Raw genomic sequence first — 55969 nt, 5'->3', positions numbered from 1 at the left:
TCGGGACGGATGATCACGTAGGGATCGACGCCGATCCCGATCGCCTCCGGATGCGGCTCCGCCTCCAGCAGCATCTCGACATAGTCGAAATCCGAGAACACGAGTTCCTGGGCGCCCTCGAAGACCCGGAAGCCGAACCGGCTCCAGAACCCGACGAGGCGCTTCTGCGCATGGCCGTAGAGCCGGCGGTAACCCTTGACCCGGGCCAGCTCGATCCCGGCCCGGACCAGAGCGAAAGCCATGCGGGTGTTGCGGTATTCCGCCCGGACGGCCAGCCGCTCGATCTTGGCGAAGTCGGCGAAGAACCGGATCCGCAGGCAGCCGGCCGGCTCGTCGCCGACATAGCCGATCAGGTGGGTGGCCGAGAGGTCGTTGCCGTCGAACTCCTCCTCGTACGGGCAGGCCTGCTCGGCCATGTAGACGGCGGCCCGCAGGGCGATGACCCGGGCGAGATCCTCGAAGCTGCGCGCCACGGCGACGCTGACGCCGCTGAGGCCGGGCCTGTGGCTGTCGTAGGGGGGCGAGATCTCGGGAACCGGCGTCCGCGGGAAATGATAGAGGAGCCCGTTCGCCCCCCCGCCCTTGGCGAAGCCCAGGGTCGTGAGCAGGTCGGCGCCTTCGGGCGTCGCCGCGCGGGCGTAGAAGTCGACGCCCCGGTACAGGGGGCTCGACAGGCGGTCGAACACGAGGCCGACGCCGCCGGCGAGCCGCCGACGCGCATACACGGCCCAGACGTAGATCGCGGCCGGACGCTCGTGCTGCCCGGCCAGCAGGGCGGCGGGCGGCTCGGCCGCATCGAAGGTTCCCGCCTTCAGGGCCGCGAGGCCGGCGCGGTTCAGCATCAGGCAGGCCACGAAGCCCTCGCCGCGTGGGTCGGCGGCATCGAACCGGTGCCGCTGGGCGATCGCGACGACGCTGTCGGGATTGATCGACAGCACCCGCTGCACCGTGGCGAGCGGTGCCAGGTCGGGCAGGTCCACCCGCGCCGCCGCGATGAGCCGTCCGAGGTCGTCCGGCGTCGGCAGGAAGGCGACGAGGTGCCGGGCAACCCGATCGACCCGCATCGCACCGAGTTCATGCCGCGGCTCCGGAAGCAGCGGCGGAATGCTCAGCCGCGCCGGGTTCTGTGCCGCGAAACGGGAGTGGGCGACGTGCACCGTCATCGGATGACCTGTCATTCGGGAACGGATTGACGCTGCAGCACTTCGCATCTAGCGCAGCCGCTGTATGTGCATGATTTGAAACAGGGGTGTTCCGCGGATGGAACGGGTCGAGGTCGACCACGGCTCGATGCCCGATTGGCAGAGTGTCCGGGTGTTCCTCACCCTGCATCGGTGCGGCAGCTTCCGGTCCGCGGCGGCCAGCCTCGGCCTCTCGATCAATTCGATCCGGCGGCGGGTCAGCGACCTCGAAGCGCGGATCGGCGCGCCGCTGATCACCCGGCACATCGATGGGGTGCGGCTGACCGCCGAGGGACGCGCGATCCTGGAGGCTGCCAGCCGCATGGAGGCGGCGGCGTTCGGGTTGATGCTGGCGGGCGACGCAGCCCCGTTCGCCGAGACCGGCGAGGTGCGAATCGCGGTCACGGAAGGCCTCGGCGCGTTCTGGCTGGCACCGCGGCTGGTTGAGTTTCAGCGTGCCAACCCGCGCCTGACCGTCGACTTGCGCTGCGCCATGGAATCCGCCGACGTGCTGCGGCTGGAGGCGGATGTCTCGATCCAGCTCACGCGGCCGACGAGCCCCGACCTGCGGATGGTCAAGCTCGGGCGCATGCACGTCATGCCCTACGCCGCGCGCAGCTACGAGCAGATCTACGGGTTGCCCGAGAAGCCGGCGGACCTCGCCCGGCACCGGATCGTGGTCCAGGCCGCGAGCCAGACGATTCGCCTGGAAGACTATGCGAAAGGCCTGGAGGGATTTCCCGCGGAGATTCCGGTGACGCTGAAGATCAACGTCAGCAGCGCCTATTACTGGGCCATCGCGAAAGGCGCGGGGATCGGCCTGTTGCCGACCTATGCGACCGCCATCGGCGCCCAGGTCGTCCCGGTGGACAATCTCGGCCGCACCAGTCTCGACATCTGGTTGACCTACCACCCCGATGCGGAGCGGATCGGCCGCGTCCGCCGGGTGATCGACTGGTTGCGCAGTTCTTTCGACGGGAGCCGCTACCCGTGGTTCCGGGACGAGTTCATCCATCCCCGCGATCTGCCGAGCCGGATCCGGGGCGAGACGCTGCCGGATCTGTTCGCCGGGTTCACCGGGATGTCGGAGTGAGACGCGCCGAGCCTTGACCCCGCGGCGCGCATGTTTCTTGCTCGCACGGCCGCAACGACGAGGTTCTCACGTGCTGCTGACGCCCCGCGAGAAGGACAAGCTGCTGATCGCCATGGCGGCGCAGGTGGCGCGCAACCGCCTGGCGCGCGGCGTCAAGCTCAACCACCCCGAGGCCGTGGCGCTGATCAGCGACTTCGTGGTCGAGGGCGCCCGCGACGGGCACACCGTGGCCGAGCTGATGCAGGCGGGGGCGAACGTCCTGACGGCCGACCAGGTGATGCCCGGCATCGCCGAGATGATCCCCGACATCCAGGTCGAGGCGACCTTCCCGGACGGGACGAAGCTCGTGACGGTGCATCACCCGATCCGCGGGGCGCTCTCGGCCGACGTGCCGGGCCGGGTGACCACGTTGCCCGGCGAGATCGTGTTCAACGTCGGCGCCGACCGCGCGGTGATCGAGGTCGCCAACACCGGCGACCGGCCGATCCAGGTCGGCTCGCACTACCATTTCTTCGAGGTGAACCCAGGCCTCGTCTTCGAGCGCGAGAAGGCCCGCGGCCGGCGCCTCGACATCGCGCCGGGCACGGCGGTGCGGTTCGAGCCGGGCTCCACCCGGGAGGTCGTGCTGGTGCCGCTCTCGGGCGGACGCACCGTGTACGGTTTCCGGGGCGACGTGATGGGCAAGCTGTGACCATGGCCAAGCGCCACGCCTGCACGCCGATCGGTCTTGTCCGGCGTTCAGGAACCTCCTTACTGTCCGGGCATACGGTAAGGAGGCCGAGATGAAGGCGACGGAGGCCACGCTGACGTCGAAGGGGCAGGTGACGGTGCCGGCGTCGCTCCGCCGGGCGCTGGGCGTGAAGGCCGGCGACAAGCTTGTCTTCACGCAGGATGCGCACGGACGCTTCCTCGTCGAGGCACGCACGGACGCGCTGGCTGCGCTTCGCGGTATCGTCGGCCGTGACACCTGCGATCCGATCGCGCCGGTCGACGGCGCGCGCGTGGCCGACTGGATCGAGGCGAGCCGCGGCGCCCGCTGGGAACGGACGCACGACGATTCCCAGGACGACGAGGCGTGATCGGGCTGGACACGAACGTGCTGCTGCGGTGGCTCGTGGACGAGACGGTGTGGCCGGACGACGCGCCGGAGCAGACTGCGCTCGCGACGGAAGCTCTGAGCCGGCGCGACGCTCAGTTCTTCGTCAACGCGGTCGTGCTTGCCGAGACCGTCTGGATCCTGGCGCGGCCCCTGCGCCAGAAGAAAGCCGCCCTCGTCTCGGTGATCCGCCGCTTGCTCAACGCGTCGAATGTCGTCGTCGATCACCGCGAGGCGGCCGAAGCCGCCCTGTCAGCCTGGGCTGGCGGAAAGGGCGACTTCGCCGATCACCTCATCGGCGCCATCAACCGCTCCGCCGGCTGCCTCACGACGCTGACCTTCGATCGGAAGGCCGAACCCGCGGACGCCTTCACGCGCTTGCGCCGGGAGCCCTGATATTCATGGCCAACACGCCCAAACCCGCCGCCCTCCCCCGGGCCGCCTACGCCGACATGTTCGGGCCGACCACGGGCGACCGCATACGCCTGGCCGATACCGCCCTCGAGATCACGGTCGAGCGTGATTTCACCACCTACGGCGAGGAGGTGAAGTTCGGCGGCGGCAAGGTGATCCGCGACGGGATGGGCCAGAGCCAGGTCACCAACGCGGCGGGGGCCGTCGATACGGTGATCACCAACGCGGTGGTGCTCGACCATTGGGGCATCGTGAAATGCGATGTCGGCATCGTGCGGGGCCGGATCTTCAAGCTCGGCAAGGCCGGCAACCCCGACGTGCAGCCCGGGATCGACATCGTCGTCGGGCCCGGCACGGAGGTGATCGCCGGCGAGGGCAAGATCCTCACGGCGGGCGGGTTCGACAGCCACATCCACTTCATCTGCCCGCAGCAGATCGAGGAAGCTTTGTGCTCGGGGGTGACCACGATGCTGGGCGGGGGCACCGGGCCGGCGCACGGCACCTTCGCCACCACCTGCACGCCGGGCCCCTGGCACATCGCCCGGATGATCGAGGCGGCCGACAGCTTCCCCATGAACCTGGCGTTCGCCGGCAAGGGCAACGCCTCTCGGCCGGAGAGCCTGGTCGAGATGGTCCGGGCGGGGGCCTGCGCGCTGAAGCTCCACGAGGATTGGGGCACGACTCCGGCAGCGATCGACACCTGCCTGTCGGTGGCGGACGCTCACGACATCCAGGTCATGATCCACACCGACACGCTCAACGAGTCGGGCTTCGTGGAGGACACGATCGCGGCGTTCAAGGGCCGCACGATCCACGCGTTCCACACCGAGGGCGCGGGCGGCGGCCACGCACCCGACATCATCAAGGTCGCTGGGCTGCCGAACGTCCTCCCGTCGTCCACGAACCCAACACGCCCATACACAAGAAACACCATCGACGAGCATCTCGACATGCTCATGGTCTGCCACCACCTCGACCCGTCGATCCCCGAGGACCTGGCCTTCGCCGAGAGCCGGATCCGGCGCGAGACGATCGCGGCCGAGGACATCCTGCACGATATCGGCGCGCTCTCGATGATGTCGTCGGACAGCCAGGCCATGGGGCGCGTCGGCGAGGTCGTGATCCGCACCTGGCAGACCGCCGACAAGATGAAGCGGCAGCGCGGCGCGCTCGCGGGGGACGCCTCCGGCACCGACAACCTGCGCGCCCGGCGCTACGTCGCGAAATACACGATCAACCCGGCCATCGCGCACGGCGTCTCGAAGCATATCGGCTCGGTGGAGCCCGGCAAGCTCGCCGACCTCGTGCTCTGGACACCCGCCTTCTTCGGCGTGAAACCCGATCTCGTGCTGAAGGGCGGCAGCATCGCGGCCGCCCCGATGGGCGACCCGAACGCCTCGATCCCGACGCCCCAGCCGGTGCATTACCGCCCGATGTTCGGCGCCTACGGCCGCGTGCCCTATGCGACGGCCCTGACCTTCGTGTCCCGGGCGGCGGTGGAGGACGGGTTGCGGGAGCGGCTCGGGGTGCAGAAGCAGCTGGTCGCCGTGGAGAATGTCCGCGGCGGCATCTCCAAGAAGAGCATGGTGCTCAACGATGCCACGCCGGTGATCGAGGTCGATCCCGAGACCTACGACGTGCGGGCCGACGGCGAACTCCTGGTCTGCGAGCCGGCCGAGGTGCTGCCGATGGCGCAGCGCTATTTCCTGTTCTGAGCTATCGTGGCGCGAACGAACAGGAGGCCGGACATGGCGAAGGCCGCGCTGAAACCACCACCGAGGGCCGACCTCTACGAGACCGACTTCTTCCTCTGGACGCAGGCCCAGGCCGATCTGCTGCGCGCCCGCCGTTTCGACGAGCTCGACCTGGACCATTTGATCGACGAGGTGGCGAGCGTGGGCGCCAGCGACAAGCGCGAGATCCGCAACCGTCTGACCGTTCTGCTCACGCACCTGCTGAAGTGGAAATACCAGCCCGGCCTTCGCTGCAGCAGCTGGAAGGGAACGATCGCGGAGCAACGCAACGGGCTGGCCGAACTTCTCGATGCCAGCCCGAGCCTGCGCCGCTATCCCGGCGACGTCTTCGCGGTGTGTTACATGTCCGGCCGCCGCAAGGCATCCGAGCAGACGGGGATCGATTTCACCCTGTTCCCGGAGCAGCCGCCGTTCACCCTTGAGAACGCGCTGGCCGATGGCTTCCTGCCGAAGGAGCCCGATCTCATTGACCAATCCTGAGTTCATGATCCGCGCCACCCGAATCCTCCGCCGCGAGCACCTGTCCGGGGGCGAGATCGTCGACCGGGTGGTCCTCGATTCCGGCGAGCGTCATCGCCGCCGCGTCGGCATGCGGGGGCAAGGGGGCCTGCGGTTTCTGCTCGATCTGCCGGAGGCGGTCGTGCTGGACGACGGCGATGCCCTGGTGCTGGAGGATGGCCGCCTGGTCTGGGTCGAGGCCGCGCCGGAGCGCCTGCTGGAGATCCGCGCCGCCAGCGAGCACGCCTTGAGGCGGTTGATCTGGCACATCGGCAACCGGCATATCCCGGCCGAGATCGGCGCGGAGGCGGTGTGGATCGCCGACGACCACGTGCTCGCCGACATGGTCCGGGGGCTCGGCGGGACGGCAGAACCCGTGGAGCGCCCGTTCCGGCCGGAGGGGGGAGCCTATTCCGGCGGGCACGCGCACGGCCATGGGCATGGGCACGGGGATGCGCACGGGCATGGGCACGGGGATGCGCAGGGGGATGCGCACGGGGATGCGCACGGGGATGCGCACGGCCCGCATCATCACCACCATGCCGATGGCTGAGACGCTGGCGGCACTCCGGCTGATGGCGTGGCTGTCGCCCGGGTATCCGGTCGGAGCCTACGCGTATTCGCACGGCCTGGAATGGGCCGCCGAGACCGGCGACGTGCAGGACGAGCCGAGCCTCGCCGCGTGGTTGGCGGACGTGTGCGAGCACGGCGCCCTGCGCAACGACCTGATCCTGGCAGCCCACGCCCATCGGGCGGCCGGCGCCGCCGAACCGGACGGAATCGCCGCGATCAACGATCTCGCCCTGGCCCTGGCGCCGTCGCGCGAATTGCATCTGGAGACGAGCCAGCAGGGTCGCAGCTTCCTCGACGCAACCCTGGGCGCCTGGCCCTGCGAACGGCTCTCGGCGCTGGCCGGCCGGCTTCCGGGACCGGTCGCCTATCCGGTCGCGGTCGGCGCGGCCGCGGGCGCGCACGGCATGGCACTGCCGCCGACGCTTGCGGCCTACGCCCTCGCCTTCGTCCAGAACCTCGTCTCGGCGGCCTTGCGTGCGGCCCCGGTCGGTCAGGCCGCCGGCACGCGGGTGGTCGCGGCGCTCGCACCCCTCCTGGTCCGGCTCGCGGAGGCGGCGCACGACGCGGATCTCGACGCGATCGGGTCTGCCACCATCCGGCTCGATCTCGGCTCGTTCCGGCACGAGACCCAGTATTCCCGCATCTTCCGATCCTGAGAACGCAGCATGACCTCCTCGAACGGCCCGCTCCGCGTCGGCATCGGCGGCCCCGTGGGCTCCGGCAAGACCGCCCTGATGGAGCAGCTCTGCAAGCGCTTCCGCGACCGCTACGAGATCTGCGCGATCACCAACGACATCTACACCAAGGAGGATGCCCGGATCCTGACGGTGGCGGGCGCGCTGCCGGAGGAGCGGATCCTGGGCGTCGAGACCGGCGGATGCCCGCATACGGCGATCCGCGAGGATGCCTCGATCAACCTCGCCGCGGTCGCCGAGATGAGCCGGCGCTTCCCGAAGCTCGACCTGGTGCTGATCGAATCCGGCGGCGACAACCTTGCGGCAACGTTCTCACCGGAACTCGCCGACATCACCCTCTACGTGATCGACGTGGCCGGCGGGGAGAAGATTCCCCGCAAGGGCGGTCCCGGCATCACCCGGTCGGACCTGCTGATCGTCAACAAGATCGATCTCGCGCCGCTGGTCGGCGCCGACCTGTCGGTGATGGAGGCCGACACGAAGCGGATGCGCGGCGCCCGGCCCTACGTCTTCGCATCCCTGCGCGGCGGCGATGGTGCGGACGCGGTCGCGCGGTTCATCGAGGAGGCCGGCGGCCTCGGCCGTTAGCCCTTCCGACGTTGCGCGTACTAGCGCCCGGCCTCCGCCGAGCGGGACCGGGGGGCCGCCCGGGGCGACAGGCCCATCAGGGAATCGAGGCGGCTCATCCGGGCGTCGAAATCCTTCAGCGCAGCTTGGCGCGCCTTGACGGCGGGGCTGGGCGATGGCTGCGCCTGCGCGCGGGTCGGGCGGGCCTGCGCCGCCGGGGCCAGGAGGAGTGCTGCCAGGGAGATCGTTGTCAGGGCACGGATCATGACGGTGGTCCCTCGGGGAACGGCCGCTTCAGCAGCCGAATCCCGGCAAGCCTATGATCCACCGGCGTGGGGCTGCGTGCGCGGGCGCACCTGGCGCGCGGCTGGGACCGTCTCCCGCGGGATGAATCGGCGCTCAGGCGTTCGCGCGTCGGACGGTCAGCCAGGAGGCCAGCAGGACGAACGTGCTGACCAGTACGACGAGGATCGTCGAGGCGGCATTGATCTCGGGATTCACCCCGAGCCGAACCTGGCCGTAGAGCCGCATCGGCAGCGTGGTCGAGCCCGGGCCCGAGACGAAACTCGCGATCACGAGGTCGTCGAGCGAGAGCGTGAAGGCGAGCAGCGCGCCGGCCAGCACGGCGGGCGCGAGCAGCGGCAGCGTGATCGTGAGGAACACCCGCAACGGACCGGCACCGAGATCGGCGGCCGCCTCCTCAAGCCCACGGTCGAGGCCGCGCAGGCGCGCCGCCACCACGACGGCGACGAAGCCGGTGCAGAAGGTCGCGTGCGCGATCACGATGGTGGCGATGCCCCGGTCGATGCCGATCCCGATGAACATCAGCAGGAGTGACAGGCCGATCATCACCTCCGGCATCACCATCGGCCCGAAGATCAGTCCGGTGAACAGCGCCCGCCCGCGGAAGCGGCCGTGGCGTTCGAGGGCCAGAGCCGCCAGGGTTCCCAGGATGGTCGCGATCAGGCTCGTGAACAGCGCGACCCGCAGGGAGACCCACGCCGCCGCCATCAGCGGCGCGTCGGCCAACAGGGCGCCGTACCACTTCATGGAAAATCCGCCCCAGACGGTGACCAGTTGCGAGGCGTTGAACGAGTAGACGACCAGAACCAGGATCGGCGCGTACAGGAACATCAGCCCGATCGTCAGCGCCGTACGGGTCACCCAGGTCACGGACGGCCCTCCCCGCCGGTGCGCAGGCTGTCGCGGAACAGCACCACGGGCCCGATGACGATGGCGAGGATCAGCACCGCCACGGCCGATGCGAGCGGCCAGTCGCGGTTCGAGAAGAACTCGCTCCACAGCACCCGGCCGAGCATCAGGGTCTCCGAGCCGCCCAGGAGATCCGGGATCACGAACTCGCCGACCATCGGAATGAAGCAGAGCCCGGCCCCGGCCGCGATCCCGGGCAGGCTAAGCGGAAGGGTCACCGACCAGAACACCCGCGTCGGCGAGGCGCCGAGATCCGCCGCCGCCTCGCGCAGCGCGGGATCGAGCCGGTTCATCACCGCGTAGAGCGGCAGCACCATGAACGGCAAGTAGGCGTAGACGAGACCGATGAGAATCGCGGCATCGGTGTTCAGGATGATCAGCGGCTCGGAGACCAGGCCGAGGCGCAGCAGGATCAAGTTCAGCAGTCCCTCGGGTTTCAGGATCGCGATCCAGGCGTAGATCCGGATCAGAAAACTCGTCCAGAACGGCACCACCACCAGGGCGACGAGGAGCGGCTGCCATCGCGACGGCGCCCGGGCCAGCGCGTAGGCGAGCGGCGTGCCGAGGGCGACGAGGATCAGGCTGGACGCCGCGGCGTAGGCGAGCGAGCCGAGGGCGGCATCGCGGTAGAGCGTGTCGGCGGCGAGCGTCGCGTAATTGTCGAGGTTCAGGGCTTCGAGGAAGGACGACCAGCCCTCGATACCGCCCTGCCAGTCGAAGACCGGCAGGTAGGGCGGGATCGCGGTGGCCGGCTCCGACAGACTGATCTTGAGGGTGATGGCGACGGGCAGCAGGAAGAAGGCCGACAGCCAGAGCAGCGGCGGCAGGCGCACGAGCCGGTCGAACAGCCGCTTTCCGGGCGCCTTCACCCTCATGGCTGCCGCTCCAGGGTCCCGGCCGGGCGGGCCCGGGTCATTGCAGCGCGCATCATGCCGGCAGGATCACGGCGTCGCTCGGGGCGAAGCCGGCGCGGGTGTCCGAACCCGCGGATTCCCGCTCGCCGCCCGGCCTGGCACTCGACCGCAGCAGAGTGCCATCGGGCAGGCGCAGCGTGCGGCGCAGGCGGTCGCCGAGAAAGGTCGCGTCGGCGATCGTCACCGGCAGGCCCTCGGCGCCGAGGACGAGGTCTTCCGGGCGCACGGCGACCACGACCGAGGCGCCCTGGGGCAACGAGTTCGCGGCGGCGCGGACCGGCCCGTGGGCGGTCTGCACCGTGCGGGTGTCGCCGGGCTCGGCGGGTCCCAGCCGGCCCGGGATGAGATTCACGTCGCCGAGCAGGCCTGCCACGAAGCGGCTGGCCGGGCGGCGGTACAACTCGGCCGGGGTCCCGACCTGGGCGAGCCGGCCATGCTCCATGACGCCGACGCGGTCGGAGAGCATCATCGCTTCCTCGGGATCGTGCGTCACCACCACGAAGGCGGTGCCGAGGCGGCGCTGCACGGCGCGCAGCTCGGCCTGGGTCTCCTCGCGCAGGCCCCGGTCGAGGGCGCCCAGCGGCTCGTCCAGGAGCAGCAGCTTCGGCTCGCGGGCGAGCGCCCGGGCGAGCGCGACCCGCTGGCGCTGCCCGCCCGACAGGGTGTCGGGGCGGCGATCCCCGAAACCGTCGAGGCGGACTAGGCGCAGCAGCTCCGTGACGCGGGCCGTGGCGGCAGCCCGGCCCAGTCCCTTGAGGCCGTAGCCGACATTGCCGGCCACGCTCATGTGCGGGAACAGCGCGTAGGACTGGAACATCATGTTCACGGGCCGCCGGTGCGGGGGCAGCGCCGTGAGGTCCTGCTCGCCGAGGCGAACATGGCCGGAACTCGGGATCTCGAAGCCCGCGATCATGCGCAGGAGGGTGCTCTTCCCGCATCCGGACGGCCCGAGCAGGCAGAAGAACTCCCCGGGCTCTAGCGTGAGGTTCACCGCATCGACGGCGAGGTGGCTGCCGAAGCGCTTGGTGAGATCCTCCAGCCGCAGGCGCAGCGCCGGTGCGTCGGCCAAGGCGTCAGGAATCCTCGCGCAGCGCCTCGGCCACGCGCGCCTCGAGGAGATCGGGCCGGCGCAGCACCAGGGCGCCGCGGGTGCGGTCGACCAGGCCCTCGGCCGCCATCGCGGTGAACTCGCGGGTGACCTGCTCGCGGCGGCAGCCGATCCGGGCGGCCAGCACGTGGTGGTAGGGCGGCGGCGACACGACCCGCTCGCCGGAGGTGCCCGACCGCGGGACCGAGAGGCGCAGCAGCTCGGCATAGAGCCGGTGCTTCAGGTCCAGGAGCGCGTGCTCCATCAGCCGGGTGTTGAGTTCGCGCACGCGCTTGGCCAGCAGCCGGAACAGCCGGTCGGCGATCGCCTCGGAGGCGAACACCATCTGGCGGAACACCGCGGCCGGCACCACGCAGACCTCACCGCGGGTCAGCGCCGTGACGTTGGCCGAGCGGCCGATCCCGTCGATGGCGGCGAGCTCGCCGAAGAAGGCCCCGCCGCGCATCTCGCCGAGGATCACCTCCTTGCCGGACTGGGTCCGGTTCAGGATGCGGACCTCGCCCGTGGCGATGAAGTAGACGTCCGTGGAGATGTCGTCGAAGTCGACCAACACCTCGTTCTCGTCGAAGCGGCGCCAGTGGCAGCGGGTCTCGAACGGACCGAGCTCGATGCCCGGATCCTTGAAGAAGGGTATCGTCCCCAACCGCGCCATCGATCCTGTCCCTTCGGCCCCAGCCTCCGTCCCTGTCCTGACGGGTGCCGACCAGCAACTGTGGGGACGGAAGCAGCCCGCATCTTGGAGCGGCGCGCCGACCCGGCCGCGCGCCAGCGATGAGGCGAAATCGATGGTGACGGTCACGCGCGGGCCGGTCAAGCCGCGCTTGGCTGAACAGGAGTTTATTAGCGGGAATCGGTGGAGAGGGATAATTTCCCGCGCCTCGGCGCCAGACGATTCGCAATGCACCAGACGTTCGACATCGCTCATCCCTTCGCCGGCTCGTTCAGCCCGCTCGTCCGGCGGCAGGCGACATTGTCCGATGCGTTCGAGCGCTCCGGCCACAGCTTGCATTCCGGCCGCTATGCCAGGGTTCGCGTCTGCCCGGCGCCTGCGGGACATGGCATCGTCTTCCGCCGCCGCCTGAATACGGGGGAGGCCGTCGATGTTCCGGCCCTGTGGCAGTTCCGGGTATCGCAGCCGCTCTCGTCTGCGATTCGGCGGGACGGGGTGCTCGTGCGCACGATCGAGCACCTGATGGCGTCCCTGCACGCGCTCCGGGTCGACAACGTGCTGGTCGAGATCGACGCGGACGAGCTGCCGATCTTCGACGGGAGCGCGACCCCCTGGTGCGCGGCGATCCGGGATGTGGGTCGGACCGAGCAGCCCGCCCCCTGCCGGGTGCTGCGGATGCGCCGGACGGTCACCGTCGCGGATGGGCGGCGCCTGATCCAGATCGGGCCGGGCCTCGGATTGCACGTCACCGGCCACGTCGCGCTCGCCCATTTCGGCTCGCTCGACTGGTCCGGCGTCATCACGCCGGAACGCTTCGTGCAGGAGATCGCGCCCGCGCGCAGCTTCGGACGGTACGTTCGGGCCATGGCGGGACGCGCCTACGGCTACGCCGTGGGCGAGGATTTCCTGCAGGGCGTCTCCACGCGCTCGGCGGCACTTCTCTGGCGGGGACGCGTCATCGGAGGGATGCGCGTCCCGGCGGAGCCCGTCCGCCACCGGATCCTGGACCTGGTCGGCGACCTGATGCTGGTGGGGCACCCGGTGGAAGGCCATGTCGCGGCGTTCCACACCGGCCACGAGCTGAACCACGCGCTGGTCCGGGCACTGATGCGCGAGCCCACGGCCTGGGAGCTGGTCTGACGGCGCGCCTCAGGCCGAGGCGCGCAGGGTCGTCTGGTCGCACGCGACCACCACCTGGCGGAACGCCCGCAGGAGGTCGGCATCGAGCTTGGGGCCCATCGTTCCCAGGATCGCGTAGGCCTCCTGGATCGGCTTCGGCGCCTTGTAGGGCCGGGCCTCGATCAATGCCGCGAAGATATCGCAGATCGTGATCAGCCGGACGAGGTCGGGGATCTCCTTCGCCCGAAGCCCGTCTGGGTAGCCGGAGCCGTCGAGATATTCGTGATGCGAGCGGACCACGGCCAGCGTTCCGGCATCGTAGCCGCCATCCGCCAGCATGTCGTAGCCGATGGCCGGATGCCGATCCATCTCCAGCCGCTCCGCCGCATTGAGCGGAGCGGGCTTGTTCAGGATCGCGAGCGGGATCCGGGCCTTGCCGATATCGTGCAGCAGCGCGCCCTTGGTCAGGTGATGCGTATCCGTTTCGTTCAGGCCCAGGCTCTGCGCGAAGGCCGCGGCCAGGCCGGCGACCGTCAGGCAGTGCCGGTGGGTCACGTCGTCGAAGCCGGCCACCACGTTCAGCCAGTCGCGGACCTTCGCCTCGCGGATCGCCCGGTTGATGATCGTGGTGCCGGCATCGACGATGGCGGCCGCCGGCGTCGTGTCCGCACGGAAGATCGCCCGGAAGGCGGACCGCGCCTCGTCGGCGCGGCGGCGCAGCGCGACGCCGTCATCGGGTCCGCCTCCGGCCGCGCTCAAAGCCGCGACGGCGCTGGCCAGCAGGGCGTTGGCCGCGGAGGCCGGGAGGATCCGCGTGGCCCCGAGGGCGGTCGCCTGGATCTCGCCGCGCCCGAGATTGCCGTGGATCAGCGCCAGGAACGGCGTGGCCTTGTCGCGCGCCACGGCCAGCGTCCGGCGCAGGCGCAGCACGGCGTCGGAAGTCAGCGCGCTGACATCGCTGATCACCAGGTCCGCCCCCCGGGGCGGCTCCGCATCGCCGTAGAGGTCGTGGAGGACGAGGCTCGGGCCGCCGCCCAGATTGCGCGCTAGGCGCTCGCCGCGGCCGAGATCGTCAGTCAGGATCACGGTGCGACCCAAAACACCTCTCCCATCACGGCGCCCAACTGGCGCGCACCCCGGCAGACTTGCATCCGACGCCAGGCCCCGGGCCCGCGACGGTATTACCGCCTCAAAACGGACATTGATCGGTTCGAACGACGGACGCTGCACAGTCACCGGAGAGACTTCGCACAATCATCGGAGAGTCATGCGATTCCGTTAAAGCGGGTTCTACCGATTTCGCCATCGCGCCCGCTGATCGACGATGGGGTCCTGCGTCGGCTCGCCCGGGCCTCCGGGGCGCAGCCACAGCGTCAGGGTGCTTGCCTCCCCGCGTCTGGACCGCCAGAACGCCGCCATGCTGCGCGTCCATGACCTCACCTACCGCATCGGCGATCGCCTGATCCTCGATTCCGCGAACTTCTCGATTCCCGAGGGCGCGCGCGTGGGTCTCGTCGGGCGCAACGGCGCCGGCAAGACCACGCTGTTCAAGGCGATCCTCGGCGACCTGCCGGTGGACGCGAAGTCCGTTTCCCTGCCCAAGGGCATGCGCATCGGCGCGGTCGCCCAGGAAGCCCCGGCCGGCCCCGAAACGCTGCACGCGGTGGTGCTCGCCGCCGACACCGAGCGAGCCCGGCTGATGGCGGAGGCCGAGCATGCCGACGGCCTGCGCCGGGCCGAGATCGAGACCCGGCTGGTCGATATCGGCGCGCATTCGGCGCCGGCCCGCGCCGCCGCGATCCTGCACGGGCTCGGCTTCGATGCGTCCGCCCAGGCGCGGCCCTGCGCGGACTTCTCCGGCGGCTGGCGGATGCGCGTGGCGCTTGCCGCCGTGCTGTTCTCGGAACCCGACCTCCTGCTCCTCGACGAGCCGACCAACTACCTCGACATCGAGGGCACGCTCTGGCTCTACGACTACCTGGAGCGCTACCCGCGCACCGCGATCATCATCAGTCACGACCGCGACCTGCTGGACACCAGCGTCGATCACATCCTGCATCTCGACCGCGGCAAGCTGACGATCTACCGCGGCGGATACACCAGCTTCGCCAAGCAGCTCTCCGAGAAGCGCATGCTGCTCGCCAAGGCCAAGGTGAAGCAGGATGCCGAGCGCGCGCATCTGCAGAGCTTCATCGACCGGTTCAAGGCGAAGGCCACCAAGGCCCGGCAGGCGCAATCCCGGGTGAAGCGGCTGGCCAAGATGGAGCCGATCGCCGCGCTGATCGAGGACGACGTGCCGGTGATCCACCTGCCGAGCCCGGAAAAGCCGCTCTCGCCCCCGATCGTCTCCATGGAACGGGTCAAGGCCGGCTACGGCGACCGCGTCGTCCTCAGCGGGCTCGACCTCAACCTCGCGCCCGACGACCGGGTGGCGCTGCTCGGCGCCAACGGCAACGGCAAGTCGACCTTCTGCAAGCTGATCGGCGGCCGGCTCGGGGCGATCGCCGGGGAGATGCGGCGGTCGTCCAAGATGGAGGTGGCGTATTTCGCCCAGCACCAGCTCGACGAGTTGCGCCCGGCCGAGAGCGCCTACGCCCATGTGCGGACGCTGATGCCGGACGTGCCGGAGGCGAAGGTGCGCTCGGCCACCGCCCGGCTCGGCTTCGGCGCCAACAAGGCCGACACGCCGGTGGAGAAACTCTCCGGTGGTGAGAAGGCGCGGCTTCTGATGGGGCTCGCGGCCTTCCACGGCCCGCACCTGCTCATCCTCGACGAACCGACCAACCACCTCGACATCGAGAGCCGCCAGGCCCTGGTCGAGGCGATCAACGACTACGAGGGCGCCGTCATCCTGGTGAGCCACGACCGCTTCCTGGTCGAGGCCTGCGCGGATCGCCTCTGGCTGGTGGCCGACGGCACCGTGAAGACCTTCGACGGCGACATGGACGATTACCGCCGGTTCGTCCTATCCGGCCCGGAGCGCGAGGACGCACGCGAGGTCGAGCCCGCAGGCGGCCAGAAGGCCGAGGCGCGCCGCGCCGGGGTCGAGCGCCGGGCCGCCCTCGCGCCGCTGCGCAAGCGGCTCGAAGGGATCGAGGCGCGGATGGCCAAGCTCACGGCGGCGATCCAGAAGATCGACGCGGCGCTCGAGGACGGCACGGCCTTCCGGGAGAACGCGGCCAAGGCGGGGGAGATCGCCAAGATGCGCTCCGACGCGGCGGACGCCCTCGCTGCCGCCGAGGAGGAGTGGCTGAACGTCAGCGCCGAGATCGAGGCGGCGTGAGGCACTGCTTCCAGGACTGATCACGAAAGTCCCGGTTTCAAAAGGTCTCCGACCTTTTGCGGGTCCAGGGCAGAGCCCAGGTGTCGGGCTTGGCCCGATGCCTCAGGGGCTCCGCCCCCGAACCCCGCCAAAGGGCTCGCCCTTTGGGATCCCGATCCTGGGCGCCCTAGACTGAGGCTTCGAGGGCGCGCACCGGGATGTCCACGCCCTGATCGATCTTCGCCTGCGGCACCGTCAGCGGCGGCGCGATGCGGAACACGCCGCCCATACCCGGCAGTTGCACGATGTTCATGCTGAGGCCCAAATCCAGGCGGCGCCGCGTGATCGCATCACCCAGCTCCGGTGCCGGCACCTTGGTCCGGCGGTCGGCCACGATCTCCATCTCCTGAAGCAGGCCGCAGCCGTGCAGGTCACCGAGGGAGGCGAAGCGCTGCTGCAGCGGACGCCGGATTGCCGCCCCGGCCGAAGTTCGGCCTCGTGATCCGCTGCGACGAACGCCGCGCAGCAGCGCTGGCCCGGGCCTTCGCGGCGCATCTGCGGACCATGGTGCCGCCGCTCTGCCCGCGGCGGCTTCGCGCGGAACCGCTGCGGTCTGGTTCAGGCCGGACGGCGGAAACCGGATCCCTGGCGGACGGCGCCCGTCGAAGGCCGTTCGAGCACGCAGCCGACCGGCCCGGACGGCGGCATCAGCGCGGCGGAAACCACTGATCCGTCACCTTCGGCCACAGCGAAACGATCTTCTTGTTGTCGACGTTGATCCAATGGATATCCGTGCTCGGATGCTCGGCCTTGAAATTCTGATAATGAACGTCGTTGCACATGAGATAGAAGCTGATGGCAGCCATGATGCTGCTGTCGATATGCGTGATGCTGTAAAGGTAAGCATCCCATTTCGCGGCTTCTTCGACCTGCCGGACCGTCTTGCTATCGGCGATCGAGCGATCCAACGCGGTCGCCGTCGGGACAGGATCACTCGAAGGTTGTGATCCGGTCACGACGTCGCTGCGCACAGTCTCGGCCGCGCGCGTCTCGCCGGTGTGCTGCGGCTGAGGCGCGGTGGCGTCCGGAGCAGGTTGGCGTGTCCGGACCAGCGACAGGACCGCATCGGCCGTGAGCGCGTAAGTCGTCCTCGGATCGAACGCCGCCGGGATTGCAAGGTGGTTTGCCATCACGGACGCGATCCGCTCCGGCGCATCGACCAGCTGCGGCTTCAACGCGGCGGCAGAGGCAGACGCAACGGGGCTGACAGCGAACATCTTACGGGCTCCGTGTGGTGAGCTGAACACCGGCTGACAAAGACTTTCCTCAAACCTTCAACCCGGTTTCTGGAGTCTGAGCGCTCATCATTTCGCCTCGCTGCTCAGACGGCGATTTAGCTGACTCTAGAGGGCTCGATCCGTCACAAGACTTCGATCTTCGTCGTCGCCCGGCTGGCGACGCTGCCAGCCTGTGGGCTGGCAGCGTCGTTTCATGGCATCAAGAACTATCTCGGACACCAATCAAACCTGGCCTTGGGGGCCATATAGACTGTTAAGCGCGATCAAAATCTCAATCGATTGAGCGCTATCAACTTTCAATATATGGGTGCGCGAGCAACTCGCGTATACCTCCCGAAAGCGATCATCGCCGAGGGAGGGCACCGCTGAAGCGTCATGCCTCAGGCACAGGAATAAGAACGGCCGAGCATTGCCGTGTCAACAGGTGCGTTCGTTGCGAGACTCGGGCCGGAATATGCAACAACGCCGCACAGATATTCTTTCCCGCCGTACGATCATGCACCTCGAACGCGCTATAAATCGGTGGCGCGCGCGATACTGATCGTCTTGCAAAATTCAGCGGGCGTCTCTGCGTCGTGAGGAGACCGCGAGCGGACACACAAATTTCACAGCAATGCCGTCGACACGGCTGTGCGGGCGGACGAATCAACGGCGAAACCCCGTCATCCGCCCGGCGAAGTCCATTGGCCAGCGAATCGGTGCCGGCCGGTACGCCCGGTCAGGCCCGCACCGGCGCAACGCCCCGCTGCCGGCCACGGCCGAGGCCCAAGACCAGCAGGCAGCCCGCTCCCGACAGCACCACCAAGGGCAACAGGCCGAGCGGATAGCTGCCGGTGGCATCCTTGATCACGCCGAGCAGGTAGGTGCCGATGAACCCGCCGATATTGCCGATCGCGTTGATCTGCGCGATGCCGGCCGCCGCCGCCCCGGCCGAAAGCCATTCGGTGGAGAGCGCCCAGAACGGGCCCTTCACCATGTAGGTCGCCGTCACGGCGAGGCACAGGATCAGGATCGTCGGCAGCAGCTGCGTGGTCGCGATCGAGGCGGCGAGGCTCAGCGCCAGTAGGCCCAGCGGGATTGCCGTGTGCCAGACCCGCTCCCGCCGCTTGTCCGAGGAGCGACCCCACAGGATCATCAGCACCGAGGCGATGCCGAACGGGATCGAGTTCAGCAGGCCGGTCTCCAGGTTCGTCAGCCCGAACGACTTGATGATCTGCGGCTGCCAGAGCGACAGGCACTGGCTGGCCCCGGAGGCGCCCGCGTAGATCAGCGAGGCGGCGAGCACGTAGCGATTGCGCATCACTTGCCAGACCGAGAGATGCCGGGCCGGTGCCGCCTCGCCCGGGACGACGGAGGCCCGCTCGGCGGCCAGCCGATCCTGCAGCCACGCGCTCTGCTGCGGCGTGAGCCACCGCGCCTTGCCGGGGCCGTCAGGCAGGACCGCGAACGCGATGATCCCCAGCAGCACCGCCGGAACCGCCTCGAGGATGAACAGCCACTGCCAGCCGCGGTAGCCCAGCATCCCGTCGGTGTTGAGGATCGAGGCCGAGATGGGCGAGCCGAGGAAGCTCGAGATCGGGATCGCCACCATGAACACGGCCACGATCCGGCCCCGATAGGCGCGGGGAAACCAGTAGGTGAGGTAGAGGATCACTCCGGGGAAGAAGCCCGCTTCGGCGGCGCCGAGCAGCAGGCGGACCGCGTAGAACGAGGTCGGCCCGACCACGAACGCCATGGCCGCCGACACCAGCCCCCAGGTGATCATGATCCGGGCGATCCAGATCCGGGCGCCGAACCGCTCCATGGCGAGGTTGCTCGGCACTTCGCACAGCACGTAGGACACGTAGAACAGGCCGCCGCCCAATCCGAACTGCGCCGCGGACAAGCCGATATCGTGGTTCATCTGCAACGCCGCGAAGCCGGCATTCACCCGGTCCACGAACGCGATGAAGTAGGCGAGCATCAGGAACGGCAGGATCCGCCAGGTGACTCTGCGCAGGGTCGCCCGCTCGATGTCCGAAGCGGGATCCGGCACGTTTGTCGGGGCCATCTTAATCCTCCCGGCTCTATCAGCTCGGCTTGGATCAGGTACGGCCCCGCCACCAGTCCTAACACACGACAACTTTGCGTGACTGTCATAGCCTCACGGAAGGTGTTGCTTGCCGGTCGCGATACGCGCCGATAGCCGCCCCCGAGCCGTCGGCGCGGTTTGCCCGCGGCCCGCGGACATGCGAGAGAAGCGGCATGTTGACGGTGGATAGCCTTTGGCGCGCGCGGCACCGGCTTGCGCAGATCGGGAAGAAACGGACGGGCTCGCCCCGCATCCTGGTGGTTGGAGTCTGCCAGGCCGGCTCCATGGCCAAGGTGCTGCGCTTCCTGCTGCCCGACGCCCAGGTGGATTTCGTCTCGGCCTTCACGGTCACCCGGCGCTTCCCGAAGCTCGTGGACCTGATGGCGCATGCCGACGCCTACGATCACGTCTATTCCAGCATCTACCTGCCCCGGTTCAAGGACGGCGGCACGATCGAGCGGTTTCGGACGCACCCGAAGGTCCGGCTGATCCCGACCATCGTGTTCGGCGCCTACCATCCGGACCTGATCCATGTCGGCGTGCAGGATGCCGTCTCGCTCAACGGCCTGATCTCCGGGCCGATGGGGCATTCGCACTCGGCGATCACGCTGTATGCCTATCTGGCCGGCTTCTCGCAGGCGCAGGCGCTGCGGTTGTTCGCGGAACCGGTCTTCGAGCGGCTGGGCTATTTCGACCTCTGGAACGAGTCGGTCGCCTACCTGCGCGGGCTCGGCGCGCAGGCGCAGTACGATCTCGACACGCACCTGACGCGTTGGGCGCGCCGCGGCTGCTTCATGCACTCGATCAACCACACCAAGCTCTACGTGGTCGCCGATCTCGCCCGCGGGCTGCTGACAAAGTCCGGCGTCGCCTATCCCGAATGCGACCTCGACGCGTTCGTACCCGATGACCTCGGCGGCCAGGGCAGCTGGCCGGTCTATCCCGAGATCGCCGCGCATTACGGCATTCCCGGCAGCGCGCTCTTCTTCAAGGCCGAGACGCGCCGCTCGGGCCCCGCCCGCACGATGACGCGGCCGGAATTCGTTGCGGCGGCCTACGCGAACTACGACAAGCGCCCGCGCGAGGCCCTGGTCTCGCGGCGCGTCCAGGACTGGCGCAACGATCCGGCGACGGTGGACTTCTTCCGTGAGGCCGCGGGGCGGGACATCAGCCCGATCCGCCCCTCCGGACGGTCCCCGGCGCTGGCCTCCAACAGCCTGGCCGGCCACGCATCCTGATACGACGGCCTAGTTTCCCCCTCCTCCGGCGCTCGCGCGGTCCGGGTCGGGCCCGACCGAGGTTCTGGAGCCCCGATGAGCCGTCAGCCACGTAAGAAGTCACGCGCCGGTCGGTTCGGGATCGCGACGCTCCTGACCGGTCTCGGCTCGGCCGCCGGCCTGGTCGGCTGGAGCCGGTTCGCCGTCGATCGCCGTATGGACCTGCCGCCCGCCCTTCCCGGCCGGCATGAGACGCTGGCGACGATGCGCGCCGGCGCGCTCTCGCTGTATGGGACGGCGGACCGGGAGGGCGTGCCGCTCCTGCTGATCCACTCGATCAACGCGGCCGCGAACGCCTACGAGGTCCGTCCGCTCTACCTGCATTACCGCCAGACCCGTCCGGTCTACGCACTGGACCTGCCGGGCTTCGGGTTCTCCGAGCGGTCGCGCCGCCTCTACACGCCCCGCCTCATGGTGGAGGCGATCCGTGCGGCCGTGGCCGAGATCCGGCAACGGCATTCCGTTGGCGCCATCGACGCGATGGCGCTGTCGTTGTCCTGCTCCTACCTCGCCCGAGCGGCTGTCGAGCAGCCGGAGGATTACCGCAGCCTCGGCCTGATCAGCCCCACCGGGTTCGATGCGCGACTCTCCGGCGACGGACCTCCGGACGGCCATCGGGGACGCGACCGACTGCGCGACCTGCTGGACCGGCCGCCCCTCGGCCGGCCCCTGTTCGACGCGCTGGCCTCCCGGCCGAGCATGCGCTTCTTCCTGCAAAAGACGTTCGGTTCCAAGGACATCGACGAGGGCCTGTTCGCGTATGATTACGCCTCGGCCCACCAGCCGGGTGCCGAGCACGCCCCCTACTGCTTCATCGCCGGCCACCTGTTCCCGACGGATACGACGCGTCTCTACGAGACGTTGCGGCATCCGGTCTGGATGGCCCACGGGCGGCGCGGCGACTTCGTGGATTACCGCCTGGCGCCGCGGGTCGCGGGCCGGCCGAACTGGCGCGTCCTTACGCTGCCGACCGGCGCCTTCCCGCATTTCGAGCGGCCGGACGACATGATCGCCGACTACGACACCTTCCAGCAGAACCTCACCTGGGCGCCGCCATTGCCGCCGGCGTGATGCGAGCACGTCACCCCCAAGGCCGGCGGGATACGCGTCGGGCGGTGCTGTGCGCGTCAGCGCAGGCGCAGGAGGGCGCGCAGCCGGTCGAGCACAGTGGGGTTCAGCTCGCGCCGGACCCGCCGCTCCGCAAACGCATCGACTGAAAAGCGGTCGGCCGGCACGCGCCGGAGGAAGCGCTCGGCGATCTCGTAGACCACGAGGTCGGGCTTAACGGCGGCGACGTAGGCCCAGTCGATCTCGGCGGACCAGATCGCGTGAACCTCGCGAAAGCTCTCGGCCAGCATAGCGGTGAGGCGCGGCCCCTGGTCGAACACGTAGGAATCGCCGAACAGCACGATCCGCCGCGGATCGGCAGCCTCGGGATTGCGCATCACGGCGCGCGATCCGACGAAGAAGCCGCCCCGGCCCGCGACCCGGCCGGTCTCGCGCAGACGCACCAGGGCATTGGCCTCGCTGCGCTGGGCCCGCCGGGGGAATTCGTGGGCGAAGTAGGCCTCGTCCACCGGCGGCTTCAGCTTGCCGCCGAGATCGAACACGAAGCGCGCGGGTTGGCCGGTGGCGTCGAGGACGTGCGGTGCCGGTGCGACCGCGAGCGCTTCGCACAACGCCCGGTAGGCCGCGATGTAGCCGCGATGGTTCCAGTGCGTGTCGGTGCGCAGGTAGACCGGTTCTTCGGCCCGCGCCGCCCGCAGGGGCGCGTAGAGATCGACCAGGTCAGCCCGGGTCTCTGCCGCGAGGCGGCGGCCGAGGCGCGCGCCGGGCGGATCGGCCAAGCCCGGGAACGGCCGGTCCAGCGTGTCGGCGTGGATCGCGATCTTCTCGGGCACGATCGCGTGGACGTAGCGCGCGCCGAGGGACTCCGCCCGGCGGACGCGGCCGTCCACCAACCGCACCCACCGGCGCAGCAGGCGGCGCGTTGCCGGGGAATCGGCGTACAGCTCCACCAGTTCGTTCGCGCGGCCGACCCAGAACAGCCAGCCGTCCCGCCCAACCGCGATACCGCGCGCGCCTGCCTGAGACAAAGTTCGGCCCTGCTCCCGATGCGCCTGTCGGCGGCGCCGACACATGCCGCCCGATGGCGCCGGAAACAAGCGGAAACGCCTGGGCCGTTCAGGCGCCATGCCGTCGAGCGCGTCCGCCGAGACGACGCGCATCGCCGCGTGGTGGACCGGTCCCTTATCGATCCGTTAAGGATCGGACAGCCGCCCGGAGCGGCGACAGCCCCTGGATTCCGATGATCGACCTGACGCTCGAGGCCGCCCGCAGCATCGTGGATACCGCCCTGCGCGAGGCCCGGACCCGCGGGCTGAAGCCGATGGCGGTGGTGGTGTACGATGCCCGCGGCGCGCTCAAATCCGTTTCGGTCGAGGACGGCACGTCGCTGCGCCGGGCCGAGATCGCCTGCGGCAAGGCCAACGGCGCCCTGGCGCTGGGGCTCGGGTCCCGGGCGATCCATGCGCGGGCCGAAGCGCAGCCCTATTTCGTCGCCGCGGTGAGCCACGTCGCCGGCCCGGCCGCGCTCGTCCCGGTGGCGGGGGGCGTACTGATCCGCTCCCGCGAGGGGCGCCTGCTCGGTGCGGTCGGCATCTCCGGCGATACCTCCGACAACGACGAGATCTGCGCGGTGGCGGCGATCGAAGCCGCCGGCCTGGTGCCGGAGACCGGCGCCTGAGGATGGCGATCCGCCGGCGCGCGTGGCTGGCCGGCGTCGCGGCCCTCGCGGTCGCGCGGCCCGCCCGCGCCGGCGAACCCGGCATCTATCGCCGGGGCAACGACGCCGATCCCGAGACCCTCGATCCGCACCGCTCGTCCACGGTGGCGGAGGCGCACATCCTGCGCGACCTGTTCGACGGCCTCCTGACCTACGACAATCACGGGGCCATCATCCCGGGCGCCGCCCGGTCCTGGACCGTCTCCGATGACGGCCTGACCTTCCGGTTCGACCTGCGTCCGGACGGCCGATGGTCGAACGGCGAACCCGTCACCGCGGACGATTTCGTCTATGCGTTCCGCCGCATTTTGGCCCCGGCCACGGCGGCGAAATACGCCGAGATCCTGTTCCCGGTCCGGGGGGCGGCGGCGGTGAACCGCGGCGAGGCGGCCGGCGACGCACTCGGGGTGGCGGCGGAAGGGCCGCTCCGTCTCAGGATCGCCCTCGAACAGCCGACGCCGTATGTCCTCGAACTCCTGACCCACCAGACCGCCCTGCCGGTGCACCGCGCCTCGATCGAGCGCCACGGCGACTCGTTCACCCGCCCGGGCAACTTCGTGACCAACGGCCCCTATCGGCTGGTCGACCGGGTGCCGGGCGGCGCGATCACCCTGGAGGTCAACCCGCACCATCCCGAGGCCGGCGCGATCGCGATCCGGCGCGTCGCCTTCCTGCCGACGCCGGACCTGTCGAGCGCAGTGCGCCGCTACACGGCCGGGGAACTCGACTCGCTGTCCCAGCTCCCGGCCGACCAGATCGCCGACCTGCGCCGCCGGTTCGGCGCGCAGGTGGTCCTCGGTCCGTCGCTCGGGCTCGAAACCCTGGTGGTCAACACCCACAAGGCGCCGTTCTCGGACCGGCGGGTCCGCCAGGCCCTGTCGCTGCTCATCGACCGGGAATACCTCGCCGACGGGCTCTACGGTGGCACCATGAGCCCGGCCTATTCCCTGTGCCCGCCGGGCATCGACAACTATCGGACGCCGCCCGAGACCGCGGGGCGCCTGGGCCTGCCGATCGACCACGAGGCGCAGGCGCGCAGCCTGCTCGACGAGGCCGGCTTCGGGCCCGGCCGGCCGCTCACCGTGGAATACCGGTTCAACGTCAGCGACAACAACCGCAACACCGCGGTGGCGGTGGCCGAGATGTGGCGCGACCTCGGGATCGAGACGCGGTTCGTCTACACCGACGCCAAGACGCATTTCGCGTATCTGCGCGACGGCGGCAGCTTCGACGTCGCCCGCTACGCCTGGATCGCCGACTATTCCGACCCGCAGAATTTTCTGTTTCTACTGCAGAGCGGCAACGATGGGCTGAACGCCGGCCGCTGGTCCGACGCGGCCTACGACGCCCTGCTAGCCCGCGCGGCCGGCGAGCGCGACCTCGCCCGCCGGACCGACCTGCTCTGCGATGCCGAGACCATCGCGCTGCGCGAGTTGCCCTGGATCCCGCTGATGCATTACCGCTCGAAGGCGCTGATCGCACCACGGCTTCACGGTTACGTCCCGAACCTGCGCAACGCCGCGCCGACCCGTTTCATGAGGCTCGACGCGTGATCCGCTTCGTCCTGCGCCGCCTCGCGCAGTCGGTGCCGACGCTGTTCGCGGTGGTGGCCGTGAGCTTCTTCCTGATGCGGCTGGCGCCCGGGGGACCGTTCGACCTGGAGCGTCCGCTGGCGCCGGCCGCCATGGACAATCTGCGCCGGGTCTACGGCCTGGACCGGCCGCTGATCGTGCAGTTCGGCGGCTACCTGGCGGCCCTGGCGCAGGGCGATCTCGGCCCGTCCTTCTCGTTCCGCGATCAAAGTGTGCGCGACCTGATCGCCCGGGGGCTGCCGGTCTCGGCGACCCTCGGCGCCCTCGCCCTGGCGCTCGCGGCCTGCCTGGGGATCGGGCTCGGGACCGTGGCGGCGCTCCGGCGCGGCAGCGCGCTCGACTGGGTCCTCGGCCTCGGCGCGGCGCTGTCCCTGTCGCTGCCGAGCTTCGTGGTGGCGCCGCTCCTGCAGATCGTCTTCGGGCTGACCTTGCGCTGGCTGCCGCTGAGCGGCTGGGAGGGCGGCGCGCCGAGCCACCTGATCCTTCCGGTGGTGACCCTGGCGCTGCCGCAGGTGGGCGCGCTGGCACGCCTGACCCGCGCCTCGCTCGGCGAGGTCCTGCGAACCCAGCCGGTGCGGACCATGCGAAGCCTCGGGCTGCCGCCCGTTCACGTCACCCGGCACGCGCTGCGCGGCGCCCTGTTGCCGGTGGTCGCCTACCTGGCCCCGCTGGCGGCCGCCCTGCTCACCGGATCCGTGGTGGTCGAGACGATCTTCGGCCTGCCCGGCATCGGCCGCTACTTCGTGGAGGGGGCGCTCAACCGCGACTATACGCTGGTGATGGGCACCGTCCTGGTGGTCGCGGTGCTGGTGATCGCCCTGAACCTGATCGCCGACCTCGCCTGCGCGTGGCTCGATCCGCGCCTGAGGCGGATCGCATGAGCGGCGGCGGCATCACCACCGGTCCGGCGGCGCGCACGCTGTTCCGGCTCGGCCGCGAACGGGTGGCGATGGCCGCCCTGGCCGTGCTCGCCCTGATCGCGCTGGCCTGCCTGTTCGGGCCGGCTCTGACCGGGCACGATCCGGTCCGGGCCTATCCGGACCTGCGCCAGCTTCCGGCAGGCCTGAGGGCGCAGCCGGATTCCGAGCATCTGCGCCCGGCCCTCGAACGCCTCGCCTTCCGGATGCGGGCGCGCCTCGACGACGTGGAGCGCGACGGCGACGGCGTCGCCCTGACGCTGGGTTCCGCGGGCGCATTCGACCGGCGCAGCCTCGTCTACCTGCCGCGCTCCGACCTGTTCGGCGAGCCGCGCGTCGTCGACGGTTCGCAGGACGGGACGCGTCTGGTCGTGCGCGTGCCGGTGCGGCGCCTGTACTTCCCCCTCGGCACCGACGTGCATGGCCGCGACCTGCTCACCCGCTGCCTCGTCGCCGGCCGGGTCTCCCTCCTGATCGGCCTCACCGCCACCCTGGTCGCGCTGCTGATCGGCGTCGGCTACGGCGCGACGGCCGGCTTCGTCGGCGGCGCCGTCGACGCCGTGATGATGCGGCTGGTGGACGTGCTCTACGCCCTGCCGTTCGTGTTCTTCGTCATCCTCCTGCTGGTGTTCTTCCGGGCGAGCCTGACGCTGATGCTGGGGGCCATCGGCGCGGTGGAATGGCTCGACATGGCCCGGATCGTCCGGGCGCAGACCCTGTCGCTGCGCGAGCGCGACTTCGTCCGCGCCGCCCGCGCCCTCGGTCTCGGCACGCCGCGGATCATCTTCCGCCACATCGTGCCGAACACGTTCGGGCCGGTGGCCGTGGCGGCGACCCTGCTGGTGCCGCAGGTGATCCTGCTGGAGAGCTTTCTCTCGTTCCTCGGGCTGGGCGTTCAGGAGCCGCAGACGAGTTGGGGGGTGCTGATCGCCGAGGGCGCCCGGGCGATCGAGTCGGCACCCCACATGCTGGCCGGCCCAGCCGCCTTCCTGATCACGACACTGGTGGCCCTGACGCTGCTCGGCGACGGCCTGGCCGATGCGGTCGACCCCAGGGCCGACTAGCCTCACCCCAGTTGCCGGATCGGCGAGCCGGCGAGCCACGCCTCGATATCCTCCACCGCCTGGGTGAAGAACGTCCGGTAGTTGTTGCGCGTGACGTAGCCGACATGCGGCAGCGCCAGGACATTCGGGAGGTGCCGGAACGGACTGTCGGCCGGCAGCGGCTCGGTCTCGAACACGTCGATCCCGGCTCCCCCGATCCACCTCTCCTCCAGGGCCCGGACCAGGGCCGCCTGATCGACGATCGGCGCGCGCGACGTGTTCACCAGGATCGCGCCCGGTCGCATCCGGCGCAGCTCGGCCTCGCCCAGGAGGCCCCGGGTGCGCTCCCCGAGCACCAGATGGATGGTGACCACGTCGCTTGCCTCGAGCAGGGCGTCCTTGGACTGCGCACGCTCGACCCCGGCGGAGGCGGCCCGGGCCTCGTCGAGGTTCGGGCTCCAGGCGATCACCCGCATGCCGAAGGCGCGGCCGATCTCGGCGACGCGCGCACCGATCTTGCCCAGCCCCAGGATACCGAGCGTCGCCTCGGCCAGATCGGTCCCGATCGTGCTCTGCCACGGGCCGCCGTCCCGAAGATTCCGGTTCTCGACCGCAAGGTGGCGGGCGAGGCCCAGGATCAGCGCCCAGGTCAGCTCGGTCGGCGGCGTTGGGCTCGATTCGGTGCCGCACACCGTGATGCCCCGGGACCGCGCCGCCGCAACGTCGATCGCGAGGTTGCGCATGCCGCTGGTGACCAGCAGCTTCAGCCGGGGCAACCGCTCCAACAGATCCGCCGGAAACGGCGTGCGCTCGCGCATGATCACCAGGATCTCGGCTTGGTCGATCCTGGACACGAGGGCGCCCCGATCCGCGATGTGATCGGTGATGGTCGAAACGGCGACGCGATCGGCCAGGCGCGCCCAGTCGGCGAGGCCGAGCGCCGCGTCCTGGTAATCGTCGAGGATCAGGCAGGTTCGCACGGTGGCCGCTCTCCAGCTTCAGAAGCTGCAACGCTCGCGCAGGCGCGGTGTTCGCGAATGCCCTGACGCTTCCGGAACTGTCGAAAGGCCTCAACGACGGTTGAGGGATCGCGGTCGAAAGACTTGCGGGCCCACCAGCGCCGTTCAACCAGCTGCCGCCAACGCCTCGAACGCCAACGCAACCCCGGCCGCTCCCGGATCTTCGACGCCTGCGAGATCCGCCGCAGAGAGGTAGCTCGACCGGCCGGTGGCGGCGCGGTCCATCCGGGCCGTGGCGGCGGCGCCCGCGCGGGCGGCAGCGGAGGCGGCGTCGAGGCCGTCCGATTTCAGGGCTACCAGCGCGGGGATCAGCGCATCGAGCAGGGTGCGGTCGCCCGGGCCGGCACCACCGTAGCCCTGGACCCGGGCCACGCCCTCTTCCAGCGCATCAGGCCAGGACGCGCCGTCGGTGAGGGCGGACGCGGTCGCGGCGAAGAAGATCGAGGCCAGCACGCCGCTCGAACCGCCGACCGCACGGCCGATCCGTTCCGCCAGCGCGCGGCACAGGGCCGCCGGATCGGCCTGCGGCAGGCGGTCGATGTCCGCCTGCACCGCCCGCGCCGCGCCGGCGAAGGTGGTGCCGGTGTCCCCGTCGCCGACCTTCGCGTCCAGGGCGTTGAGCGCGCCCTCCGAGGCGATGAGCGCCCGCGTGACGGCGGCGAGCCGCGCGGCCACCGCGGGATCGCGGGACGGCGCGAAGGATTCGCCCGCGAGCCCTGCGGGAAGCGGGCGCAGGCCCGGCGGCGCGACCCGCACCGCACCGGGCCAGGCCGGCACGGGGACCGGCGCCAGCAGCGCCGCCTCGATCGCGTCGTCCAGCGGCAGGATCGACAACGATGCCCCGTGCATGTCGAGCGCGGTCATCAGCGGCGCCGGCCCGAGCAGCAGCCGCACCCGCCGGCCGAGATCGGTAGCCAGCACCGCCTGGGTCAGGACCTGCATCTCCAGGGCGGTGGCCGAGCCGAGGTTGTTCACCAGGAGCGCCAGCGGCCCGGTCGCGGAGAAGCGCTCGGTCATCAGCCGGGCCAGCTCGGCGGCGCCGGGCAGCGCGATGCGCTCGACCCCCGGCTCGCCATGGATTCCGAGACCGAGTTCCGCCTGCCCCTCCGCCAGGCGCTCGCTCCGGGGCGAACCCGGGATGGTCGCGGTCGAGACCGCGATCCCCAGGGATTGCACCGAATCCGCCACCCGGCGGGCGAGCGCCGCGACGGCCTCCAGCGACGCGCCCGCCCGCGCCGCGTGTCCCGCGACCTTGTGCACGAACAGGGTGCCGGCCACCCCGCGCGGCTGCTTGGCCGCCGGGAGCGCGATGTCGTCGGACACGATGACGGTCTCGACCTTGCGGCCGAGGGCCCGGGCGCGCTCGGCCGCGAGGCCGAAATTCAGCCGGTCTCCCGCGTAGTTCTTGATGACCAGCAGGCACCCGGCCGGCCCGGTCACCGCCAGGATCCCGGCCAGGACCGCATCGACGCTCGGCGAGGCGAAGACGTCGCCGCAGACCGCGGCACTCAGCATGCCCGGCCCGACGAACCCGGCATGGGCCGGCTCGTGGCCGGAGCCGCCGCCCGAGATCACCGCGACCTTGTCCGCATCCAGGTCGGCGCGCAGCACCACGCGGATGTCGGGGTCGCCGTCCAGCCGCGCCAGGCGACCGCCGCTGGCCGCGAGGAGCCCGGCTATGGCGTCGCCGACCAGGGTGGCGCGGGTCTCGATGAAGTGGGCCATGGCGTGACCTTCCGCGATCTCGGCCCGCAGCTCTCACACCGCGGCGCCGGCGCGGATTGTCTGAGCAATCGCAGGCCCCGGCACAATGGCCGCCGGTACGTTTTTCCGGAGCGAAGCCGCTACTCCTTGACGGCGCCGGTGAGCGCGGAGACGTAATACTCGACGAAGAACGAGTAGAGGATCACCAGCGGCAGGGAGCCGAGCAGGGCGCCGGCCATCAGCGAGCCCCACTTGTAGACGTCGCCGTCCACGAACTCGCTGACCACCGCGATCGGCACGGTCTTGTTCTGGGTCGAGGACAGGAACGTCAGCGCGTAGATGAACTCGTTCCAGCAGAGCGTCAGCGAGAAGATGCCGGCCGAGATCAGGCCCGGGAAGGCGAGCGGCAGGATGATCTTGGTGAGGATCTGCCAGCGGCTCGCGCCGTCCATGAGCGCGCATTCCTCCAGCTCGTAGGGAATGGTCTTGAAGTAGCCCATCAGGAGCCAGGTCGAGAACGGGATCAGGATGGTCGGATAGGCCAGGATCAGGGCGATCGGCGAATCGAACAGGCCGTAGGCCTGGATGATCGTGGCGAGCGGGATGAACAGGATCGAGGGCGGCACCAGGTAGGCGAGGAAGATCGCGGCGCCGACCCAGCCCGCGCCGTTGAAGCGGATGCGCACGCAGGCATAGGCGGCCAACACGCTGGCGAACAGCGACAGGATCGTAGCCGCCACCGACACGTACATCGTGTTCCAGAGCCAGCGCGGATACTGCGTCTCGAACAGCAGCTTGTTGATGTGCTTGAGCGTCGGGTCCACGACCCAGAACGGGTTGAACCGCTCCATGTCGATCAGCTGCTCGTCCGGTTTGATCGCCGTGAGCGCCATCCAGTAGAATGGGAACAGCAGCACCGCGAGGATGATCAGGAGCGGCAGGTAGGTGGTCACGAGCCGCCGCGGCAGCCGCTCCAGGTAGGCCATCCCCTCGCTGTCGTCGGTGAGCCCGGCGGGGCGGGCCGCCACGACGGAGGCGAGGCGCGGGTCGGCATGGGCGGGCGGAGCGGGTGCGCTCATCGGTCGGTTCCCCCGGCTTGCCAGGCCCGGCGCTGAAGGCCGAACCACGAGATGCCGATCGCGGCGAGAAGGAACGGTACCATCGCGGTGGCGATCGCCGCGCCCTCCCCCAGCGTCCCGGAGAGGATGCCGCGCTGGTACGACAGGGTCGCCATCAGGTGCGTGGCGTTGACCGGGCCGCCCCGGGTCATCGCCCAGATCAGCTGGAAGTCGGTGAAGGTGAACAGCACCGAGAAGGTCATCACCACGGCAATGATCGGCGTCAGCAGCGGCAGGGTGATGCGCGAGAAGATCTGCCAGTTGGAGGCGCCGTCCAGCGTCGCGGCCTCGTAGAGCGAGGGCGAGACCGTCTGCAGCCCGGCCAGCAGCGTGATCGCGATGAACGGCACGCCGCGCCAGATGTTGGCGAAGATCACGCAGGCGCGGGCCATGCTCGGCTCGCCCAGGAAATCGATGTTGCCGTCGATCACGCCGAGATGGCGCAGCGACCACGAGATGATCGAGAACTGGCTGTCGAAGATCCACCAGAAAGCGATGGCGGATAACACGGTCGGCACCACGAACGGGATCAGCACGATCGACCGGACGATCGACTTGAACGGCATGTTCTTGTTGAGCAACAGCGCGAGGTAGAGCCCGACGCCGAACTTCACCACCGAGGCCACGGCCGTGTACAGGCAGGTGTTGAACACCGAGAGCCAGAACACGTCGTCGTCCCAGAGCCAGGCGTAGTTCTCCAGGCCGATGAACGTGCCCTCGCGGCCGATCCGCGTGTTGGTGAAGGACAGCCAGATCCCCTTGAGCAGCGGGTAGGCCAGGAACAGGCCGAGGATCAGCGCCGTCGGCAGCATGAACCAGAAGCCCGCCCAGCCGCGGCTGGCACGCAGGCGGTGCCAGGCCGAGCGGGTCGGGACCGCGAGTGGAGCGGGCTGTGTCAGGGCCGTGTGCGCCATGGGTTCGCCTCGGGATCAGGGCCGCGGGTACGACACCCGCGGCCTGCAGCCGTTCAGGTGTTGCGGAAGATGCGCTGGGCGGCCCGCTCGGCGTTGCGGATCGCGGTCTTCACGTCCTCCCGGCCGGTGCAGTGGCTGGCGAACATGTCGACCACCACGAAGTCGGCGAGCACGGCGGCGATGCGCTCGCTCACCGGCGCCTGACCGCCGGCCGCCAGCGACCGCCGTCCCGCCTCGGCGAAGACCGCGTTCTTCGGGTCGCTCGTCCAGATCGGGTTCTTGGGGTAGTTCGACAGCGGCTCGCACAGGTAGCCCTGCGCCCCCTCGATCCAGGGACCGTAGTTCGACGCCTCCATCATGAAGGCGATGAACGCCTTACAGGCGTTGGGCGCCTTCGAGTACTTGAACGCCAGGATCGGGAAGGCGAGCTGGAACTCGGTGGGCTTGCCGGCGGGGCCGATCGGCCAGACCGCGTGGTCCATGTCCTCGGCGAGCTTCGGGTTGTCCTTCTTGGCGGCGGCGTAGATCGAGATGCCGTTATGGGTGAGGTACAGGTCGCCCGCCAGGAACGCCTTGTTGTTGGAGGAATCGTTCCAGGACACGGTGCCCGGCACGAAGGTCTCGTACATCGACTTCACGTATTCGAGCGCCTTGGCGGTCTCCGGCGAGTTGATCACGATCTTCTCGTTGGCGTCGACCAGGTTGCCGCCATGGGACCAGAGCGCCCAGTGACACCAGGTGTTGGCGTCGCCGGTGGCGTGCCCGAGGGCGAAGCCGGCCGGGGTGTTGTTCTTCTTGAGGGCCCGGCACAGTTCGAGGAAGCCGGCGGTATCCTCGGGGAACTTGCTGAACCCGGCCTTCTGCATGGCCGAGATGCGGTAGTTCGGGTATCCGCCGTTGAAGCCCACCGGGATCGCGATCCACTTGCCCTTGACCTTGCCGTAGGCCTCCGCCGACGGGAACCACGGGCCGTATTTCTTGGCCAGCGACTCGGCGACGTCCTCGAGCGGCAGGCACTTGTCCGGGAACAGGGCCGGGAACGAGAACAGGCCCCAGACCATGTCGGGGCCCTGCCCGGTATTGGCGGCGACGGAGGCCTTCGGCTGGATGTCGTCGAAGGATTCGTTGGTGACCGACACCTTGACGCCGGTCGCCTTGGTGAAGGCGTCGACCATCCGCAGGAACGCCTCGTCCTCGCTGGGGATGAAGCGCTTCCAGCGCAGCACCGACAGGCTGGCCCCGGGCTCGGGCTTCCACTCGGCGGTCTGCGCCCAGGCCCGGGCGAAGCCCAGCAGGTCACTGCCGGCGGCGAGGCCGGTCGCGGCGGCACCCGCCAGGAGGGAACGGCGGTCGAGTCTGGTCATCGTGGCGTCACTCCCTGGATGGATCGGCGCGCCCCGGGACGCGGTTCGTCCGGGCGGCCGGGCTCGGCAACCGAAAACGGGTCAGGTCGGCAGGCGTCGTCCGGACTCGGCATCGAAGAAGTGCACGCGGTTCGGCCGCAGGTAGACGGTCTCGCCGGGGCCCTCGCCGACGCGCTCGCGCAGCACGCAGGTGAAGTCCTGGCCCTGGGCCCGCACCGCCAGCATGGTCTCGGACCCGGTCGGCTCGACCACCACGACTTCGGCGGCGATCCCATCGCGCGCCAGATCGAAATGCTCGGGCCGCATCCCGAGGACCAGCTTCCGGCCCTCGGTGCCCACCGGCGCCTCGTTCAGGGGGATCGTCAGGCCCGAATCCGCCGCGAAGACGAGATGCCCGTTCCTCCGGACCGTCCCGTTCACAAAGTTCATCGCGGGGGATCCGATGAAGCCCGCCACGAACAGGTTGTCGGGCCGGTCGTAGAGTTCCAGCGGTGGCCCGATCTGCTCGACCACGCCGTCGTGCATAACCACGATCCGGTCGGCCATGGTCATGGCCTCGATCTGATCATGGGTGACGTAGATGGTCGTGGTCTTCAGGCGCTGGTGCAGCTCCTTGATCTCGGTGCGCATCGCCACGCGCAGCTTGGCGTCGAGGTTCGACAAAGGCTCGTCGAACAGGAACACCTGCGGATCGCGCACGATCGCCCGGCCCATGGCGACGCGCTGCCGCTGGCCGCCGGAGAGCTGGCGCGGGTAGCGGTCGAGGAGATGGGTCAATCCGAGGATCTGCGCGGCCTTGCTGACGCGCTCGTCGATCTCGGCAGCCCGCGCCTTCCGGATCCGCATGGAGAACGCCATGTTCTCGCGAACCGTGAGGTGCGGGTAGAGCGCGTAGTTCTGGAACACCATGGCGATGTCCCGCTCCTTGGGCGGAACATCATTGACGACACGCTCACCGATACGGATCTCGCCGCCGGAGATATTCTCCAAGCCGGCAATCATCCGCAGCAACGTCGATTTTCCGCAGCCCGAAGGTCCGACCAGGATCACGAACTCGCCGTCCCGGATGTCCACGGACACGCCGTGCAGGACGTTCGTCGATCCGAAAGCCTTGCGAACCTCGCGGATTCCCACCGAGGCCATGCTTCCTCCCAATCAGGGACGCTCTGACGGCGACTCCTGTGTGAGCAGTACAGTTGAGCGTCCAACGGAAAGCAAGTCGGTGAAACCTGAATTTTGAATCATATCCCGTTTCTGTCAGGGCCTTCCTGCGGGATCCCGCATCCTGACGACCGGGTCGGAGTTCGGCGTCGGTGGCCGCTCGGCCGGGTTCGGTTGGACTTGCCCGGCAGCCCAGGATCGGTGACGAGGCCGCCGGCATGAAACATCCCGCCGGCGCCTGAGCCGTCACCGGATGCTAAGGCGATGGCATCGGCCCCGCTGCCGGTGCGCCGGCCGGGCAGAACCGAAGACGGCGGGCGGGATCCCGAAGGAAGAGGACGGTATGGCACATTCCGGTCTGACCGCAGGCGAGATCCTGCCCACCGACGGCGTCCGGGGTGCATTGGTCGGCCGGGTGTGGCGCCCGGATGTCGGCGGACCGAGCGTGGTGGCGATCCGGGCGGGTTCGGGCGGCGAGGCGCGCGTCGTCGACGTCACGGCGCGCTTCGCGACGGTCAGCGACCTGTGCGAGACGCCGGACGCCGCCGCGGCTCTGCGCGCCGCAGAGGGCGCGGATCTCGGCAGCCTCGACGCGATCCTGGCCAACACCCCGCCGGACGGCCGCGACCCCGGACAGCCGTGGCTCCTCGCCCCGGTGGACCTCCAGGCGCTCAAGGCGGCCGGCGTCACCTTCGCGACGTCGATGCTGGAACGGGTGATCGAAGAGCGAGCCCGGGGCGATCTCGCGGCGGCCGCGGCGATCCGCACGGAAGTCGAGCGCCTGGTCGGGCACGACCTGCGCCGGCTCAAGCCCGGCTCGTCCGCCGCGATGGCGCTGAAGGAGGTCCTGGTCGCCCAGGGAGCCTGGAGCCAGTATCTCGAGGTCGGGATCGGGCCGGACGCGGAGATCTTCACCAAGGCGCAACCGCTTTCGGCGGTCGGCTGCGGTGCCGACGCCGGGCTGCACCCGGATTCGCACTGGAACAACCCCGAGCCGGAAGTCGCGCTGGCGGTCTCATCGCAACAGAAAATCGTCGGCGCGACCCTCGCCAACGACGTGAACCTGCGCGATTTCGAGGGCCGCTCGGCGCTGCTGCTCGGCAAGGCCAAGGACAACAACGCCTCCTGCGCCCTGGGCCCGTTCCTCAGGGTGTTCGACGAGACCTTCGACCTCGACGACGTCCGGCGCACCACCGTGACGCTCGAGGTGACCGGCACCGACGGGTTCCGGATGGAGGGCACCTCCCCGCTCGCCGAGATCAGCCGCGACCCGGAAGAATTGGTCGGGGCCCTGATGGGCCGCACCCACGATTACCCGGACGGTGCGATCCTGCTGCTCGGCACGATGTTCGCGCCGATCCAGGACCGGCACGGTCCCGGCCTCGGCTTCACCCATGTCGAGGGCGACCGCGTCGTCGTGGCGAGCCCGGAACTCGGCAGCCTCGTCAACCGCATGCGCCCCTGCGACGCCTGCGAGCCCTGGACGTTCGGCGCCCGCGCGCTGATGCGCAACCTCGCCGCGCGCGGGCTTCTGTGACAGAGCCTGACGCCCGCAGCACTCCGGACCATACGGCCCCAGCCGCAGAGACCCATCCGATGACAGCCGCCGAATCGATCCTCGCGCGTCTTTCCGATATCGTCGGGCCGTCCGGCCTCGTCACCGGCGCGGAATTGCGCGGCCGGTCGGCGAACTGGACACGGCCGACGGAGCCCTGCGCGGCCCTCGCCCTCGTGCGACCGCGCAACACCGCCGAGACCAGCGCCGTGATGGCCGCCTGCCACGCGGCGGGGGTCGCGATCGTACCGCGGGGCGGCGCCACCGGCCTCGTGGACGGCACCCTCTGCGCGCCGGACGAGATCACCCTCTCCACCGAGCGGATGACCGGGATCGAGCCGGTCGATCCGCTCGGCATGACCGTGGTGGTCGGCACCGGCGCCACAATCGAGAGCGTACAGAACGCCGCCACGGAGAACGGCCTGTTCTTCCCGCTGGATCTCGGCGCCCGCGGCTCGGCCACGATCGGCGGCGCGATCTCAACCAACGCCGGCGGGTTGCGGGTGCTGCGCTACGGCATGATGCGCGAGATGGTGCTGGGCCTGGAGGCGGTGCTGGCGGACGGCACGGTGGTCTCGTCCATGCGCCCGCTGATCAAGAACAACACCGGGCTCGACCTGAAGCAGATCTTCATCGGCACCGAAGGAACGCTCGGGATCGTCACCCGCGCCGTCCTGCGCCTGCGCCCGGAGCCGGCCGGCTACGCCACCGCGCTGATCGCCTGCCCGGGGGTCGACGATGGCGCCCGGGTCCTGCGCGCCGCCCAGAGCGCGTTCCAGGGGCGCGTGTCCTCCTTCGAGGGCCTGTGGCCGGATTTTTATAAGCTGATGACTGCCCCCGGCCGGGCGACGCCGCCGCTGGGCTACGACTACCCGTTCTACGCCATCATCGAGGTCGAGTGCGTGCCGGAGGAGTCGGACCGGTTCCTCGGCCTGCTGGAAGGCCTGATGGGTGAGGGCACGATCCTCGACGCGGCCGTGGCCTCCTCAGAGGAGCAGCGCCGGGGGATGTGGCGTATCCGCGACCGGGTCGAGCACCTGAACGCCGATGGGATCGAGCGCGCCTTCGACGTGAGCGTGCCGCTCTCCAAGATGGACGGCTACGTCCGGGGCGCCCTGGACCGCCTGGCGGCGATCCCCGGTTGCCGCGCCGTCGTCTACGGGCATATCGGCGATAACAACCTGCACTGGAACACGACCCGACTCGACGCCGCCGGCAACGCGGCCATCGACGCCGCGATCTACGCGCCGCTGGCCGAGCTGAACGGCTCGGTCTCGGCGGAGCACGGCATCGGCCTGGAGAAGCGCGGCAAGCTGCCCCTGTCGCGCTCGCCGGAGGAGATCGGCGCCATGCGGCTGATCAAGCGCGCGCTCGACCCGGACAACCGGCTGAACCCGGGCAAGATTTTCTGAAGGCGGGTGCGGTGGCACGAGCTCCGTCGGAGACGGCGGTCAAACCGCTGCGGCTGACCGTCCGGCTGACCCCGCGCGGCGGACGCGACGCCGTGGACGGCTGGATCCGCGACGCGGACGGTGCCCCCTGTCTCAAGGTGCGCGTCGCCGCCCCGCCGGTCGACGGCGCCGCCAACACGGCGCTCGAACGGCTGATCGCCGGCTCTCTCAGGATCGCGGCCGGCGCCGTCCAGATCGTTGCCGGCCATCAGGGCCGGATGAAGCGCCTGGAGATCACCGGCGTGGACGATGAGGCCCTCGCCAAAGTTTTTGGTGTGCCGGGATAGGCACTTGCTGGCGACGTTAATGCACGTCGTTGCCCACGGCATGTGGGTCGAGCCAATTCTCGATTTCCAGCCCTGGAACGCGGCGGAATTCACTCAGGTTCGCGCTGACAAGACATAGATTCAAGGCGAGGCATTGGGCAGCGATCAGGAGGTCGTTCGGCCCGATCGGCGTGCCCCGCTTTGTGAGGAGCGCGCGGATCTCGCCGTAATAGCGATCGGCCGGCGCTGCCAGAGGGGCGATCGGAATCGTTCCGAGCACTGTTTCGGCGCGGTCTGCAAGAGACTGAGACCCTTTTCGCGCCACGCCATACCGGATCTCGGCGGCCGCCACGATGCTTGTGCACACATTGGCTGTGCGCCCTTCGAGCATGGCGGCGACTGGGCCGTCCCGCCCGCGATTGATGAGATCCGACAGAATGTTGGTATCGAGCAGATAGCGCACGATGCCGCTCACAGAACGACGTCTTCCGCCTCGAGATCCGGGATTTCGTCCAACCTGTCTTCCCGCGGAAGCGGTTCCAGCGACGCGATGAGAGCCTCGAGGCGAAGCCGTGGTCGAAGGATCAGGCTCCCATCGGGTTGTCGAGAGACCGACACTTCGTCGCCAGGCAATTCGAACTCCTTCGGAATTCGGACGGCTTGGCTGCGGTTATTCCTGAAGACCTTGGCGATGCGCTCCATGCTCACCTCCCGGCATATGGCTTAACATATGCCCACGTCGGCGACCGCACAAGCAAGGGTGGACCCTCCTCAGAACGCGACCTTGTCCCCGCCCTTCAGCGACAGCATCTCGCGGGCTTCGTCGGGCGACGCGATCTCCAGCCCCAGCCCCTCGATGATGGAGCGGACGCGGCGGACCTGGGTGGCGTTGGTCTCGGCGAGCTTGCCCGGCCCGTCCCACAGGCTGTCCTCCAGGCCGACGCGGACGTTGCCGCCCATCGCGGCCGCCATGGCGGCGATGTTCATCTGGTTTCGGCCCGCGCCCAGCACCGACCAGCGGTACTGATCGCCGAACAGCCGGTCGGCGGTGCGCTTCATGTGCATCACGTCGTCGGGATGCGCGCCGATGCCGCCCTGCAGGCCGAACACGGTCTGGATGAACAGTGGCGCCTTCACCAGCCCGCGGTCGAAGAAGTATTTGAGGTTGTAGAGGTGGGCCGTGTCGTAGCACTCGAACTCGAACCGCGTGCCGTTGGGACCGCAGGTGGTGAGGATGTGCTCGATCTGGCCGAACGTGTTGCGGAAGATGATGTCCTTGTTGCCGAGGTAATCCCGCTCCCATTGGTGCTTCAGGTCCTTGAAGCGGTCCAGCATGCCGAACAGGCCGAAATTCATCGAGCCGAGGTTGAGGGAGGCCACTTCCGGCTGGAAGGTCGCGGCCGGGCGCACCCGCTCCTCGATCGACATGGTCGGCGCGCCGCCGGTGGTGATGTTCACGACGCAGCCGGAGCGCTGCTTGATCACCGGCAGAAACTTGGCGAAGGCCTCCGGCGACTGATCGGGCTGACCGGTCTCGGGGTCGCGGGCGTGCAGGTGGATGATCGCCGCGCCGGCTTCGGCGGCACCGATCGCGGCGTCGGCGATCTCCTCCGGCGTCACCGGCAGATGCGGCGACATGCTGGGCGTGTGGATCGCGCCGGTGACGGCGCAGGTGATGATGACTTTCCGCTGTGAGGCCATGCTCAGTCCTTCTGTGACAGCTTGTGGGCCCGCAGGGCGGCCAGCCGCGCGTCGCGGCGGTTCATGCGGGCGGGCAGGTCTGCGGGCGCTCGCCAGTTCGCGAGGATCGCCTGGGTGGCCGGCGCCTCGTAAACGCTCGGGGGCGCCGGGTCGGCGGCGAGGCTCTTGTAGAATCCGGTGTAGCGCGCGCAGTAATCGGCGATGCCGCCGGGGGCGTTGAGCTCGATCGTCTCGAACGGCCCCATGAAGCTCCAGCGCAGGCCGAGCCCGTCCGCGACGGTCTTATCCAGATCCTGCGGGGTCACGTACCCCTCCGACGCCAGGCGGAACGCCTCCGCCAGCAGCGCGCCCTGGAGCCGGTTGAGGATGAAGCCCTCGATCTCCTTCAGGACGGTGATCGGCACCTGTCCGATCCTCTCGTAGGTCGCCCGGGCGCGCTCCAGCACCGCGGCCTCCGTCCAGGGGGCGCCGGAGATCTCCACGAGCGGGATCAGGTGCGGCGGGTTCACGGGATGGCCGATCAGGCATCGGCCGCGTCCGGGAAGCCCCTCGGTGAACAGCGAGCAGCGGATCGCCGAGGATGAGGAGGCGATGATCGCGTCCGACGGCGCCAGGGCGTCGAGTTCCGCGAACAGGGCCTGCTTCACGTCGAGCCGTTCCGGCCCGTTCTCCTGAACGAAGCCGACGCCGTCGAGGCAGGCGGCCAGACCGTCCGGGGCCCGGATACGGCCGGACGCCGCCTTTGGATCGGGGCAGAGCCCGTTCTCGGAGAGCGTCCGCAGGCCCGCGGCGCAGAGCGGGATCGCGGCCTGGGCGACGCCGTCGGCGGCATCGAACAGGCGCACGTCCCAGCCGGCGCGGGCGAAGATCATCGCCCAGGCCCGGCCGATCAGGCCGGCGCCGACGATCGCGACGCTTTCCGTCATAGCCACAGCACCTTCCGCCTCAGATCCTGGTCCTCGCGCAGCAGGCGCGACTCGCCGGTCCACTGCACGCTGCCGCGCTCCAGCGCGACGGTCCGGTCGGAGAGCGCCAGCGCCAGGTCGAGGTGATGATCCACCAGGATGATCGCGATCTCCCGCCGCAGACGATCGAACGCCTCGAACAGTTCCTCGGTCACCGCCGGCGACAGGCCCTCGAAGGGCTCGTCGAGGAGGAGGAGGCGCGTGTCGCCGGAGAGCGCCCGCGCCACCGCCACCATCTGCTGCTCGCCGCCGGACAGGCGTGCGGCGTCGACGGTCCAGCGTTGCTTGAGGCGTGGGAAGAATTCCAGGACCTTGTCCTCGTCCCAGTGGATGCCCGCGCCGGTCAGGCGCCGCAGCCGGCCGAGACCGAGATTCTCGGCTACGCTCATGCCCGCGAACAGCGCCCGTCCCTGCGGCACGTAGCCGATGCCGAGCCGGGCGATCCGGTCCGGCGTGAGCCCGGCGATATCCTGCGCGCCAAGGACGATCCGGCCGGCGGCCGGGGGCGCCGTACCGATCAGGGTCTTCAGCAGGGTCGACTTGCCGGCGCCGTTGCGGCCGAGGAGGGCCACCACCTCGCCCTTGTGCACCGTCAGGTCCACGCCGTTGAGGATGTGCGACTTGCCGTAGAAGGTGTCGACGCCCGCCATCGTCAGCAGCGTCTCGGTCGCGGCGGCGCTGGCACGCGGCTTCGCCGCGATCGCCTCCGTCCCGGAGCCGAGATAGACCGCCTGCACCCGCGCGTCGTCCCGGGCGTCGGCCACGGAACCGTCCACCAGCACCGCGCCGTCCGCCATCACGGTGACCCGGTCGGCCAGGCGGAAGACCCGGTCGATGTCGTGCTCGACGAGCAGCACCGGGATGTCGGCGGAGAGCGCCTTGATCAGGTCGCCGACGCGCTCCCGCTCGGCCGCGGCCAGGCCGGCCAGCGGCTCGTCGAGCAGCAGGACCCGCGGGCGCGTGGCCAGCGCCAGGCCCATGTCGAGGAGCCGCTGCCCGCCGTAGGAGAGGCTGCCGGCCTCCGCCTTCTCGATCCCGGCAAGACCGGTCCAGCGCAGCAGCTCGGCCGTGTCGTCGGCGATCTTCCGCAGGCGGAGCGCGTCGCGCCACGGGTTCATGTGGGCCGGGTGGCGGGCCTGGACGGCGAGCCTGATGTTCTCTTCCACCGATAGGCCCGGAAACAGGTTGGTGATCTGGAACGAGCGGCCGAGGCCGGCCCGGGTGATCGCGTGGGGCTCGAGCCCGGCGATCTCCCGGCCGTCGAGGAGGATCCGGCCGGAATTGGGCCGGAACAGCCCGGAAAGTAGGTTGAACGCCGTGGTCTTGCCGGCGCCGTTCGGGCCGATCAGGGCGTGCAGCGTCCGGTCGGCCACCGCGAAGGAGACGCCGCGCACGGCGGCGACCGGTCCGAAGCTCTTGCGGATGTCGTCCGCGACCAGGACCGGGCCGTCGGAACGCCCCTCGGCGATGAACCGGGCCGGGACGCGGCCCGAGGCACCGGGCCGGCGGGCCGACATCGCGGCGCCCTCCCCCGGTACGCGTCGGAACGGCCGCATCAGCCGGGCCGCGATCCCCACGAGCCCGTCCGGCGAGAACACGATGAAGGCGACGAACAGCAGCCCGAAATACAGCAGCCAGTCGCCGGTGTAGATCGAGAGGAACTCCCGGAACAGGATGTAGAACAGGGCCCCGAGGGCAGGCCCCAGGAACGAGCGCATCCCGCCGATCACCACCATGGCCAGCAGTTCGCCCGAGAACGCGATGGAGATCGGGTCGGCCGAGGTGAACCGGTGGCTGTAGGCGGAGAGCGCGCCGGCCAGCCCGGTGATCGATGCCGAGATCACGAAGGCCGCGAGCTTGTAGCGGTTGGTGGCGTAGCCGAGGAAGCCGGCGCGCTGCTCGTTTTCGCGGATCGCGACCAGAACCGTTCCCATCGGCGAGCGCCGGAAGCGCCAGAGCGCGACGAGGACCAGGAAGGCGATGCCGGAGACTGCGGCGTAGTAGGCGCCGGGCCGCTGCAGCACCTCCCAGCGGTGCAGGTTGCCGATGCCGTTCTCGCCGCCGGTGAGGTCGGTCCAGCGGAACGCGATGGCGTACAGCATCGCGGTGAACGCGAGCGTCAGCAATGAGAAGTAGACGCCGCGCCGCCGCAAGATCAGGGAGCCGCCGGCGAACGCCGCGATACCGGTGATCGCCAGCGCGCCGAACAGCGGCAGGGCCATGTCGCCCGGCGCCAAGCGGGTCTGAAGGATCGCCACCGCGTAGGCCCCGATCCCGAACCATGCCCCGTGGCCGAAGGAGACGAGGCCTGTCCAGCCGACCAGGATGTTGAGGCCGAGCACGGCGAGGGCGAAGATCACCACGTCGGTGGCGGTGATCAGCGTCAGGCCGATCGCGTCGAGGGCGAACGGCAGGACGATCAGGGCGGCGAGCGCCGCCCAGAGCTGGCGGCTCTCGCGCAGGATCAGGCCGCGCTGTGGGATGGCGAGCGGCAACGGTTCGGCGGTTCCGGACATGGGGCTGCTCCCGCTCACTCGAATCGGGCGATCTGCTCGCCGAACAGGCCGCGCGGGCGCAGCAGCAGGACGAGCACCATGAGGCCGTAGACGGCGGCCTCGGTCGCGGGCGGGTAGGCGTAGGCGGTGAGCCCCCGGACCACGCCGACGATCAGGGCGGCCAGCACCACGCCCCAGAACGAGCCGAGCCCGCCGATCACCACCACGACGAAGGCGAAGGTCAGGATCTCGGCACCCATGGCGGGGTGAACCCCGGTGACCGGCGCCATCATGGTCCCGGCGAGGGCCGCCAGCCCGACGGCGATCGTCACCACCGCGCTCATGTACGGACGGAGCGAAATGCCCAGAGCCGCGACCATGTCGGGGTTCTGGACGCCGGCCCGGACCACGCGGCCGAAGCTGGTGCGGGTCAGGAGCAGCCACAGGCCGCCGACGCAGGCGAGCGCCACCACCAGGATCGAGAGTCTGTAGCGCGAGTAGATCAGGTCGCCGATGAACACCTGCCCCCGCAGCCACCCCGGGATGCCGTAGGGCAGCGGCGCCGCCCCGAAGGCCATGCGCAGGGCCTGCTCGGCCACCATGGCGAGGCCGAAGGTGAGCAGCAGGCCGAGCGTCGGATCGCCCCGGTAGAACCGCCGGAGCAGGAACCGCTCGATCACGAGGCCGAGTACGGCCACCAGCAGCGGCGAGGCGACGAGCGCGCCGCCGAAGCCGATCGTCGGAGTCAGCACGACGGTCAGGTAGGCGCCGATGGCGTAGAACGCGCCGTGGGCGAGGTTCACGATCCCGCCGAGGCTGAAGATCAGCGACAGGCCCAGCGCGATCAGCAGATACTGGACGCCGATCAGAAGGCCGTTGAGCACCTGCTCGAGGATGAAGACGAGCTGCATGGCCGCCTCACGCCGGGAAGGTGCAGGCGTTCTCGTCGCGGGTGGTGGCGAGGACCTCCAGGCTCTCGCCGGGACCGGGCAGCGGCCCGGTCGCCGTGAAGATGTCGTAGGGATTCTTGACCTGGTCCGCCGGCAGGGCGGTGATCGCGTACATCTCCTGCATCAGCTCGTGGTCCCAGGGGCGGAAGTAGCCCTCCCGGGTCTTGGCGATGTCGAAGGTCGCACCCTTCTCCAGGTACTCCACGATCTTGGTGGAATCGGTCGACTTCAGCGCGTTCATGGATTGGGCGACGATCTTCATAGCCGTGTAGTCGCCCCAGCCCTGGTTCTCCGGCGGCTTCTTGTACTTGGCCCGGAAGGCCGTCACGAATGCCTTGGCCGACGGCGAATCGATCTGGTGGTGCCAGACCACCGGCCATGTGCCGAGGAAGTTGCCGGGGCCCGCGCCCCAGGCCAACGCCGTATCGAAGCCGAAGCCGGCGACCGGGAACGGCAACCCGAACTCGCTGTACTGCTTGAGGAAGTTGGTGATCTGCGCGCCCGCGAGGTTGCAGATCACGAGATCCGGCCGGCCCTGACGCAGCTTGAGCAGGAACGGCGAGAAGTCGGTGAGCTCGGTGGGGATCAGGTCCTCACCGGCAAGCGTCGCCTCGTTCGCGATGAAGAACTTCTTGGCCTGCTTGAGCAGGTCGTGACCGAACGCGTAGTCGGCGGTGAGCGCGTAGACCTTCTTGCCCTTGATCAGGCCCTTCTCCACCAGCGCCCGGCCCGCTGCGCGGACCATCATGGTGTTCTGCGCCTCGACGTGGAACAGGTAGCGCTTGCAGTCGGCACCGCGCAGCGCGTCCGAGTTCGCGCCGGTGTTGATGAACAGCACCTTCTCGCGCTGCGCCACCTGGCTGATCGCCAGCGCCGAGGCGGAGTTGATCTCGCCGACCAGGCAGGCGACGCGGTCGCGCTGGACCATGCGCTCGGCCTTGGCCGAGGCGGTCTGCGGATTGACGCTGTCTTCGGCCAGCAGCTCGACCTTCCGGCCGGCGATGCCGCCGGCGGCGTTGATCTCCTCGACGGCGAGCTGCGCGGCCTGAACGGCGAACTCGCCCAGCGGCCCGAGGAAGCCGGTACGAGGGGTCAAGTGACCGATCCGGATCACGTCCGACTGTCCCTGGGACAGGGCCGGGCTGGCGAGCGCCGGCGCGATGAGGGCCGCGCCGCCGACTCGCAGCAGGCCGCGGCGAGAGAGAGAATCCCCGAACCGATCCGTCATCGTTCCGCTCCCGTGCGTTTCCTCCAGCCGGGCATTCTTGACGGGCTCTGACGGCCCTCACCCAAACTGTGATCACAGATCACTAGCGCGATAGTGCCGGATCCGTCTAGTGTCGGCACATGAGTTCCATGTCGGCCCTCGCCGAATTACCCCAGCTCGAACGGCGCACCCTGGCCGACACGGCGTACGAGGCCCTGTCGGACCTCCTGGCGTCCGGCCGGCTCGCTCCCGGCGACCGGCTGTCCCTGCGCCAGAGCGCGGCGGCGCTCGGCGTCTCGGTGATGCCGGTGCGCGAGGCGGTGAGCCGACTCGTCGCCGACGGCGTCCTCGAAGTGGCGGCGACCCGGGCGATCCGGGTGCCGATCATGACGGCGCAGGATTTCCGGGCGCTGGCCGAGACCCGCATGGCCGTCGAGGGCATGGCCGCCGCGCGCGCCGCCGAGCGCCGGAGCGAACCCGAACTCGTCGCGATCCGGAAGGCCGAGGCGGCGTTCCGCCTGGCGGCCGCATCCGCGCAGCCGGACAGCACCCTGGCCGTCCGGCTGAACCGCGACCTGCACTTTGCGATCTACGCAGCCTGCGGATTGGAGCCGTTGCACGCGATCATCGCCCGCCTGTGGCTGAAGGCGGGCCCGGTCATCAACCTGGACCTGCGCGCCCACCCGGAACGGCTGCTCCAGGGTTTCGCCCTGCGCCGGCATGCCGAGGCGCTGGGGGCGATCGAGGCCCAGAACGGACCCGCGGCGGCGGCTGCGATCGCCGCGGACATCCGCGAGGCCGCCGACTTCATCCTATCCCGCGGAGGGCTGCGGGACGCGTAGTTTTGGTGAGCATCGGCTTCATCCGAAGGGCGACGAACGCCTTCGAAGCGATGCCTGGACGGGAGGAACGACCATGGATCTCGGAATCGCCGGCCTGCGCGTACTCGTGACCGCGGGCGCCGCCGGAATCGGACGCGGCATCGTCGACGCCTTCCTCGAGGAAGGCGCGCGGGTCTTCGCCTGCGACATCGACCAGGAGGCCCTGGCCGCCCTCCCCGAGGCGGTGGGGCGCTGCCGGACCGACGTCGCCGACCGGGACGCGGTCGGCACCATGATGGCGGCGGCGGTCGAGCATCTCGGCGGCCTCGACGTGCTGGTCAACAACGCCGGCATCGCCGGGCCGACCGGGCGGGTCGAGGAGATCGCCCCGGAGGAATGGGACCGCTGCCTGACGGTCTGCCTGACCAGCCAGTTCAACTGCGCGCGCCTGGCGGTGCCCCACCTGCGCGCGAGCAGCAACGGCTCCATCGTCAACCTGTCCTCGGCCGCCGGTAAGTTCGGCTTCGGCCTGCGCAGCCCCTACGCGGCGGCGAAATGGGGCGTGATCGGCTTCACCAAGTCCCTCGCGATCGAGCTGGGCGAGGCGGGTATCCGGGTGAACGCGATCCTGCCCGGGCTGGTGGCCGGCGACCGGCAGCGCCGGGTCCTCGAGGCCAAGGCGCAGCAGCAGGGCACGAGCTTTGCCGAGATGGAGGCGCGCGCCTTCTCGTTCGTGTCGGTCAAGGACTACGTCACGGCCCGGCAGCTCGCCGACCAGATCCTGCTGCTGTGCTCGCCGCGGGGCCGGACGATCTCCGGACAGGCGATCTCCATCGACGGCGACACGCGGATGTTGTCCTGAACGCGGGCGGCACGGTTTACGCCGCGGATCGGATCACGGCAGATTGGCGGGCGGGCGGCACCACGACCGCGCGATCGGGAGGAACGGGAGCATGCGTCTCGCGGGCAAGACAGCATTGGTCACGGCCGCCGGCCAGGGCATCGGCCGGGCGAGCGTCCTGGCGCTGGCGCGCGAGGGCGCGCAGGTGCTGGCCACCGACGTCCGGGCCGACGCACTCGGAACCTTCGCGGGCGTAGCCAACGTCACCACCGCGCCCCTCGACGTGCTCGACCGGGCGCAGATCGAGGCCGTGGCCGGCGGGCTGGACCGGATCGACGTGCTGTTCAACTGCGCGGGCTACGTCCATGCCGGCACGGTGCTCGACGCCAGCGACGCGGATTTCGACGTCGCGGTGAACCTCAACGTCCGGTCGCAGTTCTGGACGATCCGCGCGGTCCTGCCACGGATGCTCGAGACCGGCGCCGGGAGTATCGTCAACATGGCGAGCGTCGCCGGCTCCCTGCGCGGGCTGCCGAACCGCTTCGTCTACGGACTGACCAAGGCCGCGGTGATCGGCCTGACCAAGTCGGTGGCGGCGGATTACGTGGGCCGCGGCATCCGCTGCAACTGCATCTGTCCCGGCACGGTCGACACGCCGTCGCTCGCCGACCGGATCAACGCGTTCGACGATCCCGTGGAGGCCCGCAAGGCGTTCATCGCCCGCCAGCCCATGGGCCGCCTGGCCACGGCCGAGGAGATCGCCCCGCTGGTGGTGTTCCTGGCCAGCGACGAGGCCGCCTTCGTGACCGGCCAGAGCTATTCCATCGACGGTGGCATGACGATCTGAGGATTCGACCATGAGCGAGAAGCGCCGCGTATCCCCCGCCGACCTGCGCTCCAAGGCGTGGTTCGACAACCCGCACAATCCGGGCATGACCGCGCTGTATTTGGAGCGCTACCTGAATTTCGGCCTCACGCCCGCCGAGCTGCGGTCCGGCAAGCCGCTGATCGGCATCGCCCAGACCGGCTCCGACCTGTCGCCATGCAACCGGCACCATCTGGAGCTGGCCAAGCGCGTGCGCGACGGCATCACGGCGGCCGGGGGCGTCGCCTTCGAGTTCCCGTGTCACCCGATCCAGGAGACCGGCAAGCGGCCGACCGCCTCCCTCGACCGGAATCTCGCCTACCTGTCGCTGGTCGAAGTCCTGTACGGCTATCCGCTGGACGGCGTCGTGCTGCTGACCGGTTGCGACAAGACGATGCCGGCCTGCCTGATGGCCGCCGCCACCGTGAACATCCCGGCGATCTCACTCAATGTCGGTCCGATGCTCAACGGCTACTTCCAGAAGGAGCTGACCGGCTCGGGCACGATCGTCTGGAAGACCCGCGAGCGGCACGCGGCCGGCGATATCGACTTCCAGCAATTCATGGACATCGTCGGCTCGTCGGCCCCGTCCACGGGCCATTGCAACACCATGGGCACGGCCTCGACCATGAACGCGCTGGCCGAAGCGCTGGGCCTCGCCCTGCCCGGCTCGTCGGCGATTCCCGCCCCCTACCGCGAGCGTGGGCAGGCCGCCTACGCCACCGGGTTGCGCATCGTCGACATGGTCTGGGAGGACCTCAAGCCGTCCGACATCCTGACCCGGGAGGCGTTCGAGAACGCCATCGTGGCCAACGCCGCCATCGGCGGCTCGACCAACGCCCCGATCCACATCAACGCCATCGCCAAGCATATCGGCGTGCCGCTGACCTGCGACGACTGGGAGCGGGTCGGCTTCGAGATCCCGCTGCTGGTCGACATGCAGCCCGCTGGCCGCTGGCTCGGCGAGGAGTATTTCCGGGCGGGCGGCCTGCCCGCCGTGTTCGCCGAGCTGATCGACGCCGGGAAGGTCCACACCGAGGCGCCGACCTGCAACGGGTTCACCGTCGGCGAGAATTATCGCGGGCGGCACAGCTGGAACCGCGACGTGATCCGGGCCTACGAGACACCGCTGATGGAGCGGGCCGGCTTCCTCAACCTCAAGGGCAGCCTGTTCGATTCCGCGATCATGAAGACCTGTGTGATCTCGGAGGAGTTCGCCGCCCGCTACCTCCGCAACCCCGAGGACCCGATGGCGTTCGAGGGCCGCGTGGTCGTGTTCGAGGGGCCGGAGGATTACCACCACCGCATCGACGATCCGACACTCGGCATCGACGAGAACACCGTCCTGATCATGCGCGGCGCCGGCCCGGTCGGTTATCCCGGTGCGGCCGAAGTGGTGAACATGCAGCCGCCGGGGGAACTGATCCGCCGCGGCGTGACCTCCCTCCCCTGCATCGGTGACGGTCGCCAATCCGGAACCTCCGGAACGCCCGCGATCCTCAACGCCTCCCCCGAGGCGGCGGTGGGCGGCGGCCTGGCGCTGCTGCAATCCGGCGACCGGGTCCGCATCGACCTCAACACGCGCCGCGCCGACATCCTGCTCCCGGCCGAAGAACTCGACCGCCGCCGTGCCGACCTCGCGTCCCGGGGCGGTTTCCCGTTCCCGGCGACGCAGACGCCCTGGCAGGAGATCTACCGCGACCAGGTGGCGCAGCTCAACGAAGGCATGGTGCTGAAGGGTTCCGTGAAGTTCCAGAAGGTGGCGCAGGCGTCGGGCGTCCCGCGGGATAACCATTGACGGGACTTGCCGCCAAGATCGAGCGATGACGGCTTGATACGCAAAAAGGGGCGGCGGCACGCGGGACGAGGCATTTGATTAAATCTGTGTTCCCGTAGATCTTTTCTGCTCCGTCGAAACGAATATTCACAATGTCATTCCGGGCCGCCGCAGGCGCGCCCGGAATCCAGAAACACCAACCGTGCAAGTTCCTGGGCTGTCGGCGGTTATGGACCCCGGGCTCCGTTACGCGGCCCCGGGGTGACGCCGTGGATGCCGGGGCGTCCAATCGATCCGTAGACAGCGATATCGGCAGGGTGTGCCTAAAGGCCTCTCCCTCAACCAGCCGTTCCCTCCCTCGTGAATTTTGAATACGATCCTTCCATGGGCGGGGACGCGCCTTCGGGAGGGAACGGCCGTGACGCAAGCCAAGGCTCGAACCGCGGCATCGCCGCGGGCGGCGGCGCGCCTGGATGGCGGATTGGCGCGGAAACTCGCGGAGCAGCTCCAGGGTGAAGCGCGGTTCGACGCGTTCACCCGCGGGCGCTACAGCACCGACGCGTCGATCTATCAGATCATGCCCGCCGGCGTGGTGCTGCCGCGCTCGGCCGCGGATGTCGCGGCGACGCTGCGGATCGCGGCCGATCACGGCACCCCGGTGATCCTGCGGGGCGGCGGCACCTCTCAGAACGGCCAGCCGATCGGCTCCGGCCTCGTCGTCGATTGCTCGCGCCACTTCAATGGCATCCGCGCCTACGATCCCGAGGCCGGCACGATCACGGTCGAGCCCGGCATGGTGCTGGAGCGGCTCAACACCCGCGTGAAGGCGGATGGCTGGTTCTTCCCAGTGGAGCCCTCGACGGCGACCCGCTGCACCATCGGCGGCATGGCCGGCAACAATTCTTGTGGCGCCCGCTCGCTGCGCTACGGCAAGATGAGCGACAACGTCCTGGCCATCGACGCCCTTCTTCCCGGCGGCGAGGCGTTCGGCTTCGGCCTCACCGGCAACGCGGCCACCGGTGTCACGGGCTCCCATCACGCGGAGGCCTTGGCCGGGCGTATGCGCGCGCTGGCCGAGAGTCATCGCGACGAGATCGAAGCCCGCTACCCGAAGGTCCAGCGGCGTGTGGGCGGATACAATCTCGACGCGCTGATCGAGCCGCGCCCGAACCTCGCGCATCTGCTGGTCGGCTCGGAGGGGACGCTCGCCGCGACGACCTCGGTCACCCTCAAGCTGTCGCGCCTGCCCGCGCACCGGGTGATGGGCGTCTGCCACTTCCCGTCGTTCCGCTCCGCCATGGAGACGACGCAGCACATCGTGGCGCTCGATCCGGTGGCGGTCGAGTTGGTCGACAACAACGTGCTGGTGCTCGGCGCCGACATCCCGCTGTTCCGGGCGACGCTGGCCGACATCACCCGCGGCAAGCCGAACTGCCTGCTGCTGGCGGAGTTCGCCGGGGACGACCTCGCCGCCCTGAAACGCGACCTGAAGCGCCTGGCTGCCTGCATGGCCGACCACGGCCATCCCGACGCCGTGGTGGAGATCCTGGAGCCGGCGCGTCAGCGCTCCGTGTGGGAGGTGCGCGAGGCCTGCCTCAACATCATGATGTCGATGAAGGGCGACGCGAAGCCGGTCTCGTTCATCGAGGATTGCGCGGTGCCGCTGGAGCACCTGGCCGACTACACCGATGCGGTCACCGCGGTGTTCACCAAGCACGGCACCCGCGGCACGTGGTACGCCCACGCCTCCGTGGGCTGCCTCCATGTCCGCCCGATCCTCGACATGAAGGAGGGGGGCGACGTGACGCGCATGCGCGCCATCGCGGAGGAGACCTCCGAACTGGTGCGCCGGTACAAGGGCTCCTATTCCGGCGAGCACGGCGACGGCATCTCGCGCTCGGAATACATCGCGCCGCTGTTCGGACCGGTCCTGACCCGCGCCTTCGAGACCGTGAAGGACGCGTTCGACCCCGAGAACCGGCTCAATCCCGGCAAGATCGTCCGGCCCCTGAGCATGGACGACCGGAGCCTGTTCCGGTTCAAGCCCGACTACGCGGTGACCGAGCCCGTGAAACCCGCCCTCGATTGGTCGGATTGGGGCGGCTTCGGCTCGGCGGTCGAGATGTGCAACAACAACGGCACTTGCCGGAAGCTCGCCGGCGGCGCGATGTGCCCGTCGTACCGGGCGACCCGCGAGGAGGAGCACCTCACCCGCGGCCGGGCCAATTCCCTCCGCCTCGCCATCTCCGGTCAGCTCGGGCCGGACGCCTTCACCAGCAAGGCGATGAAGCGCACCCTCGACCTGTGCGTCTCCTGCAAGGCCTGCCGCCGGGAATGCCCGACCGGGGTCGACATGGCCAAGATGAAGGTCGAGTTCCTGCACCACTACCACGCCCGCCACGGGCTGCCCCTGCGCGACCGGCTGATCGGCCTGATGCCGCATTACGCCGGGATCGCCGCCAAGCTCGCCCCGCTCCTCAACCTGCGCGACCGGCACCCGGCGCTGGCGGCCCTCTCGGAGCGGATGGTCGGCCTCTCGGCCAAGCGGTCGCTGCCGCGCTGGCGGCGCCCCTGGAGCGAGCAGGGCGAGGCGGCGCATCCCGGCGACGTCACGGGCGATTTCCGCGACGTCATCCTGTTCGGCGACACCTTCAACCGCGCCTTCGAGCGGGAGAACCTGGAGGCGGCCGAACGGGTGCTCCGGGTCGCCGGCTACCGGCTCCACCGGGTCTTTCCGTCCCGGGGACGGCGCCCGCTCTGCTGCGGCCGGACCTGGCTCGCCTCCGGCCAGACCGACCGCGCCCGCGCCGAGGCACGCCGGACCCTCGATACGCTCCTGCCGTACATCCGGGCCGGCGCCCGCGTGGTCGGCCTGGAGCCGTCCTGCCTGCTGACCTTCCGGGACGAGTTTTCCGCATTGCTGCCGGGCGACGAGACCGCTCTGTTGGCCCGGCAATCGCTCCTGTTCGAGGAGCTGTTGGCCGGCGACCTGGCGGCCGGCCGGATCGCGCTGCCGCTCGCGGACCAGGGCGGCCGCGTCGCGCACCTGCACGGACATTGTCACCAGAAATCTTTCGGCGTGATGGGCTCGGTGGAAACGGTGCTGCGGAGCGTGCCCGGCCTCGATGTGCGGGTCATCGAATCGAGCTGCTGCGGCATGGCCGGGGCGTTCGGCTACGGTGCCGAGACGATCGAGACCTCCTTCGCGATGGCCGAGCTGTCCCTGTTCCCCGCCCTGCGCGCGGCGGGGCCCGGCGACATCGTGGTGGCCGACGGAACCAGCTGCCGTCACCAGATTCACGACGGCCTCGGCCTCCGCGCGGAACACGTGGCCCGCCTTCTCGATGACGCGCTCGTGCACGCCCCGCCGCCTCGACACTGAATTGCCGGGCACCTACACATGCACATAGGTTGCTTTGACCGTGCGTGCACCGTGGGCCCATGAACAAGATCGACCCCGGCATCGGGATCAGCCGCCGCTATCTTCACGACGAGGTGGCGGACCGGATGCGTGAACTGATCCGCTCCGGAGAGATGGAGCCGAAGGCGCGGATCAACGAAGGCGAGCTGACGGAGCGTTTCGGGATCTCGCGCACGCCCCTGCGTGAGGCGATCAAGATCCTGGCGACCGAGGGTCTGCTTGAACTCCTCCCCAACCGCGGGGCGCGCGTCGCCAGCATCTCCGAGACAGAACTCGAGGAGATGATGGAGGTGATCGCCGGGCTCGAGGCCACCGCGGGCGATCTCGCCTGCCGGACGATCTCGGACTCCGAGATCGACGCGATCGAGGCCGACCACGAGGCGATGGTGGCGGCCTGGAAGGCGGGGGACGAGGCTGGATATTTCAGCCGCAACCGGCAGATCCACGAAGGCATCATGGCGGCGAGCCGCAACACCGTCCTCGCCAACATCTACGAGAGCCTGTCCGGCCGGATCCAGCGGTCGCGCTACTCCGCCCGGCAGACCCCGGACCAGTGGGCCCGGGCCGTGTCGGAGCACGAGCGCATGATCGCGTTGCTGCGCGCCCGGGACGGCACCGCCCTCGCGACCTTGATGCGCGAGCACATCCGCGGGAAAAAGTCCGTGATTGCAGCCAATTACGGGGTGGTCGAGGTCGACTGAGCCGTCATCTCGAACCAGAACGAGGCGCCCGGGGTGCGGGAATCGTTGGGATAGAGGAACGGTATGTCGGGCCCCGGCCCGCGGGCGGCGAAGACCGCCTCCACCCGGGCGCGCGTCGCCGGATCCTGGCAGAGATACATCACCGGGACGGTCACCCGGAACGGCGGCGCCCCGCACATCAGCATGGCGGCCAACAGGTACTGCTCGTTGTAGAGCCGGCAGTTCCACGCGGCCGGGTAGTCGTCCGGGATGAAGATGTCGTGGATCTGCACGATCACGCCCGGGGCGAGCCGGGGCATGACTTCGAAGAAGAACACCGTCACGTCGGAATTGGCGAAGGATCTGTGTGATCCGTCGAAGAAAACGATGTCTCCGGCGCGCAACTCTTCGAAGATCGTCAGGTCGCAGCCTTCGAGGGGCGTGCGAAGCGTCGTGTCGCAGAGCGCATCGATCTCGCGGCGGGGCATCGGGTCGATCGAGGTGATCGTGGTCGGCAGCTTCAGCGCGTCGATCGTGTAGCGAGCAAAGCAGGTCGAGCAGCCGGACCCGATCTCGAGGTAGCGGGCCGGCCGCTTCCACGCAAGCATGGTCATCAGGGCGGCCGCGTCGAGGGCCGTGAACCACGTGTTGTTCCAGTGCGGCGTCGCCGGATCGCCGATGGCGGGATCGTGGGGGACGCCGTGGAGCAGGTCGGCCTGCGCCTCCAAAGCCGTCAGGAACGCGTCGTAAGCCACGCTCTCCCGGGCCAGGACCGAGCGGAGCTGACCGTGCGGCGCGCGGCCGGGCGTCCAGCGGGAGGACGGCACCACCGGGTGATAGTCGTGGACCGTATGGCTCCAGCGGAACGGCTCGGTGCTCGCCCGGAAGATGTCGAGTCCGGCGCGGCGCCCGGCGCTTCTCACGATGTCCTTCAGCATGACCATCCCCGATTTCTTGGGACGAACATGCCGGCAGCTCAACTTCTAGTCGAGTCTGATCGGCAAGCTAAGCAATTTTCGCCGGGGTTTACGGTTAAGCTGGCCGCGCGACACGCTCAGGCGGCGCTCGGCGTCCGGAGCCCGGCCACCAGATCCGTGAAGCGGTCCCCCTGGACGATGACGTGGCTGCGCAGGGCTTCGGCCGCCGCGACCTCGTCGCCGGCCAGGATCGCGGCCACGATGCCCTCATGTTCGGCCAGCGATTGCGGGAGGCGCTGCCGGACCCGCAATTGCAACCTGCGGTAGGGCGCAAGCCGACGGTGCAGCGACAGGGCCTGCTCGGCCAGGAAGGCGTTGCGGCTCGCCCGGTAGACCACCGTGTGGAACACGTAATTCTCGGCGTAGTAGCTCTCGGTATCTTCCTGGGCCATCGCCGCCTTGCAGCCGGCGAGTGCCGCCTGCAGGGCCTCCGAATCCTCAGGGACCAGGCGTCGGGCGGCGAGCCGGCCGCAGGCGGCCTCGATCTCTGCCATGGCCTCGAACATCGCGAGCAGCAGGTACGGCTCCGGCGCGCTCACGATGGCGCCCCGCCGCGGCTTGGCCTGGACCAGGCCGGTCGCCGCCAGTTGCAGCAGCGCCTCGCGGATCGGCGTGCGCGAGACGCCGAAACGCAAAGCCAGCTGATTCTCGTCGAGGCGCGACCCGAGCGCGAGGTCGCCCGAGACGATCTCGTCCTCGATCCGCTGCCTCAAGCGCTGAGCGTGGCTCATCCCTCCGGTCCCTCTGCGCCGACAACGGGCGCTGCGTGCGTCGGCTTCCTGAAACACCGTCCGACGTTCCGCCAGTCACATATGCTTCAGTGTTGACAAAATATACAAGAGCGTCTTTCGTGCATACAACCATCGCAAATCAGTATTGCGATGCACAAAAACGGACGCCGCCAAGTGTGCGGTGCGGGAGAGAGCCATGACGCCGACACGTCGTACGCTGGTCGCAGCCGCCCTCGCGGCGCCTGCCATCCTGAGATTCGGCCTCGGCGCCGCGCAGGCCGCAACGGTCCTGAAGCTGTCGCATCAGTTCCCCGGCGGGACCATCGACGAGGGCGATTTCCGCGATCGGATGTGCCGGAAATTCGCCCAGGCGGTCGGCGAGCGCTCGAAGGGCGCCCTGGAAGTCCAGGTCTATCCGGGCTCTTCGCTGATGAAGACGAACGCTCAGTTCGGCGCCATGCGCAAGGGCGCGCTCGACATGTCGCTCTATCCGAGCCCTTACGCGGGCGGCGAGATCGCGGAGCTGAACATCGGCCTGATGCCGGCGCTCGTGACCTCCTACGCGCAGGCTCTCGCATGGAAGTCGGCCCCCGTGGGGCGCAAGCTCACCGAGCTGCTGGAATCCAAGGGGATCGTGCTGGTCTCCTGGGTCTGGCAGGCCGGCGGCGTCGCCAGCCGCGAGCGGGGGCTGATCGCGCCGGCCGACGCCAAGGGCATGAAGGTCCGCGGCGGGTCCCGTGAGATGGACCTGATGATGAAGCAGGCCGGTGCCGCCACCCTGTCGATCCCGTCGAACGAATCCTACGCGGCGATGCAGACCGGTGCGTGCGACGCGGTGATCACCTCG

The 55969-nt window shown here is 69.6% G+C and carries 53 protein-coding genes (2 of these 53 only partly in view); 27 read left to right on the top strand and 26 right to left on the bottom strand.

Annotation, left to right across the window (positions count from 1 at the left end; translation table 11 throughout):
* Positions 1-1163, bottom strand: partial view of a GNAT family N-acetyltransferase gene (locus MFF40_RS28910; RefSeq protein ID WP_308447699.1) — the 5' portion only. Its footprint begins 88 nt before the window's first position; the window shows 1163 of its 1251 coding nt (coding positions 1-1163); its start codon is at positions 1161-1163; the stop codon falls past the left edge of the window.
* 97 nt (positions 1164-1260) lie between these two features.
* Here MFF40_RS28910 and MFF40_RS05805 point away from each other — a divergent pair, with 97 nt between their 5' ends.
* From MFF40_RS05805 to ureG, 9 genes are all read left to right on the top strand, one after another.
* Positions 1261-2274: a LysR family transcriptional regulator gene (locus tag MFF40_RS05805; protein WP_147855851.1), complete on the top strand. Its 1014-nt coding sequence runs from the start codon at positions 1261-1263 to the stop codon at positions 2272-2274.
* 70 nt (positions 2275-2344) lie between these two features.
* On the top strand, positions 2345-2965 hold the full coding sequence (locus MFF40_RS05800) for an urease subunit gamma (RefSeq protein WP_238259898.1): 621 nt from the start codon (positions 2345-2347) through the stop codon (positions 2963-2965).
* Between the two features lie 91 nt (positions 2966-3056).
* A complete protein-coding gene (locus MFF40_RS05795) occupies positions 3057-3353 on the top strand; it encodes an AbrB/MazE/SpoVT family DNA-binding domain-containing protein (protein ID WP_147855853.1) in 297 nt (98 codons plus the stop codon).
* Complete coding sequence (locus MFF40_RS05790) at positions 3350-3766, top strand: type II toxin-antitoxin system VapC family toxin (protein WP_187277800.1); 417 nt, start codon at positions 3350-3352, stop codon at positions 3764-3766. The genes MFF40_RS05795 and MFF40_RS05790 overlap by 4 nt, the downstream gene beginning before the upstream one ends.
* Before the next feature lie 5 nt (positions 3767-3771).
* On the top strand, positions 3772-5499 hold the full coding sequence (gene ureC, locus MFF40_RS05785) for an urease subunit alpha (protein ID WP_238259896.1): 1728 nt from the start codon (positions 3772-3774) through the stop codon (positions 5497-5499).
* Positions 5500-5532: 33 nt separating this feature from the next.
* Complete coding sequence (locus MFF40_RS05780; protein ID WP_147855856.1) at positions 5533-6018, top strand: DUF29 domain-containing protein; 486 nt, start codon at positions 5533-5535, stop codon at positions 6016-6018.
* A gap of 4 nt (positions 6019-6022) precedes the next feature.
* Positions 6023-6589, top strand: coding sequence for an urease accessory protein UreE (locus tag MFF40_RS05775; protein ID WP_238259940.1), 567 nt, complete (start codon positions 6023-6025; stop codon positions 6587-6589).
* On the top strand, positions 6549-7265 hold the full coding sequence (locus MFF40_RS05770) for an urease accessory protein UreF (RefSeq protein ID WP_378994890.1): 717 nt from the start codon (positions 6549-6551) through the stop codon (positions 7263-7265). Before MFF40_RS05775 ends, MFF40_RS05770 begins: the two co-directional genes overlap by 41 nt.
* A 9-nt stretch (positions 7266-7274) precedes the next feature.
* Positions 7275-7892 carry an urease accessory protein UreG gene (gene ureG / locus MFF40_RS05765; RefSeq protein ID WP_147856786.1) on the top strand — a complete coding sequence of 206 codons (618 nt, stop codon included), beginning with the start codon at positions 7275-7277 and terminating at the stop codon, positions 7890-7892.
* 20 nt (positions 7893-7912) lie between these two features.
* Here ureG and MFF40_RS05760 read toward each other — a convergent pair whose 3' ends face one another.
* The 5 genes from MFF40_RS05760 to MFF40_RS05740 all read right to left on the bottom strand — a co-directional run bounded on the left by MFF40_RS05760 (position 7913) and on the right by MFF40_RS05740 (position 11757).
* On the bottom strand, positions 7913-8137 hold the full coding sequence (locus tag MFF40_RS05760) for a hypothetical protein (RefSeq protein WP_147856787.1): 225 nt from the start codon (positions 8135-8137) through the stop codon (positions 7913-7915).
* Between the two features lie 133 nt (positions 8138-8270).
* Positions 8271-9044, bottom strand: coding sequence for an ABC transporter permease (locus tag MFF40_RS05755; protein WP_147856788.1), 774 nt, complete (start codon positions 9042-9044; stop codon positions 8271-8273).
* A complete protein-coding gene (locus MFF40_RS05750) occupies positions 9041-9958 on the bottom strand; it encodes an ABC transporter permease (RefSeq protein WP_147856789.1) in 918 nt (305 codons plus the stop codon). The genes MFF40_RS05755 and MFF40_RS05750 overlap by 4 nt, the downstream gene beginning before the upstream one ends.
* A 52-nt stretch (positions 9959-10010) precedes the next feature.
* Positions 10011-11066: an ABC transporter ATP-binding protein gene (locus MFF40_RS05745; RefSeq protein ID WP_238259894.1), complete on the bottom strand. Its 1056-nt coding sequence runs from the start codon at positions 11064-11066 to the stop codon at positions 10011-10013.
* A 4-nt stretch (positions 11067-11070) separates the two neighbouring features.
* Positions 11071-11757, bottom strand: coding sequence for a Crp/Fnr family transcriptional regulator (locus tag MFF40_RS05740; protein WP_147857045.1), 687 nt, complete (start codon positions 11755-11757; stop codon positions 11071-11073).
* 246 nt (positions 11758-12003) lie between these two features.
* On the opposite strand from MFF40_RS05740, the gene MFF40_RS05735 reads away from it, so the two are divergent.
* Positions 12004-12915 (top strand): UDP-3-O-acyl-N-acetylglucosamine deacetylase, encoded by a 912-nt coding sequence (locus MFF40_RS05735; RefSeq protein WP_238259892.1) that lies wholly within the window; start codon positions 12004-12006, stop codon positions 12913-12915.
* Between the two features lie 9 nt (positions 12916-12924).
* Here MFF40_RS05735 and MFF40_RS05730 read toward each other — a convergent pair whose 3' ends face one another.
* Positions 12925-13980, bottom strand: a complete 1056-nt coding sequence (locus MFF40_RS05730) for an HD-GYP domain-containing protein (protein WP_308447698.1) — start codon at positions 13978-13980, stop codon at positions 12925-12927.
* Positions 13981-14311: 331 nt separating this feature from the next.
* Between MFF40_RS05730 and MFF40_RS05725 the strand changes: the two genes are divergently transcribed.
* The gene (locus MFF40_RS05725; RefSeq protein ID WP_238259888.1) at positions 14312-16177 is read left to right on the top strand and encodes an ABC-F family ATP-binding cassette domain-containing protein; all 1866 of its coding nucleotides are present in this window, start codon (positions 14312-14314) and stop codon (positions 16175-16177) included.
* 166 nt (positions 16178-16343) lie between these two features.
* Here MFF40_RS05725 and MFF40_RS05720 read toward each other — a convergent pair whose 3' ends face one another.
* From MFF40_RS05720 to MFF40_RS05710, 3 genes are all read right to left on the bottom strand, one after another.
* Positions 16344-16550 carry a hypothetical protein gene (locus MFF40_RS05720; RefSeq protein WP_238259886.1) on the bottom strand — a complete coding sequence of 69 codons (207 nt, stop codon included), beginning with the start codon at positions 16548-16550 and terminating at the stop codon, positions 16344-16346.
* A 313-nt stretch (positions 16551-16863) separates the two neighbouring features.
* Entirely contained in the window at positions 16864-17433 is a 570-nt protein-coding gene (locus MFF40_RS05715; RefSeq protein WP_147855496.1) for a hypothetical protein, read from the bottom strand.
* A gap of 739 nt (positions 17434-18172) precedes the next feature.
* Positions 18173-19504 carry an MFS transporter gene (locus MFF40_RS05710; protein WP_147855495.1) on the bottom strand — a complete coding sequence of 444 codons (1332 nt, stop codon included), beginning with the start codon at positions 19502-19504 and terminating at the stop codon, positions 18173-18175.
* Between the two features lie 194 nt (positions 19505-19698).
* On the opposite strand from MFF40_RS05710, the gene MFF40_RS05705 reads away from it, so the two are divergent.
* Together MFF40_RS05705 and MFF40_RS05700 are read left to right on the top strand one after the other, a co-directional pair.
* Positions 19699-20763, top strand: a complete 1065-nt coding sequence (locus MFF40_RS05705; protein WP_238259885.1) for a WcbI family polysaccharide biosynthesis putative acetyltransferase — start codon at positions 19699-19701, stop codon at positions 20761-20763.
* A gap of 75 nt (positions 20764-20838) precedes the next feature.
* Positions 20839-21873 carry an alpha/beta fold hydrolase gene (locus tag MFF40_RS05700; protein ID WP_147855493.1) on the top strand — a complete coding sequence of 345 codons (1035 nt, stop codon included), beginning with the start codon at positions 20839-20841 and terminating at the stop codon, positions 21871-21873.
* Positions 21874-21929: 56 nt separating this feature from the next.
* Here MFF40_RS05700 and MFF40_RS05695 read toward each other — a convergent pair whose 3' ends face one another.
* Positions 21930-22898: an alginate O-acetyltransferase AlgX-related protein gene (locus MFF40_RS05695; RefSeq protein ID WP_238259884.1), complete on the bottom strand. Its 969-nt coding sequence runs from the start codon at positions 22896-22898 to the stop codon at positions 21930-21932.
* Between the two features lie 212 nt (positions 22899-23110).
* Here MFF40_RS05695 and MFF40_RS05690 point away from each other — a divergent pair, with 212 nt between their 5' ends.
* The 4 genes from MFF40_RS05690 to MFF40_RS05675 are packed head-to-tail and all read left to right on the top strand — an operon-like array spanning position 23111 to position 27160.
* The gene (locus tag MFF40_RS05690) at positions 23111-23548 is read left to right on the top strand and encodes a GlcG/HbpS family heme-binding protein (RefSeq protein ID WP_147855491.1); all 438 of its coding nucleotides are present in this window, start codon (positions 23111-23113) and stop codon (positions 23546-23548) included.
* Positions 23549-23550: 2 nt separating this feature from the next.
* Positions 23551-25140: a peptide ABC transporter substrate-binding protein gene (locus MFF40_RS05685; protein ID WP_238259883.1), complete on the top strand. Its 1590-nt coding sequence runs from the start codon at positions 23551-23553 to the stop codon at positions 25138-25140.
* On the top strand, positions 25137-26060 hold the full coding sequence (locus MFF40_RS05680; RefSeq protein ID WP_238259882.1) for an ABC transporter permease: 924 nt from the start codon (positions 25137-25139) through the stop codon (positions 26058-26060). Before MFF40_RS05685 ends, MFF40_RS05680 begins: the two co-directional genes overlap by 4 nt.
* Positions 26057-27160 carry an ABC transporter permease gene (locus MFF40_RS05675; RefSeq protein ID WP_238259881.1) on the top strand — a complete coding sequence of 368 codons (1104 nt, stop codon included), beginning with the start codon at positions 26057-26059 and terminating at the stop codon, positions 27158-27160. Before MFF40_RS05680 ends, MFF40_RS05675 begins: the two co-directional genes overlap by 4 nt.
* A gap of 2 nt (positions 27161-27162) precedes the next feature.
* On the opposite strand, the gene MFF40_RS05670 is transcribed toward MFF40_RS05675, so the two are convergent.
* The 6 genes from MFF40_RS05670 to MFF40_RS05645 form a co-directional block, all read right to left on the bottom strand.
* Entirely contained in the window at positions 27163-28119 is a 957-nt protein-coding gene (locus tag MFF40_RS05670; protein WP_187277906.1) for a D-2-hydroxyacid dehydrogenase family protein, read from the bottom strand.
* A 144-nt stretch (positions 28120-28263) separates the two neighbouring features.
* The gene (locus MFF40_RS05665) at positions 28264-29883 is read right to left on the bottom strand and encodes a dihydroxyacetone kinase subunit DhaK (RefSeq protein ID WP_147896572.1); all 1620 of its coding nucleotides are present in this window, start codon (positions 29881-29883) and stop codon (positions 28264-28266) included.
* A 119-nt stretch (positions 29884-30002) separates the two neighbouring features.
* Complete coding sequence (locus MFF40_RS05660; protein WP_147853615.1) at positions 30003-30941, bottom strand: carbohydrate ABC transporter permease; 939 nt, start codon at positions 30939-30941, stop codon at positions 30003-30005.
* Positions 30938-31894 carry a carbohydrate ABC transporter permease gene (locus tag MFF40_RS05655; protein WP_147853614.1) on the bottom strand — a complete coding sequence of 319 codons (957 nt, stop codon included), beginning with the start codon at positions 31892-31894 and terminating at the stop codon, positions 30938-30940. The genes MFF40_RS05660 and MFF40_RS05655 overlap by 4 nt, the downstream gene beginning before the upstream one ends.
* 53 nt (positions 31895-31947) lie before the next feature.
* Positions 31948-33258, bottom strand: a complete 1311-nt coding sequence (locus MFF40_RS05650) for an ABC transporter substrate-binding protein (protein WP_147853613.1) — start codon at positions 33256-33258, stop codon at positions 31948-31950.
* 81 nt (positions 33259-33339) lie between these two features.
* Positions 33340-34401 carry an ABC transporter ATP-binding protein gene (locus MFF40_RS05645; RefSeq protein WP_147853612.1) on the bottom strand — a complete coding sequence of 354 codons (1062 nt, stop codon included), beginning with the start codon at positions 34399-34401 and terminating at the stop codon, positions 33340-33342.
* A gap of 361 nt (positions 34402-34762) precedes the next feature.
* On the opposite strand from MFF40_RS05645, the gene MFF40_RS05640 reads away from it, so the two are divergent.
* Genes MFF40_RS05640 through MFF40_RS05630 form a run of 3 tightly spaced genes read left to right on the top strand, consistent with a single transcriptional unit; the run spans position 34763 to position 37712 of the window.
* The gene (locus MFF40_RS05640) at positions 34763-35956 is read left to right on the top strand and encodes a fumarylacetoacetate hydrolase family protein (RefSeq protein ID WP_238259880.1); all 1194 of its coding nucleotides are present in this window, start codon (positions 34763-34765) and stop codon (positions 35954-35956) included.
* A gap of 59 nt (positions 35957-36015) precedes the next feature.
* Complete coding sequence (locus MFF40_RS05635; RefSeq protein WP_238259879.1) at positions 36016-37386, top strand: FAD-binding oxidoreductase; 1371 nt, start codon at positions 36016-36018, stop codon at positions 37384-37386.
* A gap of 11 nt (positions 37387-37397) precedes the next feature.
* The gene (locus MFF40_RS05630) at positions 37398-37712 is read left to right on the top strand and encodes a DUF167 domain-containing protein (RefSeq protein ID WP_210247783.1); all 315 of its coding nucleotides are present in this window, start codon (positions 37398-37400) and stop codon (positions 37710-37712) included.
* A 16-nt stretch (positions 37713-37728) separates the two neighbouring features.
* On the opposite strand, the gene MFF40_RS05625 is transcribed toward MFF40_RS05630, so the two are convergent.
* The 7 genes from MFF40_RS05625 to MFF40_RS05595 all read right to left on the bottom strand — a co-directional run bounded on the left by MFF40_RS05625 (position 37729) and on the right by MFF40_RS05595 (position 45030).
* On the bottom strand, positions 37729-38166 hold the full coding sequence (locus MFF40_RS05625; protein WP_147853609.1) for a type II toxin-antitoxin system VapC family toxin: 438 nt from the start codon (positions 38164-38166) through the stop codon (positions 37729-37731).
* Positions 38163-38393, bottom strand: a complete 231-nt coding sequence (locus MFF40_RS05620) for an antitoxin (RefSeq protein WP_147853608.1) — start codon at positions 38391-38393, stop codon at positions 38163-38165. The genes MFF40_RS05625 and MFF40_RS05620 overlap by 4 nt, the downstream gene beginning before the upstream one ends.
* 69 nt (positions 38394-38462) lie before the next feature.
* Positions 38463-39392, bottom strand: coding sequence for a 3,5-dioxohexanoate:acetyl-CoA acetone transferase (gene kce, locus MFF40_RS05615; RefSeq protein WP_147853607.1), 930 nt, complete (start codon positions 39390-39392; stop codon positions 38463-38465).
* Positions 39393-39394: 2 nt separating this feature from the next.
* Positions 39395-40318 carry a 3-hydroxyacyl-CoA dehydrogenase gene (locus MFF40_RS05610; protein ID WP_147853617.1) on the bottom strand — a complete coding sequence of 308 codons (924 nt, stop codon included), beginning with the start codon at positions 40316-40318 and terminating at the stop codon, positions 39395-39397.
* On the bottom strand, positions 40315-42873 hold the full coding sequence (locus tag MFF40_RS05605; RefSeq protein ID WP_238259877.1) for a branched-chain amino acid ABC transporter ATP-binding protein/permease: 2559 nt from the start codon (positions 42871-42873) through the stop codon (positions 40315-40317). Before MFF40_RS05605 ends, MFF40_RS05610 begins: the two co-directional genes overlap by 4 nt.
* Positions 42874-42887: 14 nt before the next feature.
* Complete coding sequence (locus tag MFF40_RS05600) at positions 42888-43763, bottom strand: branched-chain amino acid ABC transporter permease (protein WP_147853605.1); 876 nt, start codon at positions 43761-43763, stop codon at positions 42888-42890.
* 7 nt (positions 43764-43770) lie between these two features.
* Positions 43771-45030: an ABC transporter substrate-binding protein gene (locus MFF40_RS05595; protein WP_147896567.1), complete on the bottom strand. Its 1260-nt coding sequence runs from the start codon at positions 45028-45030 to the stop codon at positions 43771-43773.
* A gap of 119 nt (positions 45031-45149) precedes the next feature.
* Here MFF40_RS05595 and MFF40_RS05590 point away from each other — a divergent pair, with 119 nt between their 5' ends.
* The 6 genes from MFF40_RS05590 (at position 45150) to MFF40_RS05565 (ending at position 53435) form a co-directional block, all read left to right on the top strand.
* Positions 45150-45851 (top strand): GntR family transcriptional regulator, encoded by a 702-nt coding sequence (locus MFF40_RS05590; protein ID WP_238259875.1) that lies wholly within the window; start codon positions 45150-45152, stop codon positions 45849-45851.
* A 73-nt stretch (positions 45852-45924) separates the two neighbouring features.
* Entirely contained in the window at positions 45925-46692 is a 768-nt protein-coding gene (locus MFF40_RS05585) for an SDR family oxidoreductase (RefSeq protein WP_147896565.1), read from the top strand.
* A gap of 91 nt (positions 46693-46783) precedes the next feature.
* Positions 46784-47518, top strand: a complete 735-nt coding sequence (locus MFF40_RS05580; RefSeq protein ID WP_238259873.1) for an SDR family oxidoreductase — start codon at positions 46784-46786, stop codon at positions 47516-47518.
* 10 nt (positions 47519-47528) lie between these two features.
* A complete protein-coding gene (locus tag MFF40_RS05575) occupies positions 47529-49334 on the top strand; it encodes an IlvD/Edd family dehydratase (RefSeq protein ID WP_147853600.1) in 1806 nt (601 codons plus the stop codon).
* A 397-nt stretch (positions 49335-49731) separates the two neighbouring features.
* Positions 49732-52695, top strand: a complete 2964-nt coding sequence (locus MFF40_RS05570; RefSeq protein ID WP_238259871.1) for an FAD-binding and (Fe-S)-binding domain-containing protein — start codon at positions 49732-49734, stop codon at positions 52693-52695.
* Between the two features lie 59 nt (positions 52696-52754).
* Positions 52755-53435 (top strand): GntR family transcriptional regulator, encoded by a 681-nt coding sequence (locus MFF40_RS05565; protein ID WP_147896562.1) that lies wholly within the window; start codon positions 52755-52757, stop codon positions 53433-53435.
* Here the strand turns inward: MFF40_RS05565 and MFF40_RS05560 are convergent.
* Together MFF40_RS05560 and MFF40_RS05555 are read right to left on the bottom strand one after the other, a co-directional pair.
* Positions 53411-54352 carry a class I SAM-dependent methyltransferase gene (locus tag MFF40_RS05560; RefSeq protein ID WP_147854122.1) on the bottom strand — a complete coding sequence of 314 codons (942 nt, stop codon included), beginning with the start codon at positions 54350-54352 and terminating at the stop codon, positions 53411-53413. The genes MFF40_RS05565 and MFF40_RS05560 overlap by 25 nt on opposite strands.
* A 116-nt stretch (positions 54353-54468) precedes the next feature.
* Positions 54469-55122, bottom strand: coding sequence for a GntR family transcriptional regulator (locus MFF40_RS05555; RefSeq protein ID WP_147854123.1), 654 nt, complete (start codon positions 55120-55122; stop codon positions 54469-54471).
* A 196-nt stretch (positions 55123-55318) separates the two neighbouring features.
* On the opposite strand from MFF40_RS05555, the gene dctP reads away from it, so the two are divergent.
* A protein-coding gene (gene dctP, locus MFF40_RS05550; protein WP_147854124.1) for a TRAP transporter substrate-binding protein DctP crosses the window boundary here: on the top strand, positions 55319-55969 show its 5' portion. The gene runs 372 nt beyond the window's last position; only the first 651 of its 1023 coding nucleotides appear in the window; it begins with the start codon at positions 55319-55321; its stop codon lies beyond the right edge, outside the window.

It is taken from the genome of Methylobacterium mesophilicum (genome assembly GCF_022179445.1).
GTDB lineage: Bacteria > Pseudomonadota > Alphaproteobacteria > Rhizobiales > Beijerinckiaceae > Methylobacterium > Methylobacterium mesophilicum.
The sequence above is the reverse complement of the archived record's forward strand: the minus strand, read 5'-3'. Positions and strand labels throughout refer to the sequence as shown.

Bases quoted from the DNA above. Each gene is read 5' to 3' on its own strand.
- ureG (WP_147856786.1), top strand. From the start codon at position 7,275: ATGACCTCCTCGAACGGCCCGCTCCGCGTCGGCATCGGCGGCCCCGTG.
- MFF40_RS05750 (WP_147856789.1), bottom strand. From the start codon at position 9,958: ATGAGGGTGAAGGCGCCCGGAAAGCGGCTGTTCGACCGGCTCGTGCGC.
- MFF40_RS05560 (WP_147854122.1), bottom strand. From the start codon at position 54,352: ATGCTGAAGGACATCGTGAGAAGCGCCGGGCGCCGCGCCGGACTCGAC.
- MFF40_RS05555 (WP_147854123.1), bottom strand. From the start codon at position 55,122: ATGAGCCACGCTCAGCGCTTGAGGCAGCGGATCGAGGACGAGATCGTC.
- MFF40_RS05580 (WP_238259873.1), top strand. From the start codon at position 46,784: ATGCGTCTCGCGGGCAAGACAGCATTGGTCACGGCCGCCGGCCAGGGC.
- MFF40_RS05735 (WP_238259892.1), top strand. From the start codon at position 12,004: ATGCACCAGACGTTCGACATCGCTCATCCCTTCGCCGGCTCGTTCAGC.
- MFF40_RS05705 (WP_238259885.1), top strand. From the start codon at position 19,699: ATGTTGACGGTGGATAGCCTTTGGCGCGCGCGGCACCGGCTTGCGCAG.
- MFF40_RS05595 (WP_147896567.1), bottom strand. From the start codon at position 45,030: ATGACGGATCGGTTCGGGGATTCTCTCTCTCGCCGCGGCCTGCTGCGA.
- MFF40_RS05640 (WP_238259880.1), top strand. From the start codon at position 34,763: ATGGCACATTCCGGTCTGACCGCAGGCGAGATCCTGCCCACCGACGGC.
- MFF40_RS05635 (WP_238259879.1), top strand. From the start codon at position 36,016: ATGACAGCCGCCGAATCGATCCTCGCGCGTCTTTCCGATATCGTCGGG.
- MFF40_RS05690 (WP_147855491.1), top strand. From the start codon at position 23,111: ATGATCGACCTGACGCTCGAGGCCGCCCGCAGCATCGTGGATACCGCC.
- MFF40_RS05590 (WP_238259875.1), top strand. From the start codon at position 45,150: ATGAGTTCCATGTCGGCCCTCGCCGAATTACCCCAGCTCGAACGGCGC.
- MFF40_RS05665 (WP_147896572.1), bottom strand. From the start codon at position 29,883: ATGGCCCACTTCATCGAGACCCGCGCCACCCTGGTCGGCGACGCCATA.
- kce (WP_147853607.1), bottom strand. From the start codon at position 39,392: ATGGCCTCACAGCGGAAAGTCATCATCACCTGCGCCGTCACCGGCGCG.
- MFF40_RS05725 (WP_238259888.1), top strand. From the start codon at position 14,312: ATGCTGCGCGTCCATGACCTCACCTACCGCATCGGCGATCGCCTGATC.
- MFF40_RS05710 (WP_147855495.1), bottom strand. From the start codon at position 19,504: ATGGCCCCGACAAACGTGCCGGATCCCGCTTCGGACATCGAGCGGGCG.
- MFF40_RS05650 (WP_147853613.1), bottom strand. From the start codon at position 33,258: ATGACCAGACTCGACCGCCGTTCCCTCCTGGCGGGTGCCGCCGCGACC.
- MFF40_RS05795 (WP_147855853.1), top strand. From the start codon at position 3,057: ATGAAGGCGACGGAGGCCACGCTGACGTCGAAGGGGCAGGTGACGGTG.
- MFF40_RS05660 (WP_147853615.1), bottom strand. From the start codon at position 30,941: ATGAGCGCACCCGCTCCGCCCGCCCATGCCGACCCGCGCCTCGCCTCC.
- MFF40_RS05775 (WP_238259940.1), top strand. From the start codon at position 6,023: ATGATCCGCGCCACCCGAATCCTCCGCCGCGAGCACCTGTCCGGGGGC.
- MFF40_RS05675 (WP_238259881.1), top strand. From the start codon at position 26,057: ATGAGCGGCGGCGGCATCACCACCGGTCCGGCGGCGCGCACGCTGTTC.
- MFF40_RS05700 (WP_147855493.1), top strand. From the start codon at position 20,839: ATGAGCCGTCAGCCACGTAAGAAGTCACGCGCCGGTCGGTTCGGGATC.
- MFF40_RS05610 (WP_147853617.1), bottom strand. From the start codon at position 40,318: ATGACGGAAAGCGTCGCGATCGTCGGCGCCGGCCTGATCGGCCGGGCC.
- MFF40_RS05740 (WP_147857045.1), bottom strand. From the start codon at position 11,757: ATGGCGCGGTTGGGGACGATACCCTTCTTCAAGGATCCGGGCATCGAG.
- MFF40_RS05585 (WP_147896565.1), top strand. From the start codon at position 45,925: ATGGATCTCGGAATCGCCGGCCTGCGCGTACTCGTGACCGCGGGCGCC.
- MFF40_RS05620 (WP_147853608.1), bottom strand. From the start codon at position 38,393: ATGGAGCGCATCGCCAAGGTCTTCAGGAATAACCGCAGCCAAGCCGTC.
- MFF40_RS05780 (WP_147855856.1), top strand. From the start codon at position 5,533: ATGGCGAAGGCCGCGCTGAAACCACCACCGAGGGCCGACCTCTACGAG.
- MFF40_RS05565 (WP_147896562.1), top strand. From the start codon at position 52,755: ATGAACAAGATCGACCCCGGCATCGGGATCAGCCGCCGCTATCTTCAC.
- MFF40_RS05645 (WP_147853612.1), bottom strand. From the start codon at position 34,401: ATGGCCTCGGTGGGAATCCGCGAGGTTCGCAAGGCTTTCGGATCGACG.
- MFF40_RS05655 (WP_147853614.1), bottom strand. From the start codon at position 31,894: ATGGCGCACACGGCCCTGACACAGCCCGCTCCACTCGCGGTCCCGACC.
- MFF40_RS05605 (WP_238259877.1), bottom strand. From the start codon at position 42,873: ATGTCCGGAACCGCCGAACCGTTGCCGCTCGCCATCCCACAGCGCGGC.
- MFF40_RS05600 (WP_147853605.1), bottom strand. From the start codon at position 43,763: ATGCAGCTCGTCTTCATCCTCGAGCAGGTGCTCAACGGCCTTCTGATC.
- MFF40_RS05685 (WP_238259883.1), top strand. From the start codon at position 23,551: ATGGCGATCCGCCGGCGCGCGTGGCTGGCCGGCGTCGCGGCCCTCGCG.
- MFF40_RS05760 (WP_147856787.1), bottom strand. From the start codon at position 8,137: ATGATCCGTGCCCTGACAACGATCTCCCTGGCAGCACTCCTCCTGGCC.
- MFF40_RS05715 (WP_147855496.1), bottom strand. From the start codon at position 17,433: ATGTTCGCTGTCAGCCCCGTTGCGTCTGCCTCTGCCGCCGCGTTGAAG.
- MFF40_RS05575 (WP_147853600.1), top strand. From the start codon at position 47,529: ATGAGCGAGAAGCGCCGCGTATCCCCCGCCGACCTGCGCTCCAAGGCG.
- MFF40_RS05805 (WP_147855851.1), top strand. From the start codon at position 1,261: ATGGAACGGGTCGAGGTCGACCACGGCTCGATGCCCGATTGGCAGAGT.
- ureC (WP_238259896.1), top strand. From the start codon at position 3,772: ATGGCCAACACGCCCAAACCCGCCGCCCTCCCCCGGGCCGCCTACGCC.
- MFF40_RS05770 (WP_378994890.1), top strand. From the start codon at position 6,549: ATGCGCACGGCCCGCATCATCACCACCATGCCGATGGCTGAGACGCTG.